The organism is Nannocystis pusilla, from assembly GCF_026626665.1.
Taxonomy (GTDB): Bacteria; Myxococcota_A; Polyangia; order Nannocystales; family Nannocystaceae; genus Nannocystis; species Nannocystis pusilla.
Genome location: NZ_JAPNKE010000002.1, coordinates 4,518,404 through 4,574,988, shown reverse-complemented (window position 1 = coordinate 4,574,988; position 56,585 = coordinate 4,518,404). Strand labels below are relative to the sequence as shown.

General features: G+C 72.1%; 50 protein-coding genes and 4 pseudogenes (1 of these 54 cut by a window edge). 31 read left to right on the top strand and 23 right to left on the bottom strand.

All coding sequences use genetic code 11. The features are described from left to right. Positions 1-263 precede the first annotated feature (263 nt). Positions 264-701 carry an OsmC family peroxiredoxin gene (locus tag OV079_RS20135; protein ID WP_267770456.1) on the top strand — a complete coding sequence of 146 codons (438 nt, stop codon included), beginning with the start codon at positions 264-266 and terminating at the stop codon, positions 699-701. 222 nt (positions 702-923) lie between these two features. Here OV079_RS20135 and OV079_RS20130 read toward each other — a convergent pair whose 3' ends face one another. Then, positions 924-3,095, bottom strand: a complete 2,172-nt coding sequence (locus OV079_RS20130; RefSeq protein WP_267770455.1) for an amylo-alpha-1,6-glucosidase — start codon at positions 3,093-3,095, stop codon at positions 924-926. Further along, the gene (locus OV079_RS20125) at positions 3,092-4,144 is read right to left on the bottom strand and encodes a glycosyltransferase family 4 protein (RefSeq protein WP_267770454.1); all 1,053 of its coding nucleotides are present in this window, start codon (positions 4,142-4,144) and stop codon (positions 3,092-3,094) included. Before OV079_RS20125 ends, OV079_RS20130 begins: the two co-directional genes overlap by 4 nt. Before the next feature lie 177 nt (positions 4,145-4,321). Between OV079_RS20125 and OV079_RS20120 the strand changes: the two are divergent. Further along, positions 4,322-5,535, top strand: a pseudogene (locus OV079_RS20120) (zinc-dependent alcohol dehydrogenase). Continuing rightward, the gene (locus OV079_RS20110) at positions 5,535-6,041 is read left to right on the top strand and encodes a hypothetical protein (RefSeq protein ID WP_267770451.1); all 507 of its coding nucleotides are present in this window, start codon (positions 5,535-5,537) and stop codon (positions 6,039-6,041) included. The pseudogene OV079_RS20120 and the gene OV079_RS20110 overlap by 1 nt, the downstream one beginning before the upstream one ends. A gap of 97 nt (positions 6,042-6,138) precedes the next feature. Here the strand turns inward: OV079_RS20110 and OV079_RS20105 are convergent, their stop codons facing one another. Beyond that, a complete protein-coding gene (locus OV079_RS20105) occupies positions 6,139-6,948 on the bottom strand; it encodes a hypothetical protein (RefSeq protein ID WP_267770450.1) in 810 nt (269 codons plus the stop codon). Positions 6,949-6,995: 47 nt separating this feature from the next. Further along, on the bottom strand, positions 6,996-7,142 hold the full coding sequence (locus OV079_RS20100; RefSeq protein WP_267770449.1) for a hypothetical protein: 147 nt from the start codon (positions 7,140-7,142) through the stop codon (positions 6,996-6,998). 753 nt (positions 7,143-7,895) lie between these two features. Here OV079_RS20100 and OV079_RS20095 point away from each other — a divergent pair. The 7 genes from OV079_RS20095 to OV079_RS20065 all read left to right on the top strand — a co-directional run bounded on the left by OV079_RS20095 (position 7,896) and on the right by OV079_RS20065 (position 15,394). Continuing rightward, on the top strand, positions 7,896-8,357 hold the full coding sequence (locus OV079_RS20095; RefSeq protein WP_267770448.1) for a hypothetical protein: 462 nt from the start codon (positions 7,896-7,898) through the stop codon (positions 8,355-8,357). Next, positions 8,344-9,192, top strand: coding sequence for an HTTM domain-containing protein (locus OV079_RS20090; protein WP_267770447.1), 849 nt, complete (start codon positions 8,344-8,346; stop codon positions 9,190-9,192). Before OV079_RS20095 ends, OV079_RS20090 begins: the two co-directional genes overlap by 14 nt. Before the next feature lie 142 nt (positions 9,193-9,334). Beyond that, entirely contained in the window at positions 9,335-10,123 is a 789-nt protein-coding gene (locus OV079_RS20085; RefSeq protein ID WP_267770446.1) for a fatty acid desaturase, read from the top strand. Positions 10,124-10,127: 4 nt separating this feature from the next. Continuing rightward, positions 10,128-10,994, top strand: a complete 867-nt coding sequence (locus tag OV079_RS20080) for an acyl-CoA desaturase (RefSeq protein WP_267770445.1) — start codon at positions 10,128-10,130, stop codon at positions 10,992-10,994. A gap of 8 nt (positions 10,995-11,002) precedes the next feature. Continuing rightward, positions 11,003-11,761, top strand: a complete 759-nt coding sequence (locus tag OV079_RS20075) for an enoyl-CoA hydratase/isomerase family protein (protein ID WP_267770444.1) — start codon at positions 11,003-11,005, stop codon at positions 11,759-11,761. A gap of 4 nt (positions 11,762-11,765) precedes the next feature. Beyond that, positions 11,766-12,899 carry a cyclopropane fatty acyl phospholipid synthase gene (cfa, locus tag OV079_RS20070; RefSeq protein ID WP_267770443.1) on the top strand — a complete coding sequence of 378 codons (1,134 nt, stop codon included), beginning with the start codon at positions 11,766-11,768 and terminating at the stop codon, positions 12,897-12,899. Positions 12,900-13,306: 407 nt separating this feature from the next. Next, the gene (locus tag OV079_RS20065) at positions 13,307-15,394 is read left to right on the top strand and encodes a DUF4215 domain-containing protein (protein WP_267770442.1); all 2,088 of its coding nucleotides are present in this window, start codon (positions 13,307-13,309) and stop codon (positions 15,392-15,394) included. A 132-nt stretch (positions 15,395-15,526) separates the two neighbouring features. Here the strand turns inward: OV079_RS20065 and OV079_RS20060 are convergent, their stop codons facing one another. From OV079_RS20060 to OV079_RS20045, 4 genes are all read right to left on the bottom strand, one after another. Further along, entirely contained in the window at positions 15,527-15,910 is a 384-nt protein-coding gene (locus tag OV079_RS20060) for a hypothetical protein (protein ID WP_267770441.1), read from the bottom strand. A 296-nt stretch (positions 15,911-16,206) separates the two neighbouring features. Then, on the bottom strand, positions 16,207-17,022 hold the full coding sequence (locus OV079_RS20055; protein WP_267770440.1) for an SDR family NAD(P)-dependent oxidoreductase: 816 nt from the start codon (positions 17,020-17,022) through the stop codon (positions 16,207-16,209). A 193-nt stretch (positions 17,023-17,215) separates the two neighbouring features. Then, positions 17,216-19,531 carry a DUF4215 domain-containing protein gene (locus OV079_RS20050; protein ID WP_267770439.1) on the bottom strand — a complete coding sequence of 772 codons (2,316 nt, stop codon included), beginning with the start codon at positions 19,529-19,531 and terminating at the stop codon, positions 17,216-17,218. 754 nt (positions 19,532-20,285) lie between these two features. Further along, positions 20,286-20,918 carry a carbonic anhydrase family protein gene (locus OV079_RS20045; protein WP_267770438.1) on the bottom strand — a complete coding sequence of 211 codons (633 nt, stop codon included), beginning with the start codon at positions 20,916-20,918 and terminating at the stop codon, positions 20,286-20,288. 354 nt (positions 20,919-21,272) lie between these two features. On the opposite strand from OV079_RS20045, the gene OV079_RS20040 reads away from it, so the two are divergent. From OV079_RS20040 to OV079_RS20030, 3 genes are read left to right on the top strand one after another with little or no spacing between them, the layout of a single operon-like run. After that, entirely contained in the window at positions 21,273-22,901 is a 1,629-nt protein-coding gene (locus OV079_RS20040; protein ID WP_267770437.1) for a protein kinase domain-containing protein, read from the top strand. Next, positions 22,838-24,520 carry an AAA family ATPase gene (locus OV079_RS20035; protein WP_267770436.1) on the top strand — a complete coding sequence of 561 codons (1,683 nt, stop codon included), beginning with the start codon at positions 22,838-22,840 and terminating at the stop codon, positions 24,518-24,520. The genes OV079_RS20040 and OV079_RS20035 overlap by 64 nt, the downstream gene beginning before the upstream one ends. Beyond that, on the top strand, positions 24,481-25,428 hold the full coding sequence (locus OV079_RS20030) for a hypothetical protein (protein WP_267770435.1): 948 nt from the start codon (positions 24,481-24,483) through the stop codon (positions 25,426-25,428). Before OV079_RS20035 ends, OV079_RS20030 begins: the two co-directional genes overlap by 40 nt. Before the next feature lie 334 nt (positions 25,429-25,762). On the opposite strand, the gene OV079_RS20025 is transcribed toward OV079_RS20030, so the two are convergent. Both OV079_RS20025 and OV079_RS58225 read right to left on the bottom strand, forming a co-directional pair. After that, positions 25,763-26,596 (bottom strand): DUF2330 domain-containing protein, encoded by an 834-nt coding sequence (locus tag OV079_RS20025; RefSeq protein ID WP_420829417.1) that lies wholly within the window; start codon positions 26,594-26,596, stop codon positions 25,763-25,765. Next, complete coding sequence (locus tag OV079_RS58225; protein WP_420829416.1) at positions 26,575-27,000, bottom strand: DUF2330 domain-containing protein; 426 nt, start codon at positions 26,998-27,000, stop codon at positions 26,575-26,577. The genes OV079_RS20025 and OV079_RS58225 overlap by 22 nt, the downstream gene beginning before the upstream one ends. An 82-nt stretch (positions 27,001-27,082) precedes the next feature. On the opposite strand from OV079_RS58225, the gene OV079_RS20020 reads away from it, so the two are divergent. Beyond that, positions 27,083-27,976 carry a carbon-nitrogen hydrolase gene (locus OV079_RS20020; RefSeq protein WP_267770434.1) on the top strand — a complete coding sequence of 298 codons (894 nt, stop codon included), beginning with the start codon at positions 27,083-27,085 and terminating at the stop codon, positions 27,974-27,976. Between the two features lie 74 nt (positions 27,977-28,050). Here the strand turns inward: OV079_RS20020 and OV079_RS20015 are convergent, their stop codons facing one another. Beyond that, positions 28,051-28,827 (bottom strand): hypothetical protein, encoded by a 777-nt coding sequence (locus OV079_RS20015; RefSeq protein WP_267770433.1) that lies wholly within the window; start codon positions 28,825-28,827, stop codon positions 28,051-28,053. Between the two features lie 432 nt (positions 28,828-29,259). Next, positions 29,260-31,296, bottom strand: coding sequence for a hypothetical protein (locus tag OV079_RS20010; RefSeq protein WP_267770432.1), 2,037 nt, complete (start codon positions 31,294-31,296; stop codon positions 29,260-29,262). Between the two features lie 58 nt (positions 31,297-31,354). Here OV079_RS20010 and OV079_RS20005 point away from each other — a divergent pair, with 58 nt between their 5' ends. Next, complete coding sequence (locus OV079_RS20005) at positions 31,355-31,660, top strand: S24/S26 family peptidase (protein WP_267770431.1); 306 nt, start codon at positions 31,355-31,357, stop codon at positions 31,658-31,660. A gap of 8 nt (positions 31,661-31,668) precedes the next feature. On the opposite strand, the gene OV079_RS20000 is transcribed toward OV079_RS20005, so the two are convergent. Beyond that, the gene (locus OV079_RS20000; protein ID WP_267770430.1) at positions 31,669-31,899 is read right to left on the bottom strand and encodes a hypothetical protein; all 231 of its coding nucleotides are present in this window, start codon (positions 31,897-31,899) and stop codon (positions 31,669-31,671) included. 36 nt (positions 31,900-31,935) lie between these two features. Here OV079_RS20000 and OV079_RS19995 point away from each other — a divergent pair, with 36 nt between their 5' ends. Further along, positions 31,936-32,130 carry a hypothetical protein gene (locus tag OV079_RS19995; RefSeq protein ID WP_267770429.1) on the top strand — a complete coding sequence of 65 codons (195 nt, stop codon included), beginning with the start codon at positions 31,936-31,938 and terminating at the stop codon, positions 32,128-32,130. A gap of 74 nt (positions 32,131-32,204) precedes the next feature. Here the strand turns inward: OV079_RS19995 and OV079_RS19990 are convergent, their stop codons facing one another. Beyond that, positions 32,205-33,005 (bottom strand): enoyl-CoA hydratase-related protein, encoded by an 801-nt coding sequence (locus OV079_RS19990; RefSeq protein WP_267708922.1) that lies wholly within the window; start codon positions 33,003-33,005, stop codon positions 32,205-32,207. Between OV079_RS19990 and OV079_RS58220 the strand changes: the two are divergent. The 5 genes and pseudogenes from OV079_RS58220 to OV079_RS19965 all read left to right on the top strand — a co-directional run. After that, positions 33,004-33,231, top strand: a pseudogene (locus tag OV079_RS58220) (hypothetical protein); the annotation flags it as partial. The gene OV079_RS19990 and the pseudogene OV079_RS58220 overlap by 2 nt on opposite strands. 50 nt (positions 33,232-33,281) lie before the next feature. Continuing rightward, entirely contained in the window at positions 33,282-33,446 is a 165-nt protein-coding gene (locus OV079_RS19980) for a DoxX family protein (protein WP_267778884.1), read from the top strand. Positions 33,447-34,001: 555 nt separating this feature from the next. Continuing rightward, entirely contained in the window at positions 34,002-35,426 is a 1,425-nt protein-coding gene (locus OV079_RS19975) for a cytochrome P450 (RefSeq protein ID WP_267770428.1), read from the top strand. A gap of 19 nt (positions 35,427-35,445) precedes the next feature. Further along, complete coding sequence (locus OV079_RS19970; protein WP_267770427.1) at positions 35,446-35,964, top strand: EXPERA domain-containing protein; 519 nt, start codon at positions 35,446-35,448, stop codon at positions 35,962-35,964. Between the two features lie 2 nt (positions 35,965-35,966). Beyond that, positions 35,967-37,079 (top strand): aromatic ring-hydroxylating oxygenase subunit alpha, encoded by a 1,113-nt coding sequence (locus tag OV079_RS19965; protein ID WP_267770426.1) that lies wholly within the window; start codon positions 35,967-35,969, stop codon positions 37,077-37,079. A gap of 307 nt (positions 37,080-37,386) precedes the next feature. Here the strand turns inward: OV079_RS19965 and OV079_RS19960 are convergent, their stop codons facing one another. Beyond that, positions 37,387-38,457, bottom strand: coding sequence for an ADYC domain-containing protein (locus OV079_RS19960; protein WP_267770425.1), 1,071 nt, complete (start codon positions 38,455-38,457; stop codon positions 37,387-37,389). 367 nt (positions 38,458-38,824) lie between these two features. Between OV079_RS19960 and OV079_RS19955 the strand changes: the two genes are divergently transcribed. Next, on the top strand, positions 38,825-39,295 hold the full coding sequence (locus OV079_RS19955; RefSeq protein ID WP_267770424.1) for a hypothetical protein: 471 nt from the start codon (positions 38,825-38,827) through the stop codon (positions 39,293-39,295). A 264-nt stretch (positions 39,296-39,559) separates the two neighbouring features. Continuing rightward, on the top strand, positions 39,560-40,162 hold the full coding sequence (locus OV079_RS19950) for a hypothetical protein (protein WP_267770423.1): 603 nt from the start codon (positions 39,560-39,562) through the stop codon (positions 40,160-40,162). A 41-nt stretch (positions 40,163-40,203) separates the two neighbouring features. On the opposite strand, the gene OV079_RS19945 is transcribed toward OV079_RS19950, so the two are convergent. Both OV079_RS19945 and OV079_RS19940 read right to left on the bottom strand, forming a co-directional pair. Next, positions 40,204-40,593, bottom strand: a complete 390-nt coding sequence (locus tag OV079_RS19945) for a VOC family protein (RefSeq protein WP_267770422.1) — start codon at positions 40,591-40,593, stop codon at positions 40,204-40,206. 61 nt (positions 40,594-40,654) lie between these two features. Further along, a complete protein-coding gene (locus OV079_RS19940) occupies positions 40,655-41,083 on the bottom strand; it encodes a helix-turn-helix domain-containing protein (RefSeq protein ID WP_267770421.1) in 429 nt (142 codons plus the stop codon). Positions 41,084-41,514: 431 nt separating this feature from the next. On the opposite strand from OV079_RS19940, the gene OV079_RS19935 reads away from it, so the two are divergent. Then, positions 41,515-43,143 carry a HEAT repeat domain-containing protein gene (locus OV079_RS19935; protein WP_267770420.1) on the top strand — a complete coding sequence of 543 codons (1,629 nt, stop codon included), beginning with the start codon at positions 41,515-41,517 and terminating at the stop codon, positions 43,141-43,143. Between the two features lie 5 nt (positions 43,144-43,148). Here OV079_RS19935 and OV079_RS19930 read toward each other — a convergent pair whose 3' ends face one another. From OV079_RS19930 to OV079_RS19910, 5 genes are all read right to left on the bottom strand, one after another. Beyond that, positions 43,149-43,277: a hypothetical protein gene (locus OV079_RS19930; protein ID WP_267770419.1), complete on the bottom strand. Its 129-nt coding sequence runs from the start codon at positions 43,275-43,277 to the stop codon at positions 43,149-43,151. Positions 43,278-43,346: 69 nt separating this feature from the next. Further along, positions 43,347-43,880, bottom strand: coding sequence for a hypothetical protein (locus OV079_RS19925; RefSeq protein WP_267770418.1), 534 nt, complete (start codon positions 43,878-43,880; stop codon positions 43,347-43,349). A gap of 315 nt (positions 43,881-44,195) precedes the next feature. Then, positions 44,196-44,921: a TIGR04255 family protein gene (locus OV079_RS19920; protein ID WP_267770417.1), complete on the bottom strand. Its 726-nt coding sequence runs from the start codon at positions 44,919-44,921 to the stop codon at positions 44,196-44,198. Positions 44,922-45,289: 368 nt separating this feature from the next. After that, positions 45,290-47,368, bottom strand: coding sequence for a proprotein convertase P-domain-containing protein (locus OV079_RS19915; RefSeq protein WP_267770416.1), 2,079 nt, complete (start codon positions 47,366-47,368; stop codon positions 45,290-45,292). Between the two features lie 234 nt (positions 47,369-47,602). Further along, positions 47,603-50,560: a serine/threonine-protein kinase gene (locus OV079_RS19910; RefSeq protein ID WP_267770415.1), complete on the bottom strand. Its 2,958-nt coding sequence runs from the start codon at positions 50,558-50,560 to the stop codon at positions 47,603-47,605. A gap of 128 nt (positions 50,561-50,688) precedes the next feature. Between OV079_RS19910 and OV079_RS19905 the strand changes: the two genes are divergently transcribed. The 7 genes and pseudogenes from OV079_RS19905 to OV079_RS19880 all read left to right on the top strand — a co-directional run bounded on the left by OV079_RS19905 (position 50,689) and on the right by OV079_RS19880 (position 55,972). Beyond that, positions 50,689-51,441: a hypothetical protein gene (locus OV079_RS19905; protein WP_267770414.1), complete on the top strand. Its 753-nt coding sequence runs from the start codon at positions 50,689-50,691 to the stop codon at positions 51,439-51,441. A gap of 85 nt (positions 51,442-51,526) precedes the next feature. Beyond that, positions 51,527-52,357, top strand: a pseudogene (locus OV079_RS19900) (sigma-70 family RNA polymerase sigma factor); the annotation flags it as partial. After that, positions 52,279-52,527, top strand: a pseudogene (locus OV079_RS58215) (hypothetical protein); the annotation flags it as partial. The pseudogenes OV079_RS19900 and OV079_RS58215, both read left to right, overlap by 79 nt. A 144-nt stretch (positions 52,528-52,671) precedes the next feature. Beyond that, positions 52,672-52,812: a sigma factor-like helix-turn-helix DNA-binding protein gene (locus tag OV079_RS19895; RefSeq protein ID WP_267770412.1), complete on the top strand. Its 141-nt coding sequence runs from the start codon at positions 52,672-52,674 to the stop codon at positions 52,810-52,812. Positions 52,813-52,977: 165 nt separating this feature from the next. Next, positions 52,978-54,492, top strand: a complete 1,515-nt coding sequence (locus tag OV079_RS19890; protein ID WP_267770411.1) for a protein kinase domain-containing protein — start codon at positions 52,978-52,980, stop codon at positions 54,490-54,492. Continuing rightward, positions 54,489-55,052, top strand: coding sequence for a hypothetical protein (locus tag OV079_RS19885; RefSeq protein WP_267770410.1), 564 nt, complete (start codon positions 54,489-54,491; stop codon positions 55,050-55,052). The genes OV079_RS19890 and OV079_RS19885 overlap by 4 nt, the downstream gene beginning before the upstream one ends. A 407-nt stretch (positions 55,053-55,459) precedes the next feature. Beyond that, positions 55,460-55,972 (top strand): Spy/CpxP family protein refolding chaperone, encoded by a 513-nt coding sequence (locus OV079_RS19880; RefSeq protein ID WP_267770409.1) that lies wholly within the window; start codon positions 55,460-55,462, stop codon positions 55,970-55,972. A gap of 335 nt (positions 55,973-56,307) precedes the next feature. Here the strand turns inward: OV079_RS19880 and OV079_RS19875 are convergent, their stop codons facing one another. Then, a protein-coding gene (locus OV079_RS19875; protein ID WP_267770408.1) for a hypothetical protein crosses the window boundary here: on the bottom strand, positions 56,308-56,585 show its 3' portion. 244 nt of this gene lie beyond the right edge of the window; the window shows 278 of its 522 coding nt (coding positions 245-522); its start codon lies beyond the right edge, outside the window; its stop codon occupies positions 56,308-56,310.

Genomic DNA, 56,585 nt, shown 5'->3' with positions numbered 1-56,585 from the left:
ACGACCGTGGAATCGACGGCGCGAGCGTGGGCCCGGGTTCGCCGGAGGGCACGCTTCCTGCGCGCCGCGGCGAGGGGGCGAGCCGGCGTGGGGAGGCCGGTGCACAGGCGCGTCGAGGCGGGCGCGGGCCGCCGGCGCGACGGCGTTCTGCTGGCGATGAGGGCCGGGGCGACCGGCCGAGCTCGCTCGCGGAGGGGCTCGGCGGGCCGGGCGACGGCGCCGTGGGCCGGGCGTCGTGCTAAGTTCCGCGGCCGGAGACACCGATGGGAACCAGCAAAGCCAGCGCTCAGTGGGAAGGTTCGATCAAGACCGGCAAGGGCTCGATGAAGCCGGAGCACGCGCCCGAGATCCCGTTCTCGTTCGCCTCGCGGTTCGAGGGCCAGCCGGCCAGCAACCCCGAAGAGGTGGTCGGCGCGGCGCTGGCGGGCTGCTTCTCGATGGCGCTGTCGCTCAGCCTCGAGAAGGCCGGGACGCCGCCGCGATCGATCCACACCGCCGCGGCGGTCAAGCTCGAGAAGGACGGCGAGGGCTTCTCGATCACGACGATCGAGCTGACCACCGAGGCCGACGTGCCGGGCCTCGACGCCGACAAGTTCACCGAGATCGCCGAGGCGACCAAGAAGGCGTGCCCGGTGTCGAAGGCGCTGGCGGGCGTCCGCACGATCGCGCTCAAGGCGTCGCTGCGCTCGGCGGCGCAATAAGGGCCGCAGGGGCTCGAACCGCGCTGCGGTCCGGGCCCGGCGACGCGGGGCGGCTCGCGTCACCGACCTCGTCACCTCGCGTGGCCGGCGAGCGAGGGCCGCCGCGCCGGGAGGCGAGGCCCGCTGCGGTCGGGGCGTGTCCTCGGGACAATGTCCCTGGGGACAGGTCCTCGAGGGCATGTCCCTTCGGACATGCCCGTGTGGGCACCCGGCGAAGTCGCCTCACTTGATGGCGACGATCTCGACCGGACCGCGGCGGCCGAGGATGTGGATGCCGACGTCTTCGGGGTGGCGGTGGAGGGCGAGGTCGATGTTGCCGGTGCCGACGCGGAGGTTGCGGATCGAGACGCGTTCGAGCGCGGGGGGCAGGGCGGAGCGGACGAAGCGGACGCGGCCCTCGGTGCCGTCGACGCTCATGCCGAGGGCGGCTTGCAGCAGCAGCAGCGGGGTGGTGGCGGCCCACGCCTGCGGCGAGCAGGCGACGGGGTAGTTCGTCGGGCCGGCGCCGTCGCGGCGAGGGAAGCCGCAGAACAGCTCGGGCAGGCGGCTGAGCTCGGCGAACCGGGTCGCGTCGAACAGGGCCTCCATGATGCGGAGGACGTGGTCCTTGAGGTTGTAGCGCGACAGGCCGAGGGCGATAAGCGCGTTGTCGTGGGGCCAGATCGAGCCGTTGTGATAGGACATCGGGTTGTACCGCCGCTCGCGCGTGCTGACGGTGCGGATGCCCCAGCCGGAGAACATGTCGTCGGCGAGCAGGCGGTCGGCGAGCCGACGCGCGCGCTCGGGCAGGGCGATGCCGCTGAACAGGCACTGGCCGGCGTTCGAGGTGCGCACGCAGCACGGCCGCTTGCCGCCGTCGAGCGCGAGCGCGTAGCCGTCGAGCTCGTCGCACCAGAACACCTCGTCGAAGCGGGCGCGCAGGCGTTCGGCGCGGGCCCGCAAGATCCGCGCGCGGCCCTCGTCGCCGAGCAGCTCGGCCAGGCGCGCGCCGCCCTGACACGCGGCGTAGACGTAGCCCTGGACCTCGCACAGCGCGATCGGGCCCTCGGCCGGGCTCCCGTCGGCGTGGAACACCGCGTCGTGCGAGTCCTTCCAGCCCTGATGGAGGAGGCCGGCCTCGGAGCGCCGGCCGTACTCGACGAAGCCGTCGCCGTCGAGGTCGCCGTAGCGCTCGATCCACATCAAGGCGCGCTCGATCTGCGGCCACAGCTCGGCGATCGTGGCGCCGTCGCCGGTGTGCTCGTGGTAGGCGGCGGCGAGGACGACGAACAGCGGGGTGGCGTCGACGCTGCCGTAGTAGCGCTTGAACGGGATCTCGCCGAGCGCGGCCATCTCGCCGCCGCGGATCTCGTGGACGATCTTGCCGGGCTCGGCGTCGGCGGCCGGGTCCATGCGGTCGGCCTGGCTGGCGGCGAGGAAGCGCAGGACGCCGCGCGCGAGGTCGGGGCTGACCCACATGGCGGCCAGGGCGGCGATGATCGCGTCGCGCCCGAACGGGGTCGAGAACCACGGCACGCCGGCGTACGGGTAGAGGCCGGCGGGGGTGCGCGTGATCATCATGCGCAGGTCGGCGAGCGAGCGGCAGATCCAGTCGTCGAACTGCTCGCTCGAGCTGTCGACGCTGCAGTCCTGGGCCGAGAACTCGTGCAGGAGCTCGATCGCCTGGGTGAGGGCGACGCCGTACGGGAGGTCGGCGGGCCGCTCGTCGCCGACCTCGCAGGCTACGGCGAGGGAGACCTCGCGGGTCACCCTGGACGCGAGGTGGAGGCGGTACAGCACGCGGTCGGGGGCGCGGACCTCGGGCGCCGGGTCGAAGCGCAGCCGGGTGCGCCGCTCGACCCCGTCGAGGCCGGTGTAGGCGAGCACGACGGAGCTGTCCGAAAGTTCAGGTGAATGGAGGGCGCCGCGGCGCTCGCGGCGGGTGCCGCGGACCTCGAACACGTCGGCGAAGTCGGCGGCGAAGGCGATCTCGAGGTCGACGTCGACGGGGTCGGGGCCGTAGTTGGTGAGCCGGAGCCGCTCGTGGCAGGCGGCCTGCCACAGGAACTTCTCGCGCGCGACGTGCAGGGTGCCGTGGTGGATGACGGGCTCGCCGCCGGGCGGGAGGTCGGGGTTCATCATGTCGACGACGAACACCGTGTTGTCGCGGCTGACGGTCGAGCTCAGCAGCGGCAGCGGCTGGCCCTCCAGGCGCAGGCGCAGGGCCGAGAGGAAGCGGGCGCCGTCGTGGTAGAGGCCCTGGGCGCCCAGCACGCCCCACGGGCGGATGTCGCCGAAGCGGTCGAACACGGCGAAGGTGTCGCCCTGCTTGAGCACGCGGGCGCCGCTCAGGGTGAGCGAGGCGGTGGCGAGGATCTGGAACCGGTCCTCTTCGTCTTCCGCGGGCCTGGTCATGGCGATGCGGCCACTCCTCCGCCGCGGTCCTCCACGATCGCACCATAGAGGCGCATGTAATCGCGGGCCATGCGCTCGGCGCTGAAGCGGCGTTCGAACCGCTCGCGGCAACGTCGACGATCCAGCGTCATCGCTCGCGCCGCCGCCGCCGCCGCCGCCTCGAGCGAGTCGACGCAATAACCGGTGACGCCCTCGTCGAGGACCTCGGGGATCGAGCCGCAGCGGAAGGCGACGACCGGCGTGCCGCACGCCATGGCCTCGATCATCGCCAGGCCGAACGGCTCGGGCCAATCGACGGGGAACAGCAGGCAGCGGGCCTTGCCGAGGAAGGCGCCCTTGTCGTCCTCGCCGATCTCGCCGACGTACTCGACCAGCGGATCGGCGAACAGGCCGGCGACCTCGCGCTCGTAGTATTCGCGGTCGTGGCGGTCGATCTTGGCGGCGACCCGCAGACGCATGCCGAGCCGGCGGGCGATCGCCACCGCCCGGTCGACCCGCTTCTCCGGCGAGACCCGGCCGATGAACGCGAGGTAGTCGTCGGGCTCGGGCTCGAAGCGGTAGAGGTCGAGCGGGAGGCCGTGGTAGACGTTGCCGATGAAGCGGGCCTGGGCGAGCGGGCGGCGCTGGGCCAGCGAGATCGAGACCACCGGCATGTCGGCGAACTCGTCGAAGACGGCCTGCAATTCGCGGGTGTCGAGGCGGCCGTGCAGCGTGGTCAGCTGCTTCACGCCGAGCCGGCGGCTGAGCGGGAAATGCAAGTAGTCGATGTGGAAGTGGACGACGTCGAATTCGTGGGCGCGCCGCGCGACGCGCTCGAGCAGGCGGATGGTCGGCGCCAGCGAGTCTCGACATTCGGGGTCGAGGCGCAGCGCGCGGGCGCAGATCGGGTCGAGCTCGGCGCGCGTGCGCGAGTCGCCCGAGGCGAACAGCGTGACGTCGGCGCCGCCGCGCACGAGCTCCTCGGTCAAGTACGAGACGACCCGCTCGGTGCCGCCGTACGTGTGCGGCGGTACGCTCTCGAAGAGCGGTGCCACTTGCGCGATGCGCATGCGCGACCTCCACCCCGCGGGGCGGGCCGAAGCTAGCGCGATTCCCAGGGGTCGCAAGCGGGCTGCGGGCGGCGCCCGGTCGAGGCAGCAGCGGACTCAACGGATTCGGCCGCCGCGTCGTCACACCATGACGAGAGGCGAGTTGCCGCGCGGGCGAAACGTCGCATAAGCGCCCCCATGCGAGCAGTCGTCTTCCGTGATGTGGGGGACATCCGCCTCGAGGATGTCGCCGAACCGAAGCTGCGCGAGCCCACCGACGCGATCGTCCGGCTGACCGCCAGCGCGATCTGTGGGACCGACCTGCACATGATCCGGGGCAGCGTACCGGGCATGCAGGCGGGCACGATCCTCGGTCACGAGGGCGTCGGCGTGATCGAGTCGCTCGGCAAGGAGGTCCGTAACTTCCGGGTCGGCGACCGGGTGGTGATCCCGTCGACGATCGCGTGCGGCTATTGCTCGTACTGCCGCGCCGGCTACTTCGCCCAGTGCGATCGCGTCAACCCCAAGGGGCCGCAGGCGGGCACGGCGTTCTACGGCGGGCCGGCCGAGACGGGGCCGTTCCACGGGCTGCAGGCCGAGAAGGCGCGCATCCCGTTCGCCGCGGTCAACCTGGTCAAGCTGCCCGACGAGGTCAGCGACGACCAGGCCCTGCTGCTGTCGGACATCTTCCCGACCGGCTACATGGGCGCCGAATACGCCGAGATCAAGGACGGCGACACCGTGGTCGTGTTCGGCTGCGGCCCGGTCGGTCAGTTCGCGATCCTCAGCGCCAAGCTGATGGGCGCGGTGCGGGTCTTCGCGGTCGACAACGAGCCGTCGCGCCTGGCCATCGCCCAGGCCCAGGGCGCCGAGATCATCAACTTCGACGTCGACCACCCGGTCCAGACGCTGCGCGCGCTGACCGGGGGGATCGGGCCCGACCGCGCGATCGATGCGGTCGGCGTCGACGCCTGCCACGCCCACCGCGGGGCGGCCCGCGCCGAGGCCGAGCGCAAGTACGACCAGCACGCCCGCGAGCTCGAGGAGGTCGCGCCGCGCTCGAACCCCGACGGCGAGCACTGGCACCCGGGCGACGCGCCGTCGCAGGCGCTCGAGTGGGCGGTCGAGGCGCTGGCGAAGGCGGGCACGCTGTCGATCGTCGGGGTGTACCCGCAGACGGCCCGCTTCTTCCCGATCGGCCAGGCGATGAACAAGAACTTGACGGTCAAGATGGAAATTGCCACCACCGCAAGTACATCCCCAAGCTGCTCGACCTGGTGAGGAGCGGGACGGTCGACCCGCTGCAATTCATCACCCGCGTCGAGCCGCTGACCGACGTCATCGCCGCGTACAAGGCGTTCGACCTGCGCCGACCGGGCTGGCTGAAGGTCGAATTGCGGCCGGAGTCGTGATGCGCGCCGGCGTGCTGGCGGTGGCCGTCGCCTGTTCGCTGGCGCCGGCGGGCGCGACGGCCCGGAGCGCGCCGCCCGAGGACCGCGAGATGGTGCGGCCCGACACGGAGGGCGAGCCGCCGCCACCGACGGTGCCGACGCCGATGATCGCGATCACGCCGCCCGACCTGCTGCCGCCGGTGATCCCCGAGCGGCAGTGGCGGGCGGAGCGGCGCAAGGTGAAGATCAAGGCCGCGGTGTCGTGGACCGTGGCGATCGTCGGGCTGATCGGCACGGCGGTGCCGCTGGCGATCCTCGGCACCTGCGGCGACCAGCATCGGGGCAGCTACGTCCGCGACTGCCCCGACCGCCGCGGGGCCCTGATCGCGGCGCCGATCTTCGCGGCGGTGGCGGTGGCGGGATTGGTGCCGGCGGCGATCTTCACCGACCGCCTGTTGTATCAGCGGCTCCCGGAGCGCGCGCCGCAGCTCGGGGTCGGCGCGGGCGGGCTGCTGCTGCGATTCTGAGCGAAGCGCCCGCGGCCAGCTCGCCCGGACGGGGACCTCGAACGAGATGTCCGAAAGGGCAGGTCGTGATCGAGGCACGAGCTGCGCAGGGGCGGGCTCATTCGGGGATGATGATCGAGACGAGCTTGTCGCAGAACACGGCGTCGAACGGACCGGCGATGCCGCCCTGCAAGCTGCCGACGAGCCGCGGCGGGTCGGCCGGGTCGGCCCGCTCCCAGTTGCCGGCGAGTTCGTCGATGACGACGGCGTCGGGGCGCGCGACCTCGCCGAGCATGCCCTCGGCGAAGACGTTGGCCGAGACCGGCCAGGTGCCGATCCAGCCGCCCTCGGAGAAGGGATCGCTGAACACGTCGTCCATGAGGATCGGGCCGGAGCTGCCGTTCTTGTGCAGAAGCTCGACGTCCGGGTTGGCGGCTGGCGAGAGGAACAGCAGCACGGGCGTGAACGGCTCGTCACCGAAGCCAGAGAAGCCGAACCAGGCGCGCTGGGCGGCGAACGGGCCGATCGTGGAGCTGCCGCTGACCATGGTGCCGGCGGGGGTGCCGAGGGGGCAGCCGGTCAGGCCCGAGGTCGGACCCGGCTCGAAGATGTCGAGCTTGGGCAGGGGATCGAAGGTGGTATTGCCGCTGGGATCGACGGTGGTATCACTGGGGTCGATGGCCGTGGTGGCGCTGGGGTCGATGCCAGTGGTGCCGCTGGGATCGACGGTGGTCGCCGTGGTGGGCTGCGGCGGGGCGCCGGTGGTGGGGAGCGTGGCGGTGCCCGGCGCGTCGGTGTTGGTGCCGGTGGCCGGCGGCGAATCGCTGGTGCTCGGCCCGGCGGTGCTGCCGTCGGTGTCGCCGAGCGGGCGCTCGGTGCAGGCGAACATTACGAGCGCGAGGATGAACGGCGAACGAGGTGTCGGCATGGAGGTCTCGATCGGTGATTTGTGATGGATGGAAATCGCCTGTGGCATCATTCGGGGAAGATGTTCTCGACCAGCTTGTCGCAAAAGACGGCGTTGAACGGGCCCGCGATCGGGCCCTTGACCGTGCCGACGAGCCGCGGCGGATCGGCGGGATCGGCGATGTCCCAAGTGCCGGCGAGCTCGACGATGTCCACCGCAGGCAGCGGCCGGGGAAGGTGATCATGCCGTTGGCGCGGACGCTGAGGTTGGCGGCCCAGTCGCCGACCCAGCCGCCGAAGAGCAGGGGTTCGGTGACGATGTCGCCGAAATAGACCGCGCCGCTGCTGCCGCTCTTCTCCTCGACCTCGACGGCCGGGTCGGCCTCGGGCGAGACGAACAGGATCGTCGGCTTCTCCTGATCGTCGAAGCCCCACCAGCCGAAGTAAGCGCGGGTGGCGGTGAACGGGCCGAGCTCGGTGTCGCCGGTGACCATGGTGCCGGCAGGGGCGTCGAGGTCGCAGCCGACGAGGCCGGCGGGCCACTGCGCGGCGGGGAGGTCGATCTTGAAGACGGTGGTGCTGGTGGCCGTGCCGCTCGGATCGTCGGTGGCGGCGCTGTCGTCGGTGTCGCCGTCGCCGGTGGTGGTGGACGGGGCGACTGTGGTGGCGGTGTCTTCGGTGGTGGTGGGCGGGACGGACGTCGTGGAGCCGGGGGTCGTCGTGCCGACTGTGGCGCCGGAGCCTCGCTGTCGGTCCCGGGGGCCTCGCCGGTGCTCGGGGCGGTCGTGCCGGTCTCGGTGTCGTCCGTGGGGCGCTCGGGACAGGCCGGGACGAGGAGGACGAGGGTCAGCAGCGCGCGGAGAGGGCATGGTCCGTCAATATGACGTGGCCGGGCGCGGACCGATCCGTCACGGCGTCGAGGCGGTGCGCGCGGGCGCTGCGAGGGCGCGGACTTGTTAGGGTCGAGCCGTGACGACGACGACGGCGACGCGGACCCGGGCGCTCGTGTTCGTCGCGGTCGCGGCCGGGCTCGTGCTGATGCCGGCGTATCGCCAGGTGTTCGGCGGTCGCAGCCGATTCGTGCGCGACTGGGAGCTGTTCAACGAGGTCGGCGTCGGGCTGGTGGTCGCGGCGTTCAGCGTGCGCGACGCGGACGGGCGCGAGACGCCGATCGATCGCTACGCGGCGCTGGGCCGCGAGCGACCGACCGCGCCGCGCTGGCTGCGGACGATGACGGGCGAGGCGGGGCTGCTGCGCGTCGCCGGCGAGCTGTGCGGAAAGCTCGGGGCCGTCGACCTGCGCGCGCGCGCCAGCATCGCGACGATGCGGGGCTGGGTGCCGCTGCACGCCGGTGAACACGACCTGTGTCGGCCGCTGCCCCCGCGGCCGCAGATCCCGGGGACGCGGCCGCGTGGTCATGAAGACCCGTGAATCGCAGGGGGCGCGCCTGGCCCGGTGGGCCGGGGCCGAGGGCTCGACGGTGCCGATGGCGCTGATTCGGATCGGCCTCGCGCTGCTGCTGTGGGCCCGCTGGGGCGAGGACATGGTGCTCGTCCAGGCCGAGGGCCCGGCGATGTTGGCGCTGTCGCTCGGGTTCTTCGCGGCGACCGCGGCGATGCTCGTCGGGCTGTGGACGCGCGCGGCGACTGCGGCCGCGGCGATGGTGGTGGCGACGATGTACTTCGCGATCGGGGCCGCGGGCGGGCGCACCGCGTGGATCCACCACCATCACTTCGTGCTGATGTCGGCGACCGTGCTGTGCGCGCTGACGCCGTGCGGGCGCTCGCTGTCCCTCGATCGCTGGCGGGCGCTGGCGCGGGCGCGTCGCCTCGGCGTGGCGGCGCCGGCGGAGCGCGGGCCGCTGCTCGGCCTGCGGCTCATGACTGCGCAATTGTCGGCGGTGTACCTGTGGAGCGCGATCGACAAGTGCGAGGCGGGTTTTCTGTCCGGGGCGCGGCTCGAGCAGATCGCCGGGTTTTACTACTTCGGTTCGGACCTGCCTCTCGGGACAGCTCTGACGATCGTGTCGGCGACGGCGGCGTGGACGGTGGTCGCCCTGGAGTTCGCGCTGGCGATCGGGGTGTGGCGACCCCGGTGGCACCGCGTGCTGCTGCCGCTGGGCGTGGCGTTCCACGCGGGGCTCTACGTGCTGCTGCCGGTCCACACGTTCTCGGCGACGATGGTGCTGCTGTACCTGGCGGTGATCGATCCATCGGCGGTCCACCGGGCGGTCGCCGCGGCCCTACCGCGGGCGGACGAGGCGTGAGGTTAACTTTCAGACATGTTTGATAAATCATGGCGAAAGGGCCATGTCATGGGGTGAAGCGGCAGCCCTGGAACCCGCTGGTGCGGACGGCGGGGCGTCGGCGTTGACTTGGCCGGGCGGCGCCTGATAAAGGATCTGCGCGGTGCTCGCGGTCCTTCTCCTCTGCGTCGGGTTCGGCTGGCTGGCCAACATCAGCATCAGCGTCTACGCCCACCGCGCTCTGGCGCACAAGGCGGTGGCGCTGCACCCGGCGCCGGCGCACGTGTTCCGCTTCCTGATCTTCCTGACCACGGGCACGCGGGTGCGGGCGTGGGTGGCGGTCCACCGCAAGCACCACGCGTACGTCGACCGCGAGGGCGACCCGCACTCGCCGGTGGTCCACGGGATCGCGCCGATCTTCTTCGCCGGGTACCGCTATTACTTCCGCGAGAGCACCAACGAGGCGACGCTGCGGCGGTTCGGCCACGACTGCCCGGACGATTGGCTGGAGCGCAACCTCTACGAGGGGCGCAGCAACCTCGGGCTGGCGCTGCTGGCCGCGATCTACCTCGGGCTGCTGGGGCCGTGGCTGGGGCTCCTCGGGTTCGCGCTGCAGCTGATGTGGATGCCGCTGTGCGCCGGGGTGATCAACGGGCTCGGGCACCACGCCGGGTACCGCAATCACGAGACCCGCGACGGCAGCCGCAACGTGGTGCCGCTGGCGCTGGTGATCGCCGGCGAGGCGCACAACAATCACCACCGGTTCCCGCGCTCGGCCAAGTTCTCGACGCGGTGGTGGGAGTTCGACGTCGGCTGGGCGGTCATCCGCGCGCTGGCGGCGTGCGGGCTGGCGCGCGAGCTGTACGTGTACGACCGCAAGTGGCGGCCGGGAGCGCCGCTGCCGGCGGTGCGGCCGGCCGAGGCGGCGCCGTTCGAGGCGGCCGGGAGCTGAGCGCATGCAGGAGGGGCGCCGCAAGGGGTCGCTGCCGCTGTCGCAGCTGTCGTGGTCGGCGGCGGGCTTCTATTTGCTGGTCCACGCGCTGTGCCTCGGGGTGATCTACACGGGCCTGTCGTGGCACGCGCTGGCGCTGTTCGCCGTGGGTTTCGCGGCGCGGATGTTCGCGCTGACGGTCGGGTTCCACCGCTACTTCGCCCACCGGGCGTTCAAGACGTCGCGGTGGTTCCAGTTCGTGCTGGCGCTGCTGGCCAGCACGACGCTGCAGGGCGGGGTGATCTGGTGGGCCGAGACGCACCGCCGCCACCACCGCAACGCCGACACCAGCCGCGACCTACACTCGCCGCATTTCCAGGGCTTCTTCTATTCGCATTACCTATGGTTCCTCGACCGCCGCAACCGCGTGACCTGCCTCGAGGCGATCCCCGACCTGGCGCGCTACCCTGAATTGCGCTGGCTCGATACGTGGCACTTCGTGCCGTTCGCGGCGATGTGCGTCGGGCTGTACCACTATTGGGGCGCGGAGGGCGTGCTGTGGGCCGGGCTGTTGCCGACGGTGCTGATCTGGGAGATCACGCACTGGGTGCAGTCGTTCAGCCACGCGTGGGGCGGCTACCGCCGCTACGCCAGCGACGACCTCAGCCGCAACCACTGGCCGCTCGGGGTGCTGGCGCTCGGCGAGTTCCACAACAACCACCACCGGTTCTCGTCGTCGGCCCGCCAGGGTCACGTGTGGTGGGAGCTCGACGTCGGCTGGTACGTGCTGCGCCTGTGGGCGGCGCTCGGCCTGGTGTGGGACCTGAAGACGCCGACGAACCTGTCGCAAGAGACATCCGGCGCGAGCGAGCGCGGGGAGCCATTCGTATGAAGTGGAGCGTGGAACGCAGCGAGGGCGCGGTGATCGTCACGATGCGCTCGAACCCGGTCAACCGCATGAACCCGGGGTTCTTCGCCGACCTGCACGCGGCGTTCGACGCGGTCGAGCGCGACCACCCGGCGCTGCCGGTGGTGCTGACGGCGGAGGGCAAGACGTTCTCGGCCGGGCTCGACTTCGAGGACGTGTTCCCGCGGTTCGCCCGCAACGACATGGACGAGCTGCAGGCGTGGTTCGCCGAGTTCCGCGGCAGCCTGCTGCGGGTGTTCGCCCTGCCGCGGCGCACGGTGGCGGCGATCAACGGCAACACCTTCGCGGGCGGGCTGATCCTGGCGGTCGCGTGCGACGTGCGGGTCGGCGCCGAGGGCCGGGCGCGCTTCGCCATCAACGAGGTGCCGGTCGGGATCCCGATGCCGTGGACGTACATCGAGATGGTGCGCTACGCCCTCGGGACGCCGGCGACCGCCGAGATGACGCTGTCGGGCCAGCTCTACGACGTGGCCGGGGCGCAGCGGCTGGGCGTGCTCCACCGCGTGGTCGCGCCGGAGCAGCTGCTGGCGACGGCGCTGGAGGAGGCGCGGCGGATCGGGGTCGACAGCGCGACGGCCTACGCGGCCAGCAAGCAGGCGCTGCAGCAGCCGACGATGGCGGCGATCGCCGCCCACCCGGAGCTCGACCGGATGGCGATGCAGGTCGTCATGGCGCCCGACAGCGTGCGCGCCCAGGCGAGCGCCCTGGCGGCGCTCAAGAAGCGGGACTGACGGCGTGGGCGGCCTCGAGAGCGCGGCGCGGCGGGCGGTCGAGCAGGCCCTGGAGCGCGCCGGGGCGCGCGTGGGCGGACCTGACCCTTGGGACATCCACGTGCACGACCCGCGGTTCTGGCGGCGGGTGGCGCTCGGCGGGTCGCTGGCGCTCGGCGACAGCTACATGGACGGCTGGTGGGACTGCGCGGCGATCGACGAGCTGACGGCGCGGGTGCTGCGGACCAGTGGCGACGAGGCGGTGCTCGACTGGCGCACCGCGGCGCTGGCGACCGCGTCGCGGCTGGTGAACCTGCAGTCGAGCCGGCGCGCGGGCCAGGTGGCCGAGGTCCACTACGACCTCGACACCGAGCTGTTCGCGGCGATGCTCGGGCCGACGATGGCCTACTCGTGCGCCTACTGGCGCGCGGCGGACGACCTCGACGCGGCCCAGCGGGCCAAGTTCGAGCTGGTCTGCGCCAAGCTGTACCTCGGGACAGGTGAGTCGCTGCTCGACATCGGCTGCGGCTGGGGCGGGCTCGTGCGCCACGCGGTCGACAGCCGCGGCGCGCGGGCGGTCGGCGTCACCGTGTCGGCGCCGCAGCGCGACTGGGCCGCGGCCCACGACGACGGGCGCGGGGCCGAGTACCACGCGCTCGACTGGCGCGACCCGGCGCTGGGGCGCATGGGCCCGTTCGACAAGCTGTGCAGCGTGGGGATGTTCGAGCACGTCGGCCACCGCAACTACCGCGCGTTCTTCGAATCGGCGCACCGGCTGCTTCGCGACGACGGCCTGTTCCTGCTGCACACGATCGGCAACGAGCACGGCCGCACCGACGCCTGGCTCAATCGCCACATCTTCCCCAACGGGGCGCTGCCGGCCACCGCCGACATCAGCCGCGCGGTGCAGGGCCTGTTCGTGATCGAGGACTGGCACAACTTCCGCGCCGACTACGACCGCACCGTGACGACCTGGCACGCGAACTTCCTCCGCTACGCCGAGGCGCGCGGGGCGGCGATGCCGACGCGGTTCCGACGGATGTGGAGCTATTATCTACAGACGATGGCCGGGTCGTTCCGCGCCGGCTGTCGCAATCAGCTGTGGCAGATCGTGCTGTCGAAGCGCGGGGTGCGGGGCGGGTACCGATCGATCCGCTGAGAGACGGCAGAGGGGGCGAATCAGGCGCTCGTCGTGGCTGCTCGCAGCCCGGGACGGCGGGCGCGTCCGGGTTCGGCGAGGAGGAGCCGGGGGGCACGCGGCCGATCGACGCGTGCTTCGGCTCGGGCGTCGCTGCGGACGACGAGCCGGCGTGCGCGTGCGCGTGCGATCCGGCGCTGTCGCGCGGGTTCGGGCGCGTGCCGGCGGGCCGTGAGTCGGGCCCTGGTGCGATGATTCGTCCGGGCGAAGTCTCGCGCGCCTGCCGGCGCTGAATCACGCGTGGGCGACGCCTGCGATCGCCCACGCGTAATTGTCCGCAGGGCGAAATCATGCGACTGTACGCGTTCGCCCGTGGAGGCACGACATTGCGCGTTGCCCGTATTGTTGGCGAGCTCTACTGTCGCCGGATGCGATTTGAGCGTTGGGTAGGGAAGGTCGAGCTGCGCGCTCTGGCGATGACGGCGGCGCTGGCGGCGGGCTGCGGCGGACGGAGCGAGGCGACCACGGGGGTCGACGAGACGAGCACGGGCACGGGCACGGGCACGGACACGACGGCGGTCGACGAGACGACGACGGTCACGCCGGGCACCTCGACCACGGAGGCGGCGTCGGCGAGCGAGACGGGGACCGCCGCGACGTCGACCACGGACGATCCGGGCGAGACGGACACCGACTCGACCACCGGCTCGCCGGCGGTGTGCGGCGACGGCGTGATCGACCCCGGCGAGGCGTGCGACAACGGGGCGGACAACGGCGACGACAAGGCGTGCAAGGCCGACTGCACGCCGAACGTGTGCGGCGACGGGGCCGTGGGGCCGGGCGAGGGCTGCGACGACGGCAACACGCGCGACGGCGACACCTGCACCAACGCGTGCGCGGTGCCGGAGTGCGGCGACGGGGTGGCCGGGGTGATGGAGGCGTGCGACGACGGCAACGACGTCGACGACGACGCGTGTACCAACGCCTGCACCCTCGCGGCGTGCGGCGACGGGCTCGTCCAGGCGGTGAACGGCGAGGCGTGTGACGACGGCGCGGGCAACGGCGCCAGCGCGGCCTGCACGGCGGAGTGCAAGCACGCGGCGTGCGGCGACGGGTTCGTGCAGGACGGCGTCGAGGCCTGCGACCTCGGCAAGGACAACGGCCCCGGGCAGGAGTGCCTGGCCGGCTGCGTGCTCAACGTGTGCGGCGACGGCGACCCGAGCCCGAGCGAGGCGTGCGACGACGGCGACACCGAGCCGGGTGACGGCTGCAACGCGGCGTGCGAGCTCGAGGCGTGCGGCAACGGGGTGCTCGACGCCGGCGAGGCGTGCGACGACGGCGACGCGGACAACGACGACGACTGCACGACGCTGTGCAAGCTGCCGACCTGCGGCGACGGCTTCACGCAGGCCGGCGTGGGCGAGGCGTGCGACCTCGGGCCCGACAACAAGGACACCGGCGATTGCACCCTCGGCTGCAAGCTGCCGACCTGCGGCGACGACCTGGTGTGGGAGAACCACGAGCAGTGCGACGACGGCGTCAAGAACGACGACGAGGCGTGGTGCAAGACGGACTGCACCGACGCCGTGTGCGGCGACGGCTTCAAGGGGCCGAACGAGGAGTGCGACGACGCCAACCAGAGCGACGACGACGCCTGCACGAGCGTGTGCAAGAACGCGGCGTGCGGCGACGGCTTCGTCCAGCCGGGCGAGGAGTGCGACGAGGGGAACGGCAACGCCGACGACGCGCCGTGCACGGGCGCCTGCCAGCAGGCGGAGTGCGGCGACGGCCTGGTGCTCGCCGGCGTGGAGGAGTGCGACGACGGCAACCCGATCGACACCGACGCCTGCGTGGCGCAGTGCAAGGCGGCGACCTGCGGCGACGGCTTCCTGCGCATGGACCTCGAGCAGTGCGACGACGGCAACGCGGTCGCGGGCGACGGCTGCGACGCGGCGTGCAAGCTCGAGCTCGGCGCACAGGTCAAGCTGACGGCGCTGGGCGTGGCGGTGCCCGACGGGACCTACAAGGGCACGCTGGCGACGATGGCGTGCGTCAACCTCGACGTCAACAACGCCAACAAGGTCGCCGACGTCACGCTGCAGGTCGGCATCAGCCACACGTGGGTCGGCGACCTGGTGTTCAAGCTGGTCAGCCCCGACAGCAAGACCCTCACCGTGATGAGCCGCCCCGGCTTCACCGAGCTGGCCGACGACGGCGTGTCGGGCTCGGGCGGCGACTCGTCCGACCTGTCGAAGAACTTCCCGGTGCTGTTCCGCGACGGCGGGCTGAAGAGCGCGGAGCTGATGGGCAACACCCTCGCCGACGTCGCCACGGTGTGCCAGGGCGACGGCGCCTGCGACTACTCCCCGAGCCACGGCGCCGGCCCGGGCCTCAGCTTCGCCGACTTCGACGGCAGCCCGGCCAAGGGCACGTGGAAGTTCTGCGTCGGCGACCGCGCCGGCTCGGACGTCGGCACGATCGACAGCGTGACGCTGACGCTGACGCTGATGCCGTGACGCCGACCGCCGGTCGCTCCCACGAGCCACGGGAGCGACCGGCGGCGAGCCGCGTTCGCGCAGGAAAAGTGGCCGCCGCGGGGCGTAAAGCGGGTCGGAGGACGATCGTCACCGACTCCGGCCCGGGGCCTGCTACGCTGAAGGAATGGCGGGAGGACCGAGGTTCGCGGGGCTGCAGATCGCGTCGATCGTGCTCGGCGGATTCGGCGGCATCCTCTTCACGTGGCTGCCGGCGATGACGCCCGACGACTGGTCGGAGTGGGTCGGGTGCCGGCTCTTCCTGCAGCTCGGATGCACGGCCTGGCTGGTGGTCCTGCTCGCGCTTCGAGGCTCGCGCGTCCGCGAGATCGTCGGGGTCCTCGGGTTCGGGCTGCTGCTCTCGTGGAACGCGTTGCGCTCGCTCGCCACGGGGCCGGTGGTGGTCGAAGGGATCGCCGTCGAGTTCCAGGCGGGGCACGGAGGAAGGTCGGGGTTCCAGGTCCACCTCGGGGTCCAGGACGGCCGCGCCAACACCACGCGGCTCACCGCCAGTTGGGAACAGGGCCGCCACGCGATCGCGCTGCTCGGCGCGTGCGCGCAAGGACACCCGCGTGCGCGTGACGCTGCTCGTGCCGCTCGGGGCGATGCTGGCGGCCGAGTGCCTCGATCCCGTGTCCGTGACCGAGCGCCGGCGCGCCAGGGAGGCGGCGAAGTTGCGGCAGGGCTAGTCGCGGCGGCGATGAGGGCCGTCGCGCGGTCGCTACCCGCGGGCTGGGGCGGCTGCGGTTCTACGGTCGTCGGCTCCGCCCTGACGAGCGTCGGCGCGCGAGCCGTCAGGTCCGCGGCGCCTCGGCGGCGTGCAGCTCCGGGGTCGACTTCGGTCGCATCAGTCGGCCCGACAGCTTGGCCACGAACTCGCGGGTGAACCACCGGCTCGACAGCGCGGTGACGTAGTTGCTCAGGCCGTGGACGACGTGCGAGCGGTCGGCCGCGAACGCCTTGAGGCCGAGTCGCACGACGTCCTCGGCGGACGCCTTCTTGCCGAACGCCGCGGCCTCGCCGGCGCGGGCGAAGAAGGGGGTGTCGGTGGCGCCGGGGCACAGCGCCAGGACTCGCACGCCGCGGCCGCGGTACTCGGCCCACAGCGCCTCGCTGAACGACAGCACGAACGCCTTGGTGGCCGCGTACACGGCCATGTACGGCACCGCCTGGAACGCGGCGGTCGAGGCGACCTGGATCACCCCGCCGCGGCGGCGCTCGATCTGCGGCAGGAACAGGTGGGTCAGCTCGACCAGCGCGCCGACGTTGAGATCGATCTCCTCGCGCTGGCTCGCCAGGTCCACCGACGTGAACGCGCCGTGGGTGGCGAAGCCGGCGTTGTTGATCAGGACGTCGACCTCGACGCCCAGGGCCTGGACCGCGGCGTGGACCCGCGCGGGGGCGCCGGAGCGCGCCAGGTCCTCGGCGATCACGTCGACGTGGGCGCCGTACCGGGCTGCGAGCTCGGCCGCGAGCGCGCGCAAGCGTTCCTCGCTGCGCGCGACCAACACCAGCCGCGCGCCGAGCCGCGCCAGCTCGCGGGCGAACGCCGCCCCGATGCCCATCGATCCGCCGGTCACCACCACCGTCTTGCCCGAGAAGTCGTACATGGGCGCGGAGGATGCGGCGCGGCGGGGTGCCCAGCAACGTGCACCCGTGGCAATCCGTTTTCCATCCGTGCAAACCGCCCACGGCCCGGCGCGGCGATTGGATTCCCGTCCGTGCAAACCCGCCCGCGTCCGCGGCGCGCTCGACTCGCTCGCGCGCGACGCCCTCGCGGCGAGGGCGTCGGCGCGACCGGCTTCACGGGTTCGTGCAGACCGGGTTGAGGATGATGTTGCCGGGGCCGTGGTTGCCGAGGATGCTCGCACCCTGGTACCACACGTCCTGCGGCACGCCGAAGGCCGGCAGCGGGCCGAGGTTGGTGGTGTAGCCGGGGCACGAGAAGCCGAACGTGGGCTGCGCGGTCGCCGGTGTCCAGCTGGTGGCGATGCTGTTCGCGTTGCCGGTCTTGAGCTTGCAGAGGATGTTGGCGTCGGCCTGATCGCAGCCCTCGCCGCCGGCCCACGTGCAGGTGCCGTTGCAGTAGAGCTGGGTGATCTGGCTGAAGTCGTAGAGGCACGTCACCGGCTTGCAGCCGACCCCGGGCCCCGGCGTCGGCAGGGCGGTGTCGCAGTGCTCGCCGGGGTCGATCACCCCGTTGCCGCACTTCGAGATCTCGATCTGGCAGCCCGCGCTGCAGCCGTCGTTGTTGGCGACGTTGCCGTCGTCGCAGGTCTCGACGCCCATCTGCACGAAGCCGTCGCCGCACTTGGCGGTCTTGCAGCCGGCCACGCACGCGTCGGTGTTGACCGCGTTGCCGTCGTCGCACTGCTCGTTGCCGGCCCACACGATGGCGTCGCCGCAGGTCGCCGACTTGCACGCGTTGGTGCAGGCGTCGGTGGTGACCTGGTTGCCGTCGTCGCACTGCTCGCCGATCGCCGGCTGGGTGAAGGTGTCGCCGCAGACGGCGGCCTTGCACGTGTTGGTGCAGGTGTCGGTGTTGCTCGCGTTGCCGTCGTCGCACTGCTCGACCCCGGCCTGCACGAAGGTGTCGCCGCACTTGGCGAGCTTGCAGGTGCCGAGGCAGGCGTCGGCGTTGGACAGGTTGCCGTCGTCGCACTCCTCGCCCGCCTGGGTGAAGGTGTCGCCGCAGACCGGGAGGGCGCAGGCGAGGGTGCAGGCGCCGGTGTTGCTGTTGGCCTGGCCGAGGTCGCAGGCCTCGCCCGGCTGCTTGAAGCCGTCGCCGCAGCTGGCCGGCTTGCACACGTTGGTGCAGCCGTCCTCGTTGCTGGTGTTGCCGTCGTCGCAGGTCTCGCCCGGGCCGACGAAGCCGTCGCCGCACACGTTGAAGGTGCAGTTCGCCTTGCAGGCCTTGGTGTCGCCGTTGTTGGCGCCGTCGTCGCACTGCTCGACGCCGGCGTGGACGAAGCCGTCGCCGCAGGCGGCGGTCTGGCAGCCGAGGGTGCAGTCGCCGGTGTTGCTGTTGCCGCCGCCGAGGTCGCAGGTCTCGCCGAGGCTGTCCTGCACGAAGCTGTCGCCGCAGGTCGGGGCCTTGCACGCGTCGGTGCAGCCGTCGTCGTTGTCGCCGTCGATGCCGTCGTCGCAGTCCTCGCCGGGGTCGACGATGAGGTTGCCGCACTGCTCGAGCTTGCACGCGGCCGAGCAGCCGTCGCCGCCGTCGAAGTTGCCGTCGTCGCAGTCCTCGTCGGGGCCCTTGTCGCCGTCGCCGCACACGTTGAGCTGGCAGGTGGCGTTGCACGCCTTGCCGGGGCCGTTGTCGGCCCCGAGGTCGCACTGCTCGGTGCCGGGCTCGAGGTTGAACACCACGCCGTCGCCGCACACGTTGAACTGACAGCTCAGGGTGCAGGCGCCGTTGTCGCTGTTGGCGGCCCCGTCGTCGCAGCCCTCGCCGGACTGGACGAAGGTGTCGCCGCAGGCCGGGAGCGTGCACGCGGCGGTGCACTCGTCGGTGTTGTCCTGGTTGCCGTCGTCGCACGCCTCGGTCGGCGCCACCGCACCGTCGCCGCAGCTGGCCACCGCGCACGCGTTGGTGCAGTCGTCGCCGTCGTTCTGGTTGCCGTCGTCGCAGCCCTCGCCCGGTCCGACCGCCCCGTCGCCGCACACGTTGACGGTGCAGTCGGCCTTGCAGCCGTTCGTGTCCCCGTTCATCGCCCCGTTGTCACACTCCTCCGTGGGGCTCTTGTCGCCGTCGCCGCAGGTGTTGAGCGCGCAGGCGTCGGTGCACGGCTTGCCCGGTCCGTTGTCGCGGCCGTCGTCGCACGCCTCGCCGCCCTCGGCCACGCCGTCGCCGCAGACCGCGTCCGAGGTGGTCCCGCCGGTCGGCTCGCCCGTCTCCGTCTCGCCGGCGATCCCCGTCGTCGTCGCTTCGCCGTCCGACGCCATGCCCGTGGTCGTCGGCGCGTCGGAGGTCGTCGTCGTGGTCGACGTCCCGGTGGTCGGATCGGGCGCGGTGGTGCCGGTCCCGACCTCGGTGGTGCTGCCGCCGACCGACTCGGTGCCCGCAGGCACGTCGCTGCTGCATCCGCTCCACAGCGCCAGCGCGCACGCCAAACTCATGACATTCCTGCCGCCACCCAGTCTACGCATTGTTCCCCGACCTTCCCGCGCGCAACCTATCACTCGCCGGCGCCGGCACACCAGCGTCCGCAGCGGCCGACAGCGCGAGGTCAGGCGAAAGGCGATTCGTAGGACCACGCGGCGGCGTCCGCGTGGTCACCGATGTATGCACAATGGCGGAAGGTTCGCATCGGGGCGCTCCGCCCGCGCGCCGCGTCCGTGGCCAGGAATTCGCCCTGGGGGAGGCGCGCATGAAGGCGCTTGCCCAGGTCTTCCAGCGCGGCTGCGGCGGCGACCGCGGCGCGTCCTCTCATGAATGGCGATCCGGCGCCGACCGCGGGCTCCGCTCTTCGACTCCATGGTGATAGCAGCGATCGGACGGCGCCTGTCGGCAATGACAGCACCGAGCTCACGCGACGCGGCGGGGTCTTCCATTGCTGCGAGGCGCCGGTCGAGTCCGCTGGCGCCTGCGGGCGCGGTGGCGGAGCTCGCGGGTCCGGTGCGCCCGAGCCGTGCAGGGTGGCGGCAGCGCGGCGCGACGTCGCGGTCCCGGAGCCGAGGCGACGGGCCCTCGAGTTCGTCGCTCCCAGGAGCGGAGGTTGGGGTGCCCGCTCGCGGGCATCGCGGGCGTTCGGTTTACCACGCATGAAAACCCGCCCGGCGGCGCGCCGAGCGGGTCAGGAGGTCGTGCTGCCGGGCGCGTCGGCGCCGGCTCAGGCGATCAGGGCGAAGCTGCGGAGGACGTAGCGGCGCATCAGCGGCTGGACCAGCCGGCTGCTCTCGGGTCGAGCTGCAGCGGCGCGGGCCCCTCGATGGTCCTGAAGTCGCGCAGCACGGTCCAGGTCACGACCTCCTCGGTGTCGCCGGTGGTGAGCGAGCCCTCGTAGCGGAAGTAGGCGCGGTCCTCCGGCAGGTAGACCGACGGGTCGACCTCGTACTCCTGCCGATCGCCGCGCCGGCCGCGGGCGACCGCGCGGGCGTCGAAGTGGCCGCGCAGCCACGGCGCGAGCGGCTGCGCCTGGCCGGTCTTGTCGGTCTTGGACTCGAGCATGACGCCGACGACCAGGTAGGCCGACGGGTAGGCGTCGGGGTACTCGAGGATCTCGTGCACGAGGTGCAGCTCGAGCTCGGAGACCATGCCGTCGATGCGGTGCTCGCCGGGCGCGTGGAAGTGGAGCTTGCGCAGCGGACACTCCATGCCGTCGAAGACGACGTGGCAACCGGCGCCGGTCCGGTCGAGCACGAACTCCTCGCCCACGAGCGTGCCGGCGACCTTGGTGTATTGAAACTCGAGCGGCCTCAGCTCGGGCGCGTAATAGCTCCTCATGGTATGGAGCTTGATCGGCGACTGCTGGGTGAGCTGCGGGGTCACGAGGGGTGCTGGCATGACCGGACCTGATAGCGCGCCCCGGCGGGGCGGCAAGCCGGGCCGCCAGGGGCCGCCGCAGGGCCGCAGAGGCCGCTCGCAGGCCGGAACAGCCGGCGCGCGGGAACGGATCGGGGCGAACTCGAGCGGGCGGTCGGCGGCGCGAGGAACGACGATTCGCAAGTGCGCCCGAGGAGTCGCCGATCCGCGGTCCAAATGATAGGACAAGGCGACCTCGAATCGTCGGTCTCGGCCGTGGCGTGCGAATGGTGCGGGCGGTTCCGCCCGCTTGCGAATGCGGTCCTGTACCCCCATGCGGACCGCGCGGACCATGACGCACGATCGAGGACGACGCCCTCGTGATAGAAGCGGGATGTGAAGGACACCGTCGCGCCGTCGGCTCTGGAAGGGACGCTCCTCGGGCAGATGGTGACGCGCTGGAGCGGCGGGCCGGCGGAGCTGCTGTCGGACGCGGAGGAGACGACCATCCTCCACGGCGCGGGCGAGAAGCCGGGGTTCATGCCGCTGGCGAAGAAGGGCGACCGGATCGGCGGCGAGGACGGGCAGCGCTTCGAGCTGCTCGAGCGGCTCGGGGCCGGCGGCATGGGCGTGGTCTACCTGGCCCGCGACACGCTGCTCGACCGGCCGGTGGCGATCAAGTTCATCCTGCAGGCGCCGACCGACGACAGCGGGCGCGAGCTGGTCGAACGGTTCCGCGGCGAGGCGCGGGCCAGCGCGCGCCTCAGCCACGAAAATATCGTCCGCGTGTTCGACCTCGGCAGCGCCGCAGGGGTGCCGTTCCTGGTGATGGAGTACCTCGAGGGCCGGCCGCTCGACGCGGTGCTGGCCGAGGGCCCGCTCGACGCCCGCCGCGTGGTCGGGGTGATCATCGACATCGTCCGCGGGCTGTCGCACGCGCACCGGGCCAGCATCGTGCACCGCGACCTCAAGCCGGCCAACGTGTTCGTGACGCGCGACGGGCGGGCCAAGATCGTCGACTTCGGCCTGGCGTCGGTGGTGGCCGGGCGCGCCGACCACCCGACGTCGCCGCTGTCGGGCACGCCGCGCTACATGTCGCCGGAGCAGTGGCGCGGCGAGGACCAGGACGGCCGCACGGACCTGTGGTCGGTCGGGGTGATGCTGTTCGAGATGCTGTGCGGGCGCTCGCCGTTCTGGCGCGACCACCTGTCGGAGGTGCGGCAAAACGTGCTGTCCGAGGCCCCGGCGCCGCTCTTGCGCGCGTTCCGGCCCGAGCTGCCCGAGCAGGCCGAGGCGGTGGCCGCCCGCGCGCTGGCCAAGGACGTGGCGCGCCGGTTCGGCACGGCGGAGGAGCTGCTCGACGCGCTGGTCGGGCTCGAGCTGGCGCTGGCGCGACCGGGCCGCGCGGGCGAGGAGCCGGCCGAGCGCCCGCGGACCCGCGCCAGCGAGCGCCGCCAGGTGACGCTGCTGTCGTGCTCGCTGGTCGAGGCGCTGGCGCTGGCCGAGGTGCTGGACGCCGACGCCTACGCCGATGTGCTGGATGGCTTTTTGGACATCTGCGCCACGGTGGCGCGCCAGCTCGACGGCGCGGTGGTGGCGGCCCACGGCGGGCACGCGCTGGTGTGCTTCGGCTGGCCCGCGGCGCACGAGGACGACGCGGAGCGGGCGCTGCGGGCGGGGTTTCTGATCGTCGACTCGGTGCGCGGCCTGGCCGGCTCGGGCGGGGCGACCCTGGCGGCGCGGATCGGGATCTGCAGCGGCTCGGTGGTCGCCGACAAGCGCGAGCACGAGGCGGCGCCGCGGCTGCTCGGCGAGCTGCCGCACGTAGCGACCTGGCTCGAAGGACAGGCGGGCCCGCACGAGATCCTGCTCAGCGGCCGCGCGCGGCGCGGGTCCGCGGGACGATCGAGGTCGAGGCCCGCGGCGAGCGGCGACCGCCCGGGGCCGGACGCACGATCGAGGTGCTGCGGGCGCTGCGGCCGAGTCGCACGGTCAGCCGGTTCGACCGCGCGGCGGAGGAGCTGACGCCGCTGGTCGGGCGCGAGGCCGAGATCGAGGCGCTGCGCGGGCTGTGGGCCCAGGTCCGCGAGGGCCGCGGGCAGTTCGTGCTGCTGTCGGGCGAGGCGGGGCTCGGCAAGTCGCGGCTGGTGCAGACGCTGCGCACGTACACGGCCGGCGAGGCCCACCAGCGGCTGGTGTGCCAGTGCTGGCCGCACTTCCGCAACAGCGCCCTGCACCCGCTGCTCGAGGCGACGATGCGGGCGCTGGACATCGACCCGGAGACGGCGGCGAGCGAGCGCCTGGCGCGGGTCGAGGCGGCGCTGGCGGCCCTGCGCGTGCCGCTGCAGGAGACGGTGCCGCTGTTCGCGGCGGTGCTGGCGATCCCGCTGAACGACAGGTACGCGGCGCCGCAGCTGTCGCCCGACCTGCTGAAGAACCGGGTGCAGGAGGCGCTGATCCGCACGGTCATGGCCCTGGCCGCGCAGCGGCCGACGCTGCTGGTGGTCGAGGACCTGCACTGGAGCGACCAGAGCACGCTCGAGCTGCTCGAGCTGCTGGTGGCCCGCATGGAGGACGCGCCGCTGATGGTGGTGGCGACGTCGCGGCCGGAGTTCATGCCCAACTGGCCGGCGCGGCCGCACCTGCACCGGCTGGCGCTGCGCCGGCTGTCGCCGCACCAGACGGCGGCGATGGTGGCGCTGGCGGCCCGCGGACAGGCGCTGCCGGAGGCGCTGGTGGAGCAGCTGGTGGCGCGCGCCGACGGCATCCCGCTGTTCGTCGAGGAGATCACGCAGTCCGCGGCGGAGGTGTGGCAGCGCGAGGGCCGGGAGGCGGATGTCCGCAAGGCCAGCTCGGCGCTGGCGGCCATCCCGGCGACGCTGCAGGAGCTGCTGCTGGCCCGCCTCGACCGCCTGCAGGAGGCCGGGCGCGAGGCGGCCCAGCTCGGGGCGGTGCTCGGGCGCGACTTCACGTACGCGCTCTTGCGCCACGCGTCGGACCGCGACGAGGACACGCTGCGCACCGGCCTGATGCAGCTGGTCGAGGCCGGCATCGTCCGCGCCGAGGGCAGCGAGCAGGCGGCCCGCTACGTGTTTCGCCACGCGCTGATCCAGGAGGCGGCGCTCGGCTCGCTGCTGCGGCCGCGCCGGCAGTACCTGCACCAACAGGCGACGCGGGCGATCCTCGGCCAATTCCCCGAGCTCGCCGAGCTGCAGCCCGAGCTGCTGGCGCACCACTTCGTCGAGGCCGGCGACTGCGAGCGCGCGATCGAGTGGCTCGAGAAGGCCGGGCAGAAGGCGGTGCAGCGCTCGGCCAACACCGACGCGGTGTCGCACTACTCGCGGGCGATCGCGCTGCTGCGCGACCGGCCCGAGGGCGATCCGCGCGACCGCAAGGAGCTGGCGCTGCAGCTGGCCCTCGGCGCGCCGCTGATGTCGATCCGCGGCTACGCGGCGCCCGAGGTCCACGACACCTACGCCCGCGCGCGCGAGCTGTGCCGCCGCGCCGGCGACGACGCCCAGCTGTTCCCGTCGGTGCTCGGCCTGTGGCAGTTCTACATGGTCGGCGGCGCGGCCGAGATCTCGGCCAACCTCGGGCGCCACTGGTGGCGCAGGCCGAGACCACCGACAACCGCACGATGCTGATGCTGGCCTACCGCGCGCTCGGGACCAGCCAGATGCTGCTCGGCGAGATCGCCGGCTGCCGCGAGCTGACCGAGAAGGGCCTCGCGCTGTACGACGTGCGCGAGCACGGCAAGCTGGCGCTGCGCTACGGCCAGGACCCGGGGGTGACCAACGGGCTGTACCTCGGGTGGGTGCTGTGGTTCCTCGGCTACCCCGACCAGGCGGTGGCGCGCGCCCGCGAGGCGCTGGCGCTGGCCCAGCAGATCGAGCACCCGCTGAGCATCGCGTTCGCGATGAACTACCTGGCGACGATCCACAACTACCGCGGCGAGTTCGCGGTCGCCCGCGATCTGGCCGACCGCGCCGAGCAGGTGGCGACCGAGCACAAGCTGCAGCTGTGGCTGGCGATGTGCCAGATCCAGCGCGGCTGGGCCCAGCTCGGGGTCGGCGAGCGCGAGGCGGGGGCGGCCGAGCTGGCCGAGGGCGTGGCCGGGTGGACGCGGACGGGCGCCAAGGCCGGCATCTCGTTCTTCCAGGCGGCCGCCATCTGGGGCCTGTGGCGGGCCGGCCGTCACGACGAGGCGATGCGCAAGGTCGACGAGGTCGAGGAGTTCATGCGCCGCTCCGGCGAGCGCTTCTTCGAGGCCGAGGTGCTGCGCCTGCGCGGCGAGCTGCTGCTGTCGACCGGGATGACGTCGGGCACGCGCACCGCCGAGGACTGCTTCCGCCGCGGCCTCGAGGTCGCCCGCCGCCAGCAGGCGCGCGCGTGGGAGCTGCGCCTGGCGCTCAGCCAGGCCCGCCTGCTGGTCCTGCGCGGCAGCCCCGGCGAGGCCCGCGCGCTGGTGTCGGGCGTGTACGAGTGGTTCACCGAGGGGCTCGAGACGGCCGACCTGCGCGAGGCCCGGGCGCTGCTGGGGCGGCTCGGATAGGCCGGCCGCGAGCCGGCGACGGAGCCCGCGCGCGTCGCCGGCCGGGCAGGCGCGCACGACCGCGAGCCGGCGACGGAGCCCGCGCGTCTGCGGCCGGGAAGGCGTACCCGACAGCGTGCCGGCGACGGAGCCCGCGCGTCGACGGGCGGGAAGGCGCACCCGATAGCGTGCCAGCGACGGAGCCCGCGTCGGCGGCCGGGCAGGGGCACCCGATCGCGGCGCTCATGTTCGCGTGCGCCGCGGAATGTCATGGCATGTCCCGGAGAGCATGCTCGGAGAACATGCCCCGAAGAGCATGCTCGAAGAGCATGCTCCGAAGAGCATGCTCGATGGGTCAGCGCCGCGGCCTGCGGCGGATCCACGCCAGCACCGGCACCAGCAGCAGGAGCTGGGGCAGGCGGCCGGTGCGGTCGATCTGGCAGGCCTGGCCGGCGTCGGGGTCATACTCGACGGCGTGGACGGCGTCGACCGGCGGGCCGGAGGCGGCGCGCAGGGTGAGGTCGCGGATCTGCGCCGGCTTCAGGGCGGTGCGCAGGCGGGTGAGGTGGAGGCCGTCGAGGCCGGCGCGGGCGCCGAAGTCTTCGAGCCAGACGCGGCTGGCCGTCTCGGGGTCGATGCGGCCGGCCCACGTGCCCTGGTCGTAGGCCTCGGCGAGGCCGCCGGCGTAGAGCGGGTTCGAGAAGTCGATCACCCACGCGCCCTCGGGGTCGCTGGCGAGCACCGCGGCCTCGAGCTCGGCGTAGTTGGTCTCGGTCTCGGACAGCGCGACCAGCTCGTCGTCGTCGACCGCCTGGGCCGCGTAGTTCTGCGGCAGCACCGGGCCGCCGCCGAGGAAGTAGGTGGTGAGCCGCAGCTCGGCGTCCGGCTTCATCGAGTGGGTGGCGATCGCCAGCGGGATTTCGAAGGTGGCAGGCTGGGCCGGCGGCAGGTGGAGCTCGATCGGCGCCAGCACGCCGCTGTCGGCCGCGGGCTTGACCTTGGCGGCGAAGAAGAACCACTCGTCCTCGACGTACGGCGCGAGCGCGGCGGCGTAGTCGGCGGGCAGCGGGTAGCCGGCGTCGGTCAGCCAGTCGGCGATCGCGGTGCCGGTGTCGCCGCCGATCACGACGTACTCGTAGGTCGCCGTCTCGCCGCGGTCGATCACCATCACGTCGGCGCCATCGCCCATGCCGTCGCCGAGGCTGCCTCCTTGTCGCTGCTGCCGCACAGGCCCATCGGCTCGTCCTCGCTCTGGTAGATGGCGACGCGCGGGGCGCTGTACTCGTCGAGGGCGAGGAACAGCGCGGGGTCGCCGTCGCGGACGTCGGCGGGGGCGCTGGCGAGGGGGAGGACGAAGGCGAACTCGGCCGCGTCGACGCCCTCGTAGCGGGCGGAGGCGACCAGCACGGTCTCTTCGACGCCGAACACGACGGCGAGCTCCTGGTCGCTCATGCCGCCGACGCGGGCTTCGTGCTCGGGGAAGACCATGCCGCCGCAGGCGGCCGCGGGGGCGGGGCGGGTGAGGGTGGCGACCAGCGCGGTGAGGATGACCACGGAGGTGCGGGCGAAGGGGCGTAAGGGAAGTGAGGCCATGGCTCAAGCATGCCACAAGCCGACGCGCGCTCGCGCACGAAGTGCTGGCGCCAGGCCGGCGGAAGCCGTATAGAGGCGCGTCATGACCACGCGCAAGGCGACCTGGACGATCGGGCTGGTGCAGCAGCAGAACACGGGTGACCGCGAGCACAACCTCCGCACGACGGTGGCCGGCATCCGCGAGGCGGCCCGTCGCGGGGCCGAGCTGGTGCTGCTGCAGGAGCTGCACGCGGGGCTGTACTTCTGCCAGACCGAGGACACCGCGGTGTTCGACCAGGCCGAGTCGATCCCCGGCCCGACCTCGAACGAGCTGGCCGCGCTGGCCAAGGAGCTCGGGGTCGTCATCGTCGCCTCGCTGTTCGAGCGCCGCGCCGTCGGGCTCTATCACAACACCGCGGTCGTGCTCGAGAAGGACGGCAGCATCGCGGGCAAGTACCGCAAGATGCACATCCCCGACGACCCGGCCTACTACGAGAAGTTCTACTTCACGCCCGGCGACCTCGGCTTCAACCCGATCGAGACGTCGGTCGGCAAGCTCGGGGTGCTGGTCTGCTGGGACCAGTGGTACCCCGAAGGCGCGCGCATGATGGCGCTCGCCGGCGCCGACCTGCTGCTGTACCCCACGGCGATCGGCTGGGACATGCGCGACTCGGAGGACGAGCGCATGCGCCAGCGCGAGGCGTGGATCACGGTGCAGCGCGGCCACGCGGTCGCCAACGGCCTGCCGGTGGTGGTCGCCAACCGCGTCGGCCACGAGCCCGACCCGAGCGGCGTCAACCCCGGCCTGCAGTTCTGGGGGCACAGCTTCGTTGCCGGCCCCCAGGGCGAGTTCCTGGCCAAGGCCGGCGAGTCGGCCGAGGTCGTGGTAGTCGAGGTCGACCGCGGCCGCAGCGAGCAGGTGCGGCGGATCTGGCCGTTCCTCCGCGACCGCCGCATCGACGCCTACGCCGAGCTCACCAAGCGCTTCCGCGACTGAGGCCGCGCTCTTGCAGATGCCCCTTTGGACATGTCCAGAGGGGCATCTCCGTTCGGCCAGCGCTTCGCGCAGCACTACTTCTTCGCCACGTGGACCTTGATGCACCCGTCGGCCTCGGACTTGACCAGGCCGACGGGGTTCTCCCAGCTCTGCGCCGACCACAGGGGCCCGCCATTTTCGGGGAAGCCCTGCACGCTGACCGGCGTCGTGAGCTTCGCCTTCGGCTCGCAGCCCGCCAGCTCCGCCAGCGGGGCCGGGCCCCAGAGCAGCATGCGCCCGTCGATCTGGGCGGCGTCGAGCACCTTGTAGGCCACGGTGAACTGGATCGGGACGCCCTCGCTCATGTTGGTCTCGAAGTGATCGACCTCGCAGGACACGAGCCCAGGCGCGACGGCCTCGCTGCACAGCCGGGCACGCCACTCGTCCAGCACCGCCAACCCCTCGGGCCCGTCCACGTATTCAGGGTGCGACTGGTAGAAGTCGTTCAGGCAGGGCTCGAGCTCGAGGGTGAGGTAGATCGTGTCCGTGCCCGCGAACGGGTCGCTCTCCTCGCTCTCGGCCTTGGCCAGCTCGACGCAGACGAAGCCGAACTCGTCCGCCTCGCTGCCGGTGGTGCCGGTGGTGTCCGGCGGCGGCTCGGAGGAGCTGGAGGTGGTGGTCGAGGTCGGGTCGTTGCCGTCGGTCGACTCGGTCGACTCGGTCGACTCGGTCGGGTCGATCGCGTCGGTCGGGTCGGTCGCACCGGTCGACCCGGTCGGGTCGGCAGTCGACGCGCTCGAAGTGCTCGACGAGGTCGAGGAGCCGTCTTCGGTGTCGTTCTTGCCGGGGTTGCAGGCGGTGATCAGGGTCAATGTAAGGCAACAAGTAAGTCGAAGCATGGTGTGGAGAATGATCGATCGCTTCGCGGCCGGCAAGTCGACGCGCTCCGCGAAGACGCCGTCGTCGTCGCGCGGCTTCGTCGTGAGCGCGCACCCGCTGCAGACGTGGCGGCGAGCGGGCGCGGTCCGAGCGAGCTCGGACGACGAGGAGGCCCGGCGGAAATTCTCAGGTGCGCGCAATTTTCTGCGCCGCGACGGTTACTCCCGCCGGATCGGGCGAATGGCTCGACCCTGGTGATGTGCGCGTCGGCCCGTCCCTGGGGAACGGGACGAGCACGGCCGACGCCGCGGTCACCGACGCGACGGCGGGCGGAGGGACCGATCCGGCCACGGACGATGACGCGACGACGGCCGCACCTCGACGGGCACGACATGTCGAAGGAGACATGTCCGCGAGTCAATGTCCTATGAAGCATGTCCATCAAGACATGTCCCGAGGAGGCGGCTCGGTACGACGTGCGGCGGCGGCTCGGCGCGCAGGTCGGCGAGCTGGGCGTCGCCCGCGCCGAGCTCGCGCAGGTGCGCGTCGGGCTGGGCCAGGGCGGCGGCCAGGGTGCCGTGGTGGGCCAGCAGGAGGTCGGCGAGCTCGCGCGGGAGCGACTCGGGCAGCGCCAGCGCGGGCGCCAGCGGGCGCAGGTCGAGCTGCGCGAGCAGCAGGCCGTGGGCGACGTCGACGACGTGGAGGGCGTCGCGGTTGACGAGCAGCAGGCGGTCGCCGGCGAGGTCGAAGGCGGCGCACTCGATCGCGGCCCCGGTGAACTCGAGCGCGACCCGGCCGTCGCGCCGCAGCCGGCCGTCGGGCAGGAGGGTCCGCCACTCGCCGCGCGGGCGGGCGATGGCGATGCCGGCGCCGACCTGATCGTCGAGCTCGACGTCTTCTTCGTCGCGCTCGGGGCCGGTCAGCGCCACGGCCCGGACGCCGTCGCCGGGCGGCTCGCGCATGTGGCTGAGCATCAGCACGGCGACGCCGCGCTCGGTGTCGAGGACGGCGCCGTCGTCGGGGCTGGAGGTCATCCAGATATAGCGGTGGTCGGGGCTGCGCGCCCACTCGTTCGGGCGATCGCCCGAGCAGTCCTCGGCGCCCGGGGCCCCTCGCTGGCCGCGCCAGTCGGTCAGCCAGGCGTCCTCGGGCTCGTCCTTCTCGACGAAGATCGCCGGCAGGTGGTCGGGGTACGGGCCTTCGAGCCATGTCCCGGAGGACAGGTCGAGGGCGTACAGGCCGCGCAAGATCGTCGGGTCCTCGAGGTCGAGCTGGCGGCCGTATTTGGCGCCGAACAGGGCCCAGTCGCCGCGCGCGCCGAGCAGCACGGCCTCGGTCACGGGCTTGGTCCACAGGACATGTCCCGTGGGCCAGTGGACGAGCAGCACGAGGTAGCCGAGCTGGATGAGGGCGCGGTCGCCGTCGGCGAGGACGCAGGCGCGCGGGACCTCGGGGCGGTGGGGGGCGCGGTGGTGGACGTAGCGGTCGTGGGCGTCGCTCACCGCGGGCGCGCCGGCGAGGCGGAAGCGGTAGAGGGTGCCGGGGACGTGGTCCTCGTCCTCGCCGCGCAGCGGGGCCGGGAGCCAGCCCGACAGCGGGCGAGGGGCGCGGGCGGGGTCGCCGGGCGGGCGCGCGAGCAGGTCGAGCATGGCCTCGAAGGCCCGCTGGGCGTCGGCGCATTCGCGGTCGAGGATGATCTTGGGGGCGTCGAGCTCGACGAGGCGGGCGCCGCGGAGGGCCCGGCTGGTGAGCGCACTGATCGACTCGTTGTCGCGGCCGACCCGATCCGACCACAGGGCGCGGAACCACCGATCTTCGTGCTCGTGGGGCTCGTGGTACAGCGGGCGCTCGCCCGGCGGCGACACCGGCACGCTGGTCAGCACGAGGTCCGCCGGCACGAGGCCGGCGGCCGCGAGCTCGGGATCGGCGAGGATCGCGAGGCGGCGGCGCACGGCCCTCACGCCTGTCTCGTAGGACATGTCGTCGTCCCAGTCGATCGCGGGGTCGTCCTGCGCGACGAGCCGGCCGTCGGCGAGGATGACCGCGTCGGCGTGGAGGACGGCGCGGAGCTGGTCGGGCGAGAGGCCGATCAGGGCGGCGACCCGGGGCGCCAGCGCGGGGTGGACGAGGCCGAACGGGGCGTCGACGTGGGCGACGAGGCGCTCGCGCAGCGGCTCGTCGGAGCACAGGACGTGGCAGCGCTCGCAGGTCTCGCCGCGGTGCTCGGGGCCGACGAGCCGGCCGCAGCGGCAGCGCAGCGGCTCCAGCGGGCCGAACAGCCGCGGGCACCACGGGCCGCCCTCGATCGGGCGGCGAGACTCGAGCATCGCCGCGGTCGTGAGCGCGCCGCTCGAGCGCGCGCGCAGCTCAAAAGCGGCGCGCAGGAGGGCGACGGGGCCCGCAGCCGGCGCGGGCGCGAAGAAGGCGGCGAGCAGGGCGCGCAGGTCGGGCGGGGCCGGCATATGCCGCGGAGGATACGCAGATGCGCGCGGCGGCGAAAGCGGGCATCCTCGGCGCGTCATGGGCTGGGCCCGTTATCACATCGAGAAATTGCGCGCGGGCACGACGGTCAAGTTCCGACCGCACGGCCATTCGATGCGGCCGCGGATCAAGTCGGGGGAGCTCTGCACGGTCGAACCGGTCGACCTGGACAAGCTCGAGGTCGGCGACGTGGTGCTGTGCACGATCCGCGGCGCCGACTATCTGCACATCGTCAAGGCGATCGCCGAGGACGGGCGCTACCAGATCGGCAACAACCACGGCAAGATCAACGGCTGGATCGGCAAGCACGCGATCTTCGGCCGATTGGTGTGCGTCGAGCCGTGACGTTTGGATTATCGTGAGACCATGGCCGGCTCGCCCATGTTGCTTCGCCTCGCTCTGATCGCGTTCGCCCTGACCGCCGCGTGCGGCCCCGGGACCGACGGCACGAGCGCCACCACCGGGACGACGACGGACGCGGGCACGACCGCCCCGGGGACGACGACGGGGAGCAGCACGTCCGGGGCGCCGACGACGAGCGCGGGGACGACCGGGGCGCCGTCCTCCACGAGCGAGGCGACCACGGAGGACGCGAACCCCCAGGCTGCGCCGACGGCGAGGTGTGCGTCCAGCAGTTCGACGGGGTCTGCGCGCTGCTGTCCTCGAAGTGCCTGCCCGACCCGGACGGGTGCGTCCCCGGGTATCCGTGCGCCGAGGCGTGCCGGCCGTTCTGCGCGGGCGACCACGAGGACGCGTGCAACAACAGCGACTGCCCCGAGGAGATCGAGGGCGCGGTGCACTGCTTCGGGTCCTGAGCGGGCCGGAAGGACATGTCCTGCGAGACATGCCCCGTGGGACATGCTCTGCGAGACATGCCCCGAGGTTCGGATCACTCGCCGGTGAAGCGGGGCGGGCGGCGCTCGAGCATGGCGGCGACGGCCTCGCGGTGGTCGGCGGTGGTCTGGGCCACGCCCTGGTAGGTGGCGGCGAGCTCGAGGGCGGCGTCGAGGCCGACGTCGTGGCTGCGGTAGGCGGCGCGCTTGGTGAGGCGGAGGGCGACCGGGGGCAGGGCGGCGAGCTCGGAGGCGAGGGCGCGGGCGGCGGGGAGCAGCTCGTCGGGCTCGACGACGCGGTGGACGAGGCCGATCCGCAGCGCCTCGTCGCAGTCGATGACGCGGGCGGTGAGCATGAGCTCGAGCGCGCGCGAGAAGCCGATCGCGCGGGCCAGGAAGTAGGCGCCGCCGTCACCGGGGACGAGGCCGACCTTGACGAAGGTCGAGCCGAACTGGGCCCCGCGGGCGGCCAGCCGCAGGTCGCACATGCACGCGAGGTCGAGGCCGGCGCCGATCGCCGGGCCGTTGAGGGCGGCCACGATCGGCTTGTCGGCCAGCGCCAGACGCCGGGAGATCCGCTGGATGCCGTCGATGTACTGGCGGCGCAGCTCGGCGGCCCCGCCGGCGAACATGCCCTCTTTGTTGAGCATCCGCTTGAGGTCGCCGCCGGCGGAGAAGGCCGGACCGGCGCCGGTGAGGATCACGCAGCGCACGGCGTCGTCGCGCTCGGCGAGGTCGATCGCGTGGACGAGGCTCTCGACCATGGCCTCGCTGTAGGCGTTGCGCGCGGCGGGGCGGTCGAGGGTGACGAGGGCGGTCGCACCCTCGAGGTCGTAGCGGACGTCGGTGAGCTCCATGCGCGCGAGGGTAGCCGGAGCCGGGGCGTCGCTGGTGTGCGGCGCGCGGCGATCTGTCACACTGCGCGGCGTGTCGGCGACGAAGCGGGTGCTCCTGGTGGTGCTGGCGGCGCTGCTGCTGGCGGCGGGGATCGGTCACTTCGTGATCCCGGACCGGTTCATGGCGATCATGCCGCCGTACCTGCCCTGGCACTACGAGCTGGTGCTGATCACGGGGGCGCTGGAGATCGCCGGCGGGCTCGGGCTGCTCGTCCCGCGCACGCGCAAGGCGGCCGCGTGGGGGTGTTCGCGCTGCTGCTGGCGATGTGGCCGGCCAACATGCATCACGCGATGGCGCAGGTGCAGGTCGAGGGGCTGCCCGCGTCTCAGGCGGCGCTGTGGGTGCGCGTGCCGCTGCAGCTGGTGCTGCTGGCGTGGGCGTGGTGGTACACGCGCGATTGATCGCAGAGCTCGTCAGGGGAAGACCCACTCGAGCGCGAGGCCGAGGAGGACGCTGCGTGGGGAGCCGAGCGATGTCATGAACGCCCGGCGTACCGTCGGCGTGATGCGAGATGCTCGCGCTGCGTGCCGCCGACGTGGTGAACGAGGTCCATGCCGGCGCGAACGAATTGGCTCCGACCGTCAGGGGCCGGGACCATCCGGGGAAGAGCGGCGCGATCGAGGCCTCGCGCAGCAGTGTGGCCCCGATCACGATCAGGCGTGAGGATGAACAGGCCCAAGGCGTCGAGGATATGGTGCCCGCGGCGGCCGTCGGGCTGGGGAAAGCCCTGAACGAGCGCGCCCGGGAACACGCGCGGGGCCGTCCGCAGGGCGGAGAGGAACGCGGCCCAGGCGGTCGTGGCCAGTGCGTGGCGTTGGACGTGACGTCAGCGAGCGCCGCGACGGCGGCCGTCAGCGCTGGCGCGGACCGCCTGCGTCCGCGGCGAAGACGCGTGAAGTTCTCTCACAGGCGGCGCGCGGGCGCGGGCGATGGGGCTTGCGGTAGCGTGCCCCTCGATGTTCACGGTCCCCGAACACGTGCGTCAGACGGCGACGACGTTGCTGTCGACGCTGAAGCCCCTCCCGCTCGACACCCCCAACCTGCCGCCCATGTTGCCGGGCGGGCTGCCGTTCGTCGGCCACGCGTCCGAGCTGCGCTCGAACCCGGTGGCGATGGTGCAGCGCGGGCGCGACATGTTCGGCGACATCTTCTGCGTGCGCCTGCCGGGCACGCTCGGCGTGGTGATGACGGGCCACGCGGCGCAGGAGAAGTACTTCCGCTTCCGCGACGACGAGGTCAGCCAGCGCGAGGCGTACCAGCTGATGACGCCGGTGTTCGGCAAGGGCATCGCCTACGACGCCGAGCCGCAGATCATGAAGGAGCAGCTCGGCTTCTTCCACGGGGCGCTGCGCGAGTCCCGGCTGCGCACCTACACCGACGGCTTCATCGCCGAGTCGGAGCACTTCTTCGGCCAGTGGGGGCAGACCGGCGAGGTCAACATGCTCGAGGTCGGCAACGAGGTGACGCTCTACACCTCGACGCGCTGCCTGCTGGGCGACAAGATGCGGTTCAAGCTCAGCAAGGAGTTCTCCGAGCTGTACGCCGACCTCGAGGGCGGGATCAACGTCATCTCGTTCTTCGCGCCGTACCTGCCGCTGCCGGCGATGCGCCGGCGCGACAAGGCCCGCGTCAAGATGGTCGAGCTGATCGAGAAGATCGTCGCCGAGCGGCGCGAAGGCCCGCAGAGCCACGAGGACATCCTGCAGACGCTGGTCGAGTCGAGCTACGCCGACGGCCGCAAGCTGACGGTCGACGAGATCACGGGGCTCATCCTGACGATCATGTTCGCCGGCCACCACACCAGCGGCGTGACGTTCTCGTGGATCGCGGTGCTGCTGGCCCAGCACCCGCACATCTTCCGCCGCCTGGTCGCCGAGCAGCGCGAGATCCTCGGCGACCGCGAGCGCATCACCTACGACGACCTGCAGAAGATGAAGCTGCTCGAGGCCACCATCAAGGAGGCCCTCCGCCTGTACCCGCCGATCATCCTGGTGATGCGGCGCGTGCTCAAGGCGTTCGACTTCCAGGGCAAGCACGTGCCCGAGGGCAGCATGATCATCGCCTCGCCGGCGGCCGGTCAGCGCGTGCCGGAGATCTTCCCCGAGCCGCACCGCTTCGACCCCGACCGCTTCATGCCGGGCCGCGAGGAGGACAAGCGCTGGCCCTACGGCCACATCGCGTTCGGAGCCGGGCGCCACCGCTGCATGGGCATCGTGTTCGCCCAGCTGCAGCTGCGCGCGCTGTGGAGCCACCTGCTGCGCAACTTCGAGTTCGACCTGCTCGACCCGAGCTACCCGGTCGACTACACCAACCTGATCGTCGGCCCGCGCCCGCCGTGCCGGATCCGCTACCGCCGGGTCCAGCAGTCCGCAGGCGCATGACCGAAAGGACATGGCGGCCGTGACAGGTCACGAGGGACATGTCCCGATGCGCTGGATCGACCGCGTCCTGCTGGTGTTCGCGCTCAGCTTCTGCAGCACGTCGCTGCTGTTCGACCGCATGGCCGCGCTGGAGCCGGGGCCGATGGCGCCGGCGGACAGCGGGCTGGGGGGCTTCTTCTACTGGTGGGGCAGCACCTACGACCCGCTGATCGTGCTGAACCCGCTGTGGCTGCAGATCGCGTCGGGGGTGTCGGCCTTCGTGTTCGGGCCGTTCTACGCGGTGCTGGCGGTCGCGCTGGTGCGCCGGCGCGAGTGGATCCGCTGGCCCGCGATCATCTACGCGTCGGTGATGCTCTACTCGATGGTGATCTTCCTCGGGGTGCACACCTTCGGTGAGCCGCGGCCGACGGTGCCGTGGCTGGTGGCGCTGCTGTACGCGCCTTACGTGCTCTTCCCGCTCGCGCTGCTGCGGCGCATGCTGCCGCGGCGCGGGCCCGCGGGCGAGGTCCGCCCGCTGTTCGAGACAGGACGAGGATGACGATGACGGAGACCCTGCACACGATCGGCCGCGCGCCGCCGCCGAGCTTCGAAGAGGCGCGCAACAAGCGGCAGAAAGTCCGCGCCGCCGGGCTCGACCCCAACCACTGGTACGCGGTGGAGTACGCCCGCGCGGTGCCGCCGGGCAAGGTGGTCGAGGTGGTGTTCTGGCGCCGCTCGGTCGCGGTGTTCCGCGGCGAGGACGGGGCCCTGCGCGCGATCGACAACCGCTGCGCCCACCGCCAGCTCAAGCTGTCGGGCGGGCGCGTGGAGGGCTGCAACGTGGTGTGCCCGTACCACGGCTGGGAGTACGGCGGCGACGGCAAGCTGTGCAAGGTGCCGCACGAGCTGTTCGGCAAGCCGCTGCCGAAGATCGAGCTGCGCCACTACCCGGTGCGCGAGCGCTATGGATTGGTGTGGGTGTTCTTCGGCGACCCGGCGCGGGCCGACGCGACGCCGATGCCGGAGATCCCCGAGCTCGACGGGCCGAAGCCGTGGGCCAAGCTGCTGGTGGACTTCACGTGGAAGGCCCACCACTCGATGATCATCGACAACGTCAGCGACTTCACCCACGCGTACCTGCACCGGCGGTTCCGCCCGTTCACCGACTCGACGCTGACCGACCTGCGCGTCGAGGGCGACCGCGTGTACGTGTCGTACGACACGAAGGTGGCCGACGGGCCGCTGATGAAGCACTTCGTCGATCGCAAGCGCACCAACATCAATGCGATGACGCTGTGCTATCAATACCCGTACCAGTGGTCGGACACCGACGGGAAGATCAAGGACTGGTGCTTCTGCCTGCCGATCGACGAGCAGACCACCCGCGCGTTCTTCCTGTTCTACTTCGACGGCTTCAAGATCCCGGGGCTGCCGCTGCAGATCCCGCGGCAGGTGATGGAGCCGGTGCTGGGGATCGCCAAGCAGGTGGTGTTCAAGCCGCTGCTCGAGGAGGACGGCGTGGCCGTCGAGGCCGAGCAGGACGGCTACAACCGCCACTGGCAGGCGCCCATCGCCGAGCTGAACCCGGCGGTCCACGCGTTCCAGGCGCTGACGATCCGCAAATGGGAAGAGTACCTGGCGTCGTCCTCGGGCCGGCTGGCCGAGGCGCGCTGAGGCGGCGGCGGACGCGACCGGAGCGCGTCGCCACGAATGCGGGCCGGATCACGGCGCCGGCGCTCGGGCCCTCACAAGGTCGAGGGCCGGGGGCCGGCGCGGCTCGCCCTTGTCGCATGATTCGCCCGCGGTAGGCGAAGGCCTCACCCGCGAGCCGACCGGGGCGCGATTGCGCGACATGTCCCGGAGGACATGTCGCGCAATGCGGATCGGCGCGAGGCGCGGCTCCGTCGTGGTCTTCGTCGGCCGACGCGCGGCATGTCCCGGGGGACATACCCGCGCACGGTGGGCCGGCGCGCGGCGCGGCTCAGTCGTCCTCGTCGTCCTCGTCGTCCTCGTCGTCGTCGCCGTCGTAGTCGTGGCTGTTGCACTGCTGCGGCTGGTCGCCCCACTTGTCGCAGAAGCGGTTGGCCACCAGGCCGCCGCGGCTGATCGGGAGGGTGCCGCACGAGCTGAAGTCGTCGATCGCGTCGAGGCAGGTCGGATAGTCGTAGGGGACGCCGGCGTCGTCGTACAGCTTGAGGCGCATCATGTCGCCGACGCAGACGGCGCCGTTCGGGCCCCACTCGGCCTCGGGGCCCCAGTTCGAGCGGCTCAGGGTGGCGGGCGCCTGGAGCCGCGGGGCCAGCTTGTCGAAGATGTCGATCGGGGTGCCCGTGAAGGTGTGCGGCGTGCCGTCGCCGCAGTAGTCGGCGCGGGCCATGCGGGTACAGGCCTGGTGATGGTTGGCGAGCGAGGTCGTGCCCGCCTTGGCCCAGGGGCGGTAGCCCCATTCGACACACTTGGCGAGCACCGCGTCGCGGCAGGCGAAGGTGACGACGGTGGCGTCGGCGACGCGCGCGCCGGTGGCGAGGTCCCAGTAGTTGGCGAGCGGGATGGCCTGGGTCGGCTGGCCGAGGTGGTCGAAGCAGAGGCTCTCCCAATTCGGGTCACCGGGGGCCTGGATCGAGATTTCGTAGAACCAGACGTCGCCGGTCGGGGCGGCGGGATTTTTAAAAATGTCGTCGAAGCGCATCTGCCAGGCGGCGCCGTCGATGTCGAGGTCGATGACGGCGCCGACGAGCTGCGCGCCCGTGAACGTCTGCGAGGTGCCGTCGACCACGCCGGTGGCCGAGAGGACGCTGCCGTCGAGGTCGAGGCCGTTGAGGTTGATGCCGTTCATGCGCATGCCGTTCATGCGCATGCCGTTCAACGTGGTGCCGTTCATGCGCATGCCGTTCATGCGCATGCCGTTCAGCACCGCCGTGTTGAGCGCCGCGGCGTTGTCGACCTTCTCGCGCAGCGCGACGGCCGGGTCCGCTTCCTGCGCCACGCCGTCGCACCCGCCGACGGCACAAAGCCCCACCACCCACATCGAGAACCCGCGGGTCAACCTCATCGTACGACTCCTGTGCCACGCTGCATGATCGCGGTCGTCCGCTCGCGCAAGCCGGCGTGGCGGCTCCGAGATCGCGGCCGGAGCGCTGCCGTCGAGGTCGCCGCGGCCGAATTCCGGGAGCGCCGGAGGCGGTCGGCGGGGCAGCGCTCCGGCCGCGGGCGCTGCCGAGAGTGCGCCGGAAGAGCGCGCACCATCCCGACAATGTACATTGCTCGTATTTGCGGCTCGCGATCATTCGCCGGACTCCGGGCGACGACAGCACGGGCGACGCGAATCGGCGGAGGCGAGCCGGCGATCCGGCTTGCACGCGTCCCTTCGCGGGGCGGCGGGATCTGTTAGTGTCGGCCCGAAAGCCGAGGAGGCTGCCATGGGCGACGAGCTTCACATCATCCCCGGGCGCAGCATCGGCCCGTTTCGCCTCGGCGAGCCGGGCGAGCCGCAGGTCGCGCTGCTGGATGGCGAGCGCACGGTCGAGATGCGCGGGGCGATGCGCGTGGTCCTCACGCGGGACGTCAGCCTGTTCATCGAAGACGGGGTGGTCACGCAGGTGGGGATCCACGGGGAGCACCCGGCCTGCACGGCGGAGGGGCTGCGGCTCGGCATGAAGCTCGGCCAGGTGCAGGGCCGGTTGCGGGTGGATCCGGTCGACGAGGTGCTGCTGCTCGAGGGCGTCGCGGGGCTGTGCTTCTCGACCGACGAGGGGACGGGGCGCGCGGCGACCGCGAACCTCGAGCGCGGGGAGCCGGTGGTGTTGTCGCGCAAGGACCGGATCACGTGGATCGGGGTCATCCCGCCCGAGAACGACAGCCACGAGGTGGTGCCGGTGCGGCTGAAGTGACACGAGCGCGGCGGCGCTTTCGAGATGTCCCCGGGGACATGTGTCGACATTGGCACGAGCGGGCCCGGGGCCGGCGGCGCGGGAGGGCGCGGCGGGTTTCGGGCGCAGGTGTTTGCGGGTCGAGCTCGCGCAGAGCTGCCAGTGGAGCGAGGGCGGCGCGGGCGTGCGGGAGGAGGGGCTCGCGAGATCGCGCCCGGATCGCGGCGCGGGCGAGGGGCGAAATCGTCGGACCGCGCGGACCGGCGCGGGGCCTACAATGGCGCGGTGAGCGAGGCATCGACGGCGAGTGATTGGCGGCGGCGGCACGCGCTCGGCTTGCCGGCCGGGAGCGTGCGCGCCTTGCTGGCCCTGGGCGTGGTCGGGACGGTGTGCGGGCTGCTGGTGCGGGCGCCCGACGAGCCGCCGCCGGAGGCGCTGGAGAGCCTGCTGTTCGTGGTGCTCGGGCATTACTTCGCGGCCCGGGCCCAGGCGCCCGCCGATAGATCCGACGGCCCGCCGCCGCTGTGGCTGCCGCGCGGATCGATCCGGCTGCTGCTGATCGCGGGGCTCGTCGGTGTCGGGGTGGTGGTGATGCGCCAGGAGGGCGCGGCGGCGCAGCGCGGAGTGGTGACGCTGGCGCTCGCGGCCGCCTTCGTGCTCGGGCTGCTGCTCACGCGGGTGACGCGGTGGCTGCAGCGGCGCATCGGCGGCTCGTCGCGTGTCCTCGAGGACATGCGGGCGGTCGTCGGGCTGGTGGCGATCGGCGCGCTGGCGATCCATGCGTTCTTCCACGTGCTGCCCGACGCGGCCACGGTCGGGGTCGGCCGGCTCGGCCTCGAGCAAGGGCTGGCGGCGCTGGTCGGGTTCTACTTCGGCTCGCGGTCGTGACCGGGCCAGGGGCGACGCTCGCCCCTGGCCGAGCTCGCCGGCTACGGCTTCGGCTGGTAGAGCTGGATCAGGTTGCCGCAGGTGTCGGCGAAGATCGCCACGGTGACCTCGCCGGCCTCGGTCGGCTCCATCGTGAACGCGACGCCGTGCTTCTTCAGCCGCGCGTGCTCGGCGTGGATGTCGTCGACCTCGAAGGCGGTGATGGGAATGCCCTGGCGGAACAGCTCGTCCTGAAACGTCTTCGAGGCGGGGTTCGCGTTCGGCTCGAGCGAGAGCTCGACGTCGGCGTGGCCGTGCGGCGAGACGAGGGTCAGCCAGCGGAACTCGCCGACCGGGATCTCCTTGCTCTTCTTGAAGCCGAGCACCTCCGTGTAGAAGCGCAGGGCCTTGTCCTGGTTGTCGACGAAGATACTGTTGAGCTTGATGCGCATGAGGACCTCTGGGGGAATCGGCACGGTGGCCGTACCCGCGCGAGTGTGACGACTTCGCGGCTCAGTGCTTCTTGAAAATTGCGGAAGCCGCCTCGCCGCACATCAGCAGCAGGCAGCCGGGGATCAGCGCCGGCGGCAGGGTCCCGACGCGCGAGGGCACTTGCCAGCGCCGCCGGTATTGCGACGGCGGGACGCCGACGCGGCGCGCGAACAGGTCGCTGAAGCTGCCCAGGCTCTCGAAGCCGACCTCGAAGCAGACGTCGGTGACGGAGTGATTGCCGCGCGCGAGCAGATGCTTGGCGCGCTCGATGCGCGCGTCGATGCGGTACTGATGCGGCGTGGCGCCGAACACCGCGGCGAACTGGCGGATGAAGTGATACGGCGAGAGCCCGGCCTCGCGGGCGATGGCGGCGATCGGGGCCCGGCCTTCGGTCTCACGCAGGCGGTCGCGGGCGCGGCACAGGCGGATGAGCGCGTCGTGGGTCAGCATGGACGGAGGCTCTCGGGTTTGGAGTGTAGCGCCACGGCTCGGGGTGTGCCGCCGCGGGGGCCTGGCCCGGAGGATCGCCGGGCATGAGAGCGACGTCCGCGGTGCGGGGTCGGCAGCGATCGCAGCGCGGGCGCCCGTCGTCGTGGGGCAAGCCCGAGGGCCAGGGAGCCTGCGGTCCGGGCCCTCGCCAGTCGGTCGATGGCCGCCCGCGAAGGCGACGTGATCCTCGGGCCGCGTGCCTGCAGTCCGGGGCCGATCTGCCGGCGATAGGGACGCGGGCGGGGGTCAGGAGGACTACGGAGTTGCGGCGAAACGTCGTCTCACCGGCAGCTTCGACGGGACGGCGGGGCGGCGGAGGCCCGGCGGTGCGGTGAATCGACACCGGGCCGTCACGGGCGGCCGAGGTCGCGGTGATACCATCCCGGCCACGCATGGGACTGCTCAACAAACTCTTCGGTGGTGGAACGCAGCTCGAGCTCAAGCTCGACGTCGAGAAGGTGCCGCCCGGCGGCACGGTGGCCGGCTCGCTGACGCTGACCGGCGGCAAGAAGCCGCTCAAGCTGACGGCGCTCAAGGTCGACATCGTGTCGGTGCTGGTGCAGTCGAAGGAGGGCAGCGCGCTGCCGTCGATCGACATCAAGGTGCTGTCGAGCAACATCGTCGCGCAGGACCGTGACCTCGCGCCGGGCAGCCTCAACAAGTTCGAGTTCCGCTACAAGATCCCCGAAGACGCCAAGCCGGACGCGACCTACAAGGTCATGGCGTCGGCGGACATCCCGGGGGTCAAGGATCCGTCGGCCGAGGCGCCGCTGACGGTGCTCGGCGGCGGCCGGGGCCTGTTCGGCGCGGTCAAGTCCATGCTCGGCGGCGGCGACAGCGAGGACGTGGTGCTGAGCCGGTTCCCCGGACTCACGTCGCACGACACCGACGAGGTGGAGAACGCGCTGCACGAGCTGCAGTGCGAGGCGTACGACCGCGACAACAACTTCACCGGCGTTCACAAGTTCCTGCTCAAGCTGGTCGAGACGTCCCGCGAGGACGGGGTCCGGCGCGCGGCGCTGTCGGCGTGGGGCACGGTGCTCGACAACCGGGCCAAGCCGGAGCACATCAAGGCGCTCGAGGCCCTGGCCGGGCGCGACCTGCCGTCGTACCTGATGGAGGAGGTCGTGTCGGTGGCGGCCAAGTTCGCCGAGGAGGGGGCGCTGCCGCTGGTGCAGCAGCTGGCGCGGCACCCGGCGCCCGAGGTGCGGGCGCGCCTGGCGACGGCGCTGTACCTCGACGCCGACCACGACCTGCAGGGCCGGCGCGAGCTGATCCTGCAGCTGTGCCAGGACGGCGACGTGTCGGTGCGGGCCAACGCGTTCGGGGCCACCGCGAGCCTGGTCGAGCAGCTCGACGTGATGCAATTCGTGGCGAACTGGGCCGCGCAAGATCCGTCGCCCGAGGTCCAGGCGCAGTGCCTGTCGGCGATCGCCCTGGCCCACAACTACGGCGGCGCCGACCTGGTGTTCGACACGTACCTGCAGCACGCGCAGGGCAACCCGAGCGCCGACGTGCGCAAGGAGATCACCGAGCGCCTGCACTGGCTGCCGGCCGACCCGCGCCTGACGCAGCTGGTGACGACGCTGCTGTCCGACCGCTCGTCGGAGGTCCGGCGCTCGATGGCGTGGCAGGGCTGCAACATGGAGGAGCACCCGGAGCTCGGGCAGCTGTTCGTCCACACGGCCGTGAACGACCCCGACGACGCCGTCCGCGCCGACGCGCTGCGCGGGATCGACAAGTTCATGCCGCTGCCCGAGGCGGTGCAGTTCCTGCGCCAGCGCCTGGCGGCCGACCGCAACGAGAAGGCGTTCTGGGCGGCCCTGAACGCGGTCGAGGGCCACATGCCGGCCCGCGAGGCCCAGGCGCTGCTGCAGGAGATCGCCCGCGGGCCGTTCTCGTCGGCCGGCGAGCGCGCGCGAGGTGCTCGCGGGCGAGTAGCCGCGGGTCGGTCCTCGGGGACATGTCCCGGCAGACCGGTGCGAACGGGCATGTCCTTCGGGGCATGTCCTTTCGCGTGAGGGCCTCACGGCCCGGGCTTGCGCGTCGTGGCGTAGACCTCCGAGACGTCCGCAGCGTGGTCGACCTTGGCGCCGGTCACGGCGGTCTGAGCGGCCTGTGCCGGCTGCAGCACGACGAGCGGCTTGACCTCCACGAAGTCATTCGCTCGGCGAAGTAGCCGGTGGCGTCGACCCCTACCATCGAGGTAGTCCTCGGGCGGCGGTCAGGCGCCACCTCGTGAAAAGTGCCACTTCAGTCGCTCTTTGAACTCCGCCCGCGACTCTCTTGTGAGTTCCGCAAGCTTCGTGGCGCCGTCCAGTGTGATTGCGTCGACCATGGTCAGCGCTTCGAGATAGATCACGCCCTCTTGAACGTAGAGACCCGTTGGGGCCGATACTCCTGCGAAGTAGATCAGGTTCGGGAAGCCGGCCGCAACCTCACCCGCCAACGGCATCGGAGCCTTGAGAGCATCGAGCGCTCCTGGTTTGCTCAAGTGCTTAGGGACCTTTCTCAGCGGACTGACGAGGAAGCCTTTCCGCTTGGGCGTCTTGTGGAGAACGAGGTCACAGCATGTGCCGACGAGCGCTACCGTCTCACGCCTCCGTAACTCCACCGTGAACTTCGTCCCCGTCTGGTCCCTGGTGGCATCAGCGTAGTCCAAACGAACCCAGTCAATTTCGATCAGATCTCCTTGACGAAAACAAGGAGGCGGGTCCCCCTCTTCGGGGGTCGACCACTCGTTCTGCGGGAGGTACATCTGATTCAGAAATCCATCTCGTCAGGCTCAAGGACGAAGTCGAGCTCGACGGCGCCCTCTAGGGCGACAGGGATCGGCCTTCCTGGGGCGATCTCGGCGCCCAGTTGAAGCAATTCATGCAAGCCCATCGACTCGGGAGGTGCGACGACGGTCCGCCAAGTCTGTTCAAGGAGCTTGGCTTCATCGCCGACCCCGGAAGGGGACCACTGCCGATGTACATGCTCGCCGTCAACGAGAACGACAGCGCTCGTGGCATCTGAAGTCGGCTCGTCGTGTAGGAGGTATTTGGTGTTGTGGGGGCTGTCGTGTTAAGTGTCATTTGAACAACTCCCGGGTCTTCTCGGTGATGGACTGCTCGAAGATTTCTCGTTGTCGAGCGTGGAGATGCTGCAGATCGGTTTCCCAGGATTCGGAGGGCTCCGAGCGCAGCAGGTTCAAGTCGTAAAGGACGACCGATTCGTTTGGATCCTCCGACTCCGCGCTCGTGAGCGCCAGGACAGAGCGCACCTTCGCCGTGTCTTGCGACTGCAACACGACGTGAAAGGCGGACAAGAGGTCCGGCATTGCATTCGGACGCGGAGGTAGGATCGTGAAAAGCTCAGTCAGAGAGGTCGTGGCTGGTACAACGATTCGGTCGATGTATCGAACCCCGACAGACAGCAGTTTGACAGGACCAGCAATCTCGCCGAAAGTCGAAAAGGCAGCTCGAACGTCCGACAAGAAGGCTGTCCATCCGGGGTATGGAGCGAGAACGTGAACAGATAGGGAGTGCTCGGCAAGACCGACGACCCGCTTCCCATCTTTCGATGGGAGGAGGTGAACCTCTTGCAGAGTCGTGGCGGTGGCCGTGATCTCAGAACCTGAGATGTTGGGTTGCAACGCAACTCGGCGCTGGGTCTGCGCGACGCCAGAGTACTCACTTGAGAACCGCTCGCGCAGGCGGGCCGCGACTTCCGAGCTTACGCGAGTCTCAAACCCAAACTCCACCACCGCCTCAACGATGGGCGGGTTCGAGTAGGTCTGTGGGTAGGTCAGCGGCACGGGTCTCTCGAAGGTGCTGTGAGGAAGGACTGCGCCTTCGTGAGCACTGGAAGTATAACTTTACGGAGTCGGCGTGGTCTGCGCAAGTCACACCTGGCCAAAAGGCCACGCTACGGCCAGCACTCAAGCCGGGCTCAGGAGTGCGCAAGGGACGCCGTTCGGGCTGATGAAAAGATTTGAACATATTGTGCCGCCTGTAGTTTTTCATGCGATCTTCTCGTCGCCAGTCGCCAGTCGCCAGTCGCCAGCCGCCAGCCGGCGGTCGACCGTGCTAGCGAGCTCACGCCCGGCTTGGCGCACGTGCCGGCTGGAGCCGGGTCCGGCGGTGGCTTCGGACCGCCGATAACGAGCACGGCGAGCGAGCGGGCTCAGCAGCGGCTCGCCGAGACTTGCCGGTGATCTTCGGCTTCTGCGCCGTCGTCTACCAGGGGACCAGGGCAGCGAGCGCAGCGACGGCATGGTGTGCAACCCGCATGCGCACCTGTGCGCGTGGTCGGGCGCCGTGCCGGCCGGTTCGACCGGCGAGAACGCGATATCGGCTTCAGACAGGCTAGGGAGGCCGCGAGGCGCGAGCCAGGACGGGAGGCGCGCGGTCCGCTCCCGCGCGGGCGGGAGCCGCGGGAGCGGGCCTCGGCCCGACCGAGAATGTCCTTCGGAACAGATCGGCGCAGGCCCGCGAGACGACGGAGGCCCGGGCGCGCGGGCGGCCGGGTCTTCGGGGCAGGTGACCTGGCCGGAGGGTCAGGGCATCGGGTCGTACTTGACGCGGCTGATGGCGAGCTTGATCGAGTCGATGACGCCGGCGTCGTTGATGTTGGAGTCGGCGACGCACAGGCGCCGCTGCCGGCGGCGGCGTCGCCGTAGAAGTCGCCGAAGTTCATGCCGGGGCCCGAGCCCGGGTTCGGCGCCCACTCGCACGGGTCGATGCCGTCGTCCTTGCAGATGACCTGGTTGGTGTTGGCGAGCGCCTTGCCGAGGTCCTCGGCGGTGTTGGCGGCGCCGTCGCGGAAGAGGATCGGGAAGTCCTTCGAAAGGTTGGCGCTGTCGCCGCAGCAGCCGCTGCCGTTGTCGTTCATCTCGAGGAGGCCGGGGCGGCTGACGAGGGTGAGGAGCTTGTCGTCGGGGCTGATGAGCTTGACGGTGACGTCGCCGACCCAGTTGTGGTTGATGCCGAGGGTGACCTCGATGTCGCGCACGTAGTTGATCGGGTCGTCGGGGACCACGAGCTCGACGCAGGTCATGGTGTCGAGGGTGCCGTCGTAGATCTCGTCGACCACCACGGCGCCGAGGGCGGTGGCCTCGACGACCTCGAGCTTCTGCGCGGTCGGGCAGTCGTTCTTCGACTCGAGCATGACGATGTCCTCGCACATGGCCCCGAGCGCGGCCAGGATCGCGTCCTGGTCGGGCTGGGCGATCATGGCGGTGTTCATGGCGGTGACGAGGTCGCCGACCAGCGCGCCGAAGTCGGTGATGTCGATGCCCATCATGTCGTTGCTGTCGGTCAGGCCCTCGTGCGAGCTGACCATGTCCTTGCACGGGTTGGCCGCGCCGACGCCCGGGTCGGCGGGCGCGGGGGCGTCGACCTCCTCGCCGTACCGGCTCGGGCCGTCGATGCCGCCGACCTGGCGCGTGAGACAGGTGTTGAGGCGGGGGTAGTCGGCGGCGCCGAAGAAGCCGTTGATCGCGGGGTCGAGGGCGACGTTGTCGAGGAACGAGCCCGCCTCGCCCGAGGCGCCGACGAGGGTCCGGATCGCCGGCTTGCGGCCGACCCGCTGGTAGACGGTCAGGTTGCTGTCGGGGTCCTCGACGATGTCGCCCTCCATCGCCGCGAGCTCGGACAGGATGGCGTCCTTGTCGCCGTCACTCAGGTCGGGGTGATTGGCCTGGTGGGCGTCGAGGGCGGTGGCGAAGTCGGCGGCGAAGTCGGCGAAGTCGAGGGCCGAGATGCCGAGGCCGGCGTGCGCGGCCTGCATGTCGAGGCAGTCGTACTCGACGCCGGCGCAGCCGGCGAGGGCGCCGAGCTGCTTGTTGAGACAGGCGCCGAGGTTGCCGCCGTCGACGCCGCTGTTGAGGAAGTAGGCGTTGATCTTGTCGTCGACGAGGACCTCGTTCACCGCGGCGCCGACCAACTCGGCGATGCCGTCCACGCCGCCGAGCGCGAGGCACAGGGGGCCGTCGCCTTCGGTGGTGGTCGTCGTCGTGGTGGTGGTCGTGGTCGTCTCGGTGGTCGGGCCCTCGGTGGTGGTCGGGCCGGCGGTCGTGGTGGTGCTGGTCGGCGGATCGGTGGTGGTGGGCGGCTGCGTGGTCCCGGGCGGCTCTTCGGTCGTGCTCGTCCCCGTGGTGTCGGTGTCCGTCTCGGTGGTGGTGCCGCCGTTCGAGGGACAGGCGGTGAGGAGGCCGAAGCCGCCGACGAGGGCGAGGGTGGAGCGAAGGTAGTGCGTGTGCATGGCGTGCCGATCAGGCCGAAATACGGCCGGGAGTCAGTAAGAAGGCCGCGAGACCAGGTCGGACAAACTTACCCCCGCGGGCGACGGGTGAGAAGCCGACGGCCGATCCGTCGTTGCGCCGGCGCGCGTGTTTTGGGGGCTCAAGGCCGCGAGCCGCACTCGCCGACGTCGTCGACTGGCCGATCCGACCTGTCCTTTCAGTGTGGTCATTCGGGACAGGTCTGGGCAGGTCGATCACGGCCGCGCAGGCGGACCGGTCCGCGAGGACAGGTCATGCACAGCGGCCAAGGCTCGCGCCGCGGCGGTCTTCTTGGCCTCGGCGGCGCGCCGCAGCTCGGGCTCGGCGAGCAAGAGGAGCGCGAGGCGGCGCTTGCCGTCGACGCCGGCGGCCGGCAGCACGCGCGCCAGAGTGGCGCGGATGATCGCGGACTCCTCGGCGTCCGCGGCGCCGCCGATGCGGGCGTCGAGATCGGCGACGGCGCGCTCGGCGGCCTTCAGCGCGTCGGCGTTGCGACCCAGCGCGAGCAAGGCCTGGGCCCGCAGCGCGTGCAGGTACGGCACCGGCGGCTGGATCGGCGGCTCGCGCGGAGAGCTGGCGATGAGTCGCTCGGCCTCGGTCAGCGCGGCCGCCGGATCGCCGAGCCACAGCGCGACCTCGACGAGGTTGCGCTCGACGATCCGCGCGTACACGTGCTCGGGTCCGAAGCGCTGGCGGTACAGCTCGAGCGCCTCGCGGTAGTGCCCTTGCGCGCCGGTCAGGTCGCCGCGCATGTCGGCGAGCATGGCGAGGTCGTTGTGCAGGGTGGCCCGGTGCATGGCGTCGACGTCGGGCTGGTCGCGGTAGATCGCCAGCGCCTCGTCGTAGCGGGCCTGGGCGCCGTCGAGGTCGCCGCGCAGGGCGGCGAGCTCGGCGAGGATCCGGCCGGACTCGGCGAGGGCGACGTTGCCTCGCGGCAAGGTCCGCTGGCGCACCGCGTGGGCCTCGCCCGCGAGCGCCTCGGCGCGGTCGAGGTCGTCGCGCTCGAGCGCGAGGACGGCGGCGTGGCACAGGACGCTGGCGGTGACCGGGTGGGCGCGACCGTAGGCCCGCTCGTGGGCCGCGATGGCGCGGTCGAAGGTCCGCTGGGCCTCGTCGAGGGCGCCCTGGCGGTGATGGATCAGCGCGAGGCTGTGCAGGGCGTCGGCGATGTTGTGGGCGTTGCCGGGGTCGTCGCGCTCGTAGAGGGCCAGGGCGCGCTGGGCCGGGGCGAGCGCCTCGTCGTAGCGGCCGAGCAGGCGCAGGCCGTTGGCGACGCCGAGGTCGAGGCGGGCGCGCAGCGAGACGTCGTCGCCGGCGCGGACGATCGCGGCCTCGGCGGCGAGGCGCGTGGCGTCGAGGCGGACGGCGTCGGGCTTGTGGGTGCCGACGAGGTAGACGAGGTCGGTCCAGGCGGTCGCGGCGGTGGGGTCGTCGCGCCCGCGAGCCGCAGCCGCGATCGCGGCGGCCAGTGATTCGGCGCTGACGTCGTGACGCGCCAGGCGTCGCTGGATCCGCGCCCGCACGCGCAGCGCCTCGGCCTCGAGCGGGGCGTAGGCGAGGGCGGTGGCCTCGTTGACGGCCAGCAGCGCGAGCTCGAAGGCGCGGGTGTAGTCGCCGGCCAGCTCCTGCGCGCCGGCGTCGTCGAGGCGGGCCTCGACCGCGGCGACCTTGGTCGAGTCGTCGGGCGGCGGGACGACGCTGTCGAGGGCGTCGGTGGCGGCGCAGGTGGACAGGTCGCCGAGCAGCGAGGCGGCCTCGGGGGCGTGTTCGATGGTGCCGGCGCCGGCGTGCGCGAGGCCGTCGCTGAGGGCCTTGAAGCGGCCGAGGTGGCGGTTCAAGCAGCGGGTGCGGAGGTCGAGCAGGCGCTCGGACTGCTCGCCGTAGATGTGCGTGGCGGCGCAGGCGTCGTGGTGGGCCTGCATCCAGTCGGCGGCGTAGGCCGACAGGGCCTTGTGGACGCTCTGCCAGGCGTCGGGGGCGTAGGGGGCGCCCGAGGCGAGGAAGGCTTGCTCGATCTCGGCGACGCGGGCGGCGTCCCAGATCCCCGCGAGCCGCTGCTCGGCGCCCTGGCACGGGCTCGGGCCGGAAGTGCCGGCGAGCCACAGGCCGAGGCCGAGGCCGAGGCCGCCGAGCCCGCCGAGGAGCCAGGCGCCGCGGCGGCCGAGGCCGCGCTCGCGGGCGAGGGCGGTCAGCATGGCCTGCATCGACGGCCAGCGGCCGTCGGGGTCGAGGGCGAGGCCGCGGACGACGACCTTGCGCAGCCAGTTCGGGACCTGCGAGCCGGCGGGGGCGGCCTCGACCTTGCCCTTGACGATCTGGTAGGCGAGGGCCGACAGGCGGCCGCCGCTGAACGGGCGCACGCCGTAGAGCGCCTGGTAGAGGGCGACGGAGAACGAGAACTGATCGCTGAGGGCGTCGGCGGGCTGGCCGAGGTGCTGCTCCGGGGACATGTACGCGGGCGTGCCGATCAGCGCGCCGGTGCGGGTGACGAGCACGTGCTCGGCCTCGTGCTCGCGCGAGCGGGTCGAGGCGGAGGTCGAGGCCGAGGCGATGGCGGCGAGGGCGTCGCTGTCGCCGCCCGACAGGCTCTCGGGGGCCTCGCCGGAGGCGCGCGCGAGGCCGAAGTCGAGGACGCGGGCGCGGCCGTCGTCGCCGATGATGACGTTGTCGGGCTTGAAGTCGCGGTGGACGAGGCCGGCGGCGTGGGCGGCGGCCAGGCCCTCGCCGGCGGAGCGCATGACCGCGAGGACCTCGGGCCAGCGGCGCGGATGTTCTTTGAGCCAGGCGGTGAGGGTGCGCCCGGCGACGAACTCCATGGCGAGGAAGATGTGGTCGCCGTAGGTGCCGACGTCGTGGACGCCGACGACGCTCGGGTGCGACAGCCGGGCCAACGACTTGGCCTCGCGCAGCAGGCGGGCGCGGGCGTCGAGGCTGGCGTTGCCGCGCGAGTGCAGCAGCTTGAGGGCGATCTTGCGATCGAGCTCGGGGTCGAAGGCGCTGTAGACGACGCCCATGGCGCCGGCGCCGAGGCGGCCGAGGATGATGTAGCGGCCGACACATGTCCCGGTGGACAGGTCGTCCACGGCCGCGCCCGGTGCTTGCGGGAGCTCGCCCTCGCGGGTGATCTCGCCGGACACCGAGGTCTCCTGCGAGGGCGTCCGTTCGACCTCCACCGGGCCCGATCTTGCCCGACCGGCCCGGCCGCCTCAATGGCCCGGGCGCGCCCACGCGCGGCCGGCGATCCCCTGCGGCGCGCAGGCGATGGTCGCCGGGCCCCGCGAGGAGTACCCTGCGGGCGACCATGGTCGACGAACACCTGACGCCCGTGCTCATGGCCTGCAGCGAAGCGGAGCTGGCCGTGCTGATCGAGTTCCTGGGCCGGCCGCCGTCCGGCCTGTTGTGGTTCGACCGCCGGCTCCGCGACCCCCGTTCCACGCGCGCGGAGCGGGTCGCGGCGGTGGTCGAGCGGATCTTGCGGCTCGGCTCGCACAGCGTCCTCGGGCGCACGGGGCCGGGCAAGCAGGCGTACTTGCAGATCGTGTGCGACGCGCTGGTCGAGCTGCACCTGTCCGAAGAGCCAGCCGCGGACGGGCTCCCCGGGCTCGAGCGACGCCTGGTCCGCTACGCGCTCGACGCCAACTTCGACGCGCTGCCGCCGGAGACCCAGCAGACGCTGCTCGACCGCTTCCGCGCCGGCGACACCTACGCCGAGGGGGTCCGCGACCTCGGGGTGCTGCACGACTTCGTGACGCACACGCAGCCGGAGCGGAAGGCGCTGCAGGCGGGGCACGTGGCGCACGTGGCGACCGACAAGCTGCGCGATCAAGCGGTGGTGCAGGTGCGGCACCGGCTGCTGCGCGCGGGGCTCAAGCTGGTGCTGCGCGGCGCGGCCGGGCCGGTGTACCAGGCGATTCGCCTGTGGGAGTGGGCCGGGCCGGCGTTCCGCTACACCATCCCGGTCATCGTCTACGTCGCGTACCTGCGCGAACACGTCGACGCGGACGCGGCGGCAGCGGCGCCCGGATCCGCGTCACACGAGCAGGCCCGACCTTGATCGGATGTTGATCGCAGCCGATGCACTCCTGACGCCCGATTGATCGCGCGCCTGCGATCGTGAGCGGCGAACGAAAGGACTGCACATGCTGCGTCAATCGCCGAATGCCGTCGTCACCCCCGCGCCCGCCCGCGAGTCCGTCGACGGCGACGCCTCCGTCTCCGCGGTCAGCGTCGCCGCGGAGGCCGGCAACCTGCTCGCGCCCTACTTCCGCGATCTCGCCGGGGTCGAGGTGATGACCAAGGAAGAGGAGCTCGCGGCCGCGATCCAGATCGCCGAGCTGCGCAAGGGCTTCTGGCGCTCGATCCTGGACTACCCGCCGTTCGTCGACGGGATCTGCGGCCTCGCCTCCGAGGTGCTGCCGCCCGAGACCTGCCCGGCGGCGGCGCTGGCGGCGATGCGCCAGACGTCGCGCGCGCTGCGTGACCGCGATCTCCTGACGCACCAGAAGGCGTTCGAGGCCGCGCGCGAGGCGCTGGCGGAGCAGATGGGGCTGTCGGACGTCGACAGCGTGGTGTCGGACCAGATCCTCGCCGACCTCGCCAGCGTCGAGCTCGGGGTCGCGTCGGGCCTCAGCATGAAGGTCAAGCTGCCCCGCCGCGGCAGCGCGCCGTTCTTCCAGTACGCGACCGCGGTCCGCCGCGACCACCACGCGCTGGTGCTGGCCAAGAACGCGTTCGTGCGCGCCAACCTGCGCCTCGTCGTCACGATCGCGCGCCGCTACAACCACGGCAAGATGCCACTGCAGGACCTCATCCAGGAGGGCAACATCGGCCTGATGAAGGCGGTCGACCGCTTCGACCACCGCAAGGGCTTCCGCTTCTCGACCTACGGGTCGTGGTGGATCCGCCACGCCATCAGCCGCTCGATCGCAGACAAGGCGCGCAGCGTGCGGCTGCCGGTCCACATGATCGACGCGTACAACAAGGTCAGCCGCGCGCGCGCGAGTTCGAGGCGCTGCACGCCCGCCGCCCGACCGACAGCGAGCTGGCGGCGCTCACGGGGGTCAGCACCGAGCGGATCGCGCGCATGCGCTGGTCGCTGGTCGAGGCGCCGATCAGCCTCGACCAACCGCTGTCGGACGACTCCGGGCTGTCGCTGCTCGACGCGGTCGAGGACTCCAGCCACGTCGCGCCGGCCGAGCAGATCGACGCCGCGCTGCTGCTGTCGCAGCTGCAAGAGGTGTTCGGCCAGCTCAGCCCGATCGAGGCCGATATCCTGCGCAAGCGGATGGGCATCGGCGAGGAGCCGGAGCTGACGCTGAAGGAGATCGGCGAGCGCTACTCGCTCTCGCGTGAACGGATCCGTCAGCTCCAAGAGCAGGCGCTCACCAAGCTGCGCGGGGAGTTCCGCCGCCGGAACCTGTTGTAGCCGGGGCGGCGGGCGGCCCAATGGACCGGGTACGGCGCCCGGCCCGCGGGCAGGCCGTTGACCGCGGGCGCCAACCGTTGCACGCTTTCGCCACCCCCGCTCATGGTTGTACCGGCAAGTCCCTCCGACACCAGGCCCAAGCCGCGTCGGCCACGCAGCTGGACAATGCACTCGATCCCGATCGACGAGGACCCGCTGCCGGAGATGCTCGGCGGGCCGGTCGGTCCCGGGGGCAAGCCGTCCGAGGTCGAGGTGCTGGGCGACCTGCGCGGCCACGTGCTGGCGGGGCGCTACGTGCTGACCGAGCTGCTCGGATCCGGCGACCTCGGCTGCGTCTACTCGGGCCGCGACCAGGCCAGCAACCAGCAGGTCGTGGTCAAGGTGCTGGCGGCCCCCGAGCAGCGCGAGGTGGTGGGGCGCATCGCCGAGCGGGCCCGCCGTCGCCTCGGCGTGCGTCACCCGTGCGTCGCGGCGGTGCTCGCCGAGGGCACCATGGGCGGCCTGTGGTACGCCGTGATGGAGCACGCGGAGGGCAAGAACCTCTACCACGCCGAGGGCGACCCGCGCTTCGAGGGCGCAGGCCTGCTCAAGCTGGCGGCCGAGCTGGCGGAGGGCCTGGCCACGCTGCACGCGCTCGGGGCCCCGCACGGGGCGATTTCGCCGGGCAACCTGGTGTGGAGCCAGGCCGGGGTGAAGCTGGTCGACCTCGACGTGCAGGCGCCGAGTCACCTGTCCGGAGGGGCAGAGCCGGCCGCGTCGACCGACGTGTCGATGCTGGCGTCGGTGCTGCTCGAGGTGGCCGGGGTGCGCGAAGACGAGGCGCCGTGGATCGCCCCGATCGCGCGGGTGGTCCGCGGCGAGGCGCGGCCGAGCGCGGCCGAGTGGGCGCAACAGCTGCGCAACGCCGAGATCGACGCGCTCAAGCCGGGCGTCGCCGACGCGGCCAAGCACGCCGAGGGCGCGATCGACTCGGCGTGGGACCAGGTGTTCGAGAGCGCGGACCTGCCGTACCGCCCGTCGAAGGGCAAGGTGACGATCGACACCGGCCTGCACCGCATCGAGCCGCCGCCGCAGCTCGCGGTGCTGTCGTACGAGGTCGAGGTCGAGCCCGAGCCGCCGCCCGAGGCCGCGGACGACGAGCCGTCGCCGGAGGGGCTGTCGGCGACGTCGCTGACCTCGCTCACCGCGCTGGTCGAGGAGCTCGAGCCCGAGGTCGCCGCGACGCCGCTCAAGAGCAGGCGCGAGACCACGGCCGCGAGCAAGCACGACAAGGCCGAGGCCAAGCCGGCGAGCAAGCACGACAAGGCCGAGGCCAAGGCCGCGAGCAAGCCCGACAGCAGGCCCGCCAAGGCCGCGAGCCGGCCCGCCACCAAGCCGCCGATGCGCCCGCCCACCGCGCCGCCGGTCGCCGCGTCGCCGCTGTCCGCGGTCTCGCCGGTTGCGGCCGCCAGCGAGTCGATGCCCGCGGCGGCCACGAGCGAGCCGCGGTCGTTCCCGGTCGCCTCGCCGCTGCTCACCAGCGGGTCGCCGTCGCTGTCGCTGAGCGCCTCGGCGACCGCCCCGACGGGGCCGGTGACCGCGTCGATGACGACGCCGGCGGCCCGGGTCGAGCCCACGTGGGCCGGCCAGACGGCGCCCGCCGCCCGCAACAACACCAGCTGGCGGTCGGGCTGCTGGTGATCGCGGGCCTGTGCGCCCTGATCGCCTGGCGCCTGCAGTCCTGGGCGACGGCCCAGACGCCGCCGCCGCCGCCGGTGGTCAACCAGCCGCCGTCGCCCGAGCCGTCGACGCCGGCGCCCACCGCGGGCCGCTCGGACCTGTCCTCGGAGACATCCACGCTCGCGCGCGTGGCCCAGGCCGAGACGCCGCCGGCCCAGCCCGAGGCCGCGCCGGCCGACGACGACGACGACGTGGTGATCGTCGAGACGGCCGGCGAGGCGATCGACGACGTCGCGCCCGGCAACGGCGGGGCCGACCAGCTGAGCGCCGGGGACTTCCGCAAGATCCTGCTGCGCACCAACCGCTCGCCGCGGGTCCGCCAGTGCTACGACGAGCACGGCCCCGGCGACGTCGAGATCGTCGCGCTGGTCGGTCGCGGCGGCAAGGTGCTCAAGCTGCGCATGGCCCCCGGCCCGCTGTCCGACTGCCTGCGCAAGGTCGTGCTCAAGCTCGAGTTCCCCCGCGCGGCCCGCCAGGCCCAGCACAACTACGTGTTCCACCCGCCGAACCAGGCGGAGTGAGGCCCTGTCCGGAGGGACAGGTCGCGAGGGCGCGCCTGTCTGAACGGACAGGCGAAGGGGTGCGCGCGGGACAGGTCGCGAGGCGCGCCGCCGTCTGAACGGCCAGCGCCGGGGCGCGAGGTGCCTGTCCGATCGGGCAGGTGCGACGGCGACAGGCGCGGCGGGCTCGCGGGCTGTGGCGGCAGCGAGCGTCACGCCGAAGGCGGCCTCAGGAGGCGGGCGTGAGGACGGCGTGCAGTCGCTCCGCGTCGCCGGCGAGCTCGGCCTTGTAGAGGCGGAGCGGCCGCGACGGGCGCGGGCGCGCGGTGGTTACGGACGCTTTACGTCCCCTTGGCCCTCGCTTTGCGGGAGGGGGCGCATAGCCGCGGCCGGGGGGCGTCGAAAGGGCCGTGACGAAAGGAACCACGATGCTGACCACGATTTCCAAGCTGGTGATGACGACTGTGTTCGGGCTGACCATGTTCGCGGCGGGCGACGCCGAGGCGGGCAAGCACCACGGCGACCGCGGCGACCGTGGGGCGAAGATGTGCGAGAAGCTCGAATGCACCGACGCGCAGAAGACTCAGCTGACGCAGATCCGCGCCAGCCACAAGCCGACCATCAAGGCCGAGCGCGTCGCCATCCACGACCTCGAGCGGCAGATCGCCGCCGAGTACGCCAAGCCCTCGTTCGACGCGGCCAAGGTCAAGGGCCTGCGCGAGCAGCTCGCGGCTCACGAGACGATCGCCAAGAACGAGCGCGAGGCGATGAAGACCAAGATCGACGCGGTCCTGACCCCGGCGCAGCGCACCAAGCTGGCCGAGTTCAAGGCCAAGCACAAGGACGGCAAGGGCAAGGGCCACCACCGCGGCGGCCCGCGTGACGGGCGGGGCGACCGCGACGGGCGGGGCGACCGCGACGGCCGCAAGGCTCGCGGCTGATCCGTGGCGGGGGCGGCCGCGCGACGGCCGACCACCTCGAGTCACCGCGCCCGGCTCCCATCTGCCGGGTCCGCGGTGACGCGCGACGAGCCGGTGCTCCGGGGCCTGCGCGACTGCGGGGCAGAGGCGTCGGGCGCCCGGGACGAGCCGGCGCTGCGAAGCCTGCGTGAGCCGGCGCTCCGCGGCCTGGGCGACTGCGGCGCTCAGGCGTCGTGCCGGCGCTCCGCGGCCTGGGCGACTGCGGCGCTCAGGCGTCGTACCGGCGCTCCGCGGCCTGGGCGACTGCGGCGCTCAGGCGTCGTACCGGCGCTCCGCGGCCTGAGCGACTGCGGCGCTCAGGCGTCGGGCGTCCGCGCGCCGGTCACGGCGTAGGTGGTGCGGCAGTCGATGGGGCCGTCGGGGAGCTCGCCGAGGAGGCGATGGGCGAGCTCCCCGCTCAGGCCACCGTCGGCGGTGAATTCGCCGTCGAGGCGGGCGTACATGCCGACCGTGAACAGGCCGATCGCCAGGCCCGAGATGCCGCCGAGGACGAAGCCGCGGTCGCGGCCCACCGCGCCGGACAGCGACCACGGCAGCGACGTGACCTCGGGCTGGAAGGTGAGCCAGCCGTCGA

Excerpts from the sequence above, each read along its gene's own strand:
- OV079_RS20135 (WP_267770456.1), top strand. The coding sequence starts at position 264 with ATGGGAACCAGCAAAGCCAGCGCTCAGTGGGAAGGTTCGATCAAGACC.
- OV079_RS20130 (WP_267770455.1), bottom strand. The coding sequence starts at position 3,095 with ATGACCAGGCCCGCGGAAGACGAAGAGGACCGGTTCCAGATCCTCGCC.
- OV079_RS20125 (WP_267770454.1), bottom strand. The coding sequence starts at position 4,144 with ATGCGCATCGCGCAAGTGGCACCGCTCTTCGAGAGCGTACCGCCGCAC.
- OV079_RS20110 (WP_267770451.1), top strand. The coding sequence starts at position 5,535 with ATGCGCGCCGGCGTGCTGGCGGTGGCCGTCGCCTGTTCGCTGGCGCCG.
- OV079_RS20105 (WP_267770450.1), bottom strand. The coding sequence starts at position 6,948 with ATGCCGACACCTCGTTCGCCGTTCATCCTCGCGCTCGTAATGTTCGCC.
- OV079_RS20090 (WP_267770447.1), top strand. The coding sequence starts at position 8,344 with ATGAAGACCCGTGAATCGCAGGGGGCGCGCCTGGCCCGGTGGGCCGGG.
- OV079_RS20080 (WP_267770445.1), top strand. The coding sequence starts at position 10,128 with ATGCAGGAGGGGCGCCGCAAGGGGTCGCTGCCGCTGTCGCAGCTGTCG.
- OV079_RS20065 (WP_267770442.1), top strand. The coding sequence starts at position 13,307 with ATGCGATTTGAGCGTTGGGTAGGGAAGGTCGAGCTGCGCGCTCTGGCG.
- OV079_RS20055 (WP_267770440.1), bottom strand. The coding sequence starts at position 17,022 with ATGTACGACTTCTCGGGCAAGACGGTGGTGGTGACCGGCGGATCGATG.
- OV079_RS20050 (WP_267770439.1), bottom strand. The coding sequence starts at position 19,531 with ATGAGTTTGGCGTGCGCGCTGGCGCTGTGGAGCGGATGCAGCAGCGAC.
- OV079_RS20045 (WP_267770438.1), bottom strand. The coding sequence starts at position 20,918 with ATGCCAGCACCCCTCGTGACCCCGCAGCTCACCCAGCAGTCGCCGATC.
- OV079_RS20025 (WP_420829417.1), bottom strand. The coding sequence starts at position 26,596 with ATGGGCGATGGCGCCGACGTGATGGTGATCGACCGCGGCGAGACGGCG.
- OV079_RS58225 (WP_420829416.1), bottom strand. The coding sequence starts at position 27,000 with ATGGCCTCACTTCCCTTACGCCCCTTCGCCCGCACCTCCGTGGTCATC.
- OV079_RS20020 (WP_267770434.1), top strand. The coding sequence starts at position 27,083 with ATGACCACGCGCAAGGCGACCTGGACGATCGGGCTGGTGCAGCAGCAG.
- OV079_RS20010 (WP_267770432.1), bottom strand. The coding sequence starts at position 31,296 with ATGCCGGCCCCGCCCGACCTGCGCGCCCTGCTCGCCGCCTTCTTCGCG.
- OV079_RS20005 (WP_267770431.1), top strand. The coding sequence starts at position 31,355 with ATGGGCTGGGCCCGTTATCACATCGAGAAATTGCGCGCGGGCACGACG.
- OV079_RS19990 (WP_267708922.1), bottom strand. The coding sequence starts at position 33,005 with ATGGAGCTCACCGACGTCCGCTACGACCTCGAGGGTGCGACCGCCCTC.
- OV079_RS19975 (WP_267770428.1), top strand. The coding sequence starts at position 34,002 with ATGTTCACGGTCCCCGAACACGTGCGTCAGACGGCGACGACGTTGCTG.
- OV079_RS19965 (WP_267770426.1), top strand. The coding sequence starts at position 35,967 with ATGACGGAGACCCTGCACACGATCGGCCGCGCGCCGCCGCCGAGCTTC.
- OV079_RS19960 (WP_267770425.1), bottom strand. The coding sequence starts at position 38,457 with ATGAGGTTGACCCGCGGGTTCTCGATGTGGGTGGTGGGGCTTTGTGCC.
- OV079_RS19955 (WP_267770424.1), top strand. The coding sequence starts at position 38,825 with ATGGGCGACGAGCTTCACATCATCCCCGGGCGCAGCATCGGCCCGTTT.
- OV079_RS19945 (WP_267770422.1), bottom strand. The coding sequence starts at position 40,593 with ATGCGCATCAAGCTCAACAGTATCTTCGTCGACAACCAGGACAAGGCC.
- OV079_RS19940 (WP_267770421.1), bottom strand. The coding sequence starts at position 41,083 with ATGCTGACCCACGACGCGCTCATCCGCCTGTGCCGCGCCCGCGACCGC.
- OV079_RS19935 (WP_267770420.1), top strand. The coding sequence starts at position 41,515 with ATGGGACTGCTCAACAAACTCTTCGGTGGTGGAACGCAGCTCGAGCTC.
- OV079_RS19925 (WP_267770418.1), bottom strand. The coding sequence starts at position 43,880 with ATGTACCTCCCGCAGAACGAGTGGTCGACCCCCGAAGAGGGGGACCCG.
- OV079_RS19915 (WP_267770416.1), bottom strand. The coding sequence starts at position 47,368 with ATGCACACGCACTACCTTCGCTCCACCCTCGCCCTCGTCGGCGGCTTC.
- OV079_RS19905 (WP_267770414.1), top strand. The coding sequence starts at position 50,689 with ATGGTCGACGAACACCTGACGCCCGTGCTCATGGCCTGCAGCGAAGCG.
- OV079_RS19895 (WP_267770412.1), top strand. The coding sequence starts at position 52,672 with ATGGGCATCGGCGAGGAGCCGGAGCTGACGCTGAAGGAGATCGGCGAG.
- OV079_RS19890 (WP_267770411.1), top strand. The coding sequence starts at position 52,978 with ATGCACTCGATCCCGATCGACGAGGACCCGCTGCCGGAGATGCTCGGC.
- OV079_RS19880 (WP_267770409.1), top strand. The coding sequence starts at position 55,460 with ATGCTGACCACGATTTCCAAGCTGGTGATGACGACTGTGTTCGGGCTG.